The organism is Acidobacteriota bacterium (genome assembly GCA_009861545.1).
Classification (GTDB): Bacteria; Acidobacteriota; Vicinamibacteria; order Vicinamibacterales; family UBA8438; genus WTFV01.
Genome location: VXME01000061.1, coordinates 57,672 through 103,546 on the forward strand (window position 1 = coordinate 57,672; position 45,875 = coordinate 103,546).

The window sequence follows — 45,875 nt, forward strand, 5'->3', positions numbered from 1 at the left end:
GGCCAATCGCATCTGGCACTGGCACTTCGGGCGCGGCCTCGTCGACACGCCGAGCAACTTCGGCGCCACGGGCTCGGTCCCCACGCATCCGGAGCTGCTCGACTGGCTGGCGCGGCGCTTCGTCGACGGCGGGTGGTCGGTCAAGGCGCTGCACCGCGAGATCCTGCTCTCCAGCACCTACCGGCTCGGCGCCGGCTACGACGCGGCGAACGCGGCGGTCGATCCCGGCAACCGGCTGCACTGGCGGATGAACCGCCGGCGGCTCGAGGTCGAGCCGATCCGCGACGCGCTGCTGCAGGTGGCGGGCACCCTCGACCTGACGATGGGCGGCCGCGTGGAAGAGTACAACCAGCGCGGCTACGTCTTCAGCGAGGGCAACACGTTCGGGCGGTTCGCCTTCTACGGGGCCCCGCGCCGCTCGGTCTACATGCCGGTGGTGCGCAACGCCATCTACGAGATATTCGCCGGCTTCGACTTCGGCAACGCCAGCGACTCGGTCGGCGCCCGTCCGGCGACGGTGGTGCCGTCCCAGGCGCTGCTGATGATGAACAGCGCGTTCGTCGAGGAGCGGGCGGGCGAGTTCGCCGGGCGGCTGCTGGCGATGCAAGTGGAGAGCGACGCGGCGCGGGTCGAGCGGGCGTTCGTCGAGGCCTACGGCCGGCCGGCCGCCGACGTGGAGATCGAGGAGAGCCTGGCCTTCCTGGCCGCCATGCGCGAGACCGCGCCCGGCGGCGGGGACGCCGACCGCTTCGCGTGGACGCGCCTGTGCCACGTCATCCTCGGCGCGAGCGAGTTCATCTACGTCGATTGACGCGATCAGCGAGAGCGGGGCAGGGCCCGCCGGGACAGTCGGGCCCCACACCGGGAGAAAACGATGCGCCATCCCCACTACCAGGCACCGCCGGTGACCCGCCGGGACATGCTCAAGGCCTGCGGCTGCGGCTTCGGAGGACTGGCCCTGTCATCGCTGCTCCAGCGGGACGTGCTGGCCGCGCAGGACAACCCGCTGGCCCCGAGGGCGCCCCACTTCGCGCCCCGCGCCAAGCGCATCATCTTCCTGCACATGCACGGCGGCCCGTCGCAGCACGACCTGTTCGAGTACAAGCCGCTGTTGATTCGCGACGACAACAGGCCGCTGCCGTTCGCCAAGCCCGACGTGCAGTTCAACGAGACCGGCAACCTGTTCAAGAGCCCCTGGGAGTTCAAGCAGCACGGGCAGTCGGGCCACTGGGTGAGCGAGCTGCTGCCCCACTTGGCCGGGGTCGCCGACGACCTCTGCTTCGTGCGCTCGATGTACGGCACCAACGCCGCCCACGGCGGGGCCATCCTCGCGATGAACACGGGCAGCGACCGCTTCGTGCGGCCCTCGATGGGGTCGTGGATCTCGTACGGGCTCGGGACCGAGAACGAGAATCTTCCCGCCTTCATGACCATCTGCCCGTCGTACCAGCACGGCGGCGTGCAGAACTACTCGGCCGCGTTCCTGCCCGCCGCCTACAACGGCACCGCGATCGGCAACACGCGGATGAACACCGCCGAGGCGACCATCGACTTCCTCGAGAACCAGGCGGTCAGCCCCGCCGTGCAGCGGGCCGAGGTCGACCTGCTCCAGCGCTGGCAGCGCCGGCAGCTCGAAGCGACCGGGCCCGATCTCGCCCTCGAGGGCCGCATCGAGTCGTACGAGCTCGCGTTCCGCATGCAGACCGAGGCGCCCGAGGTGATGAGCGTCGAGGGCGAGTCCGAGGCTACCCGGCGCCTCTACGGCCTCGACGACCCGGTGGCCGGCGACTTCGGGCTGCGCTGCCTCCTCGCCCGGCGGTTCTCCGAGTCGGGGGTGCGCTTCGTGCAGGCCACTCACGGGCCCGACACGAAGTGGGACCACCATTCCGGGCTGATCACGGGGCTGCCCCGGAGCTGCGCCGAGATCGACCGGCCGGTGGCCGGGCTGATCACCGACCTCAAGCAGCGGGGCCTCCTCGACGAGACCCTGGTGCTGTGGGGCGGCGAGTTCGGGCGCACGCCCGGGGCGGAAGCGGGGGCCCGCAACGGCCGCGACCACAACCCCCACGGCTACACCATGTTCATGGCCGGGGGTGGCGTGAAGGGCGGCCACAGCCACGGCCGCACCGACGACTACGGCTACTACGCCATCGAGAACAAGGTCCACATCCACGACCTGCACGCGACCATCCTGCACCTGCTCGGCCTCGACCACGAGCGCCTGACCTACCGGAGCCAGGGACGCGACTTCCGGCTCACCGACGTGGCCGGCGTCGTCGTGGAGGACATCCTGGCCTGATGGCGCGGACGCGCGTGTTCGGCCCCGTCCGGCCGAGCGGTGCTGGCGGCGGGCGCAATAGCGCTACGGCTCGCCCTCGAAGAAGGGCGGCCAATTCCCCCTGAAATGCCATAATTGCTCTCATTGTGGCGATAGAGAGGGAATTTTTACGGCCGCCTTCGGGACACTTCTTCCTGTTCGGCCCGCGCGGAACCGGCAAGAGCACCTGGCTGCAGGCCACGTTCCCGAACGCCGCCCGGATCGATCTGCTCGCGCCGGCCCAGCAGCGGCTGTACGCGGCGCGGCCGGAGCGGCTGCGGGAGCTGGCCGCGGCGCCCGGCGTGGCCGACCTCGTGATCGACGAGGTGCAGCGGGTTCCCGAGCTGCTGACCGTCGTTCACCAGTTGACGGAGGAGTCCGGCCGCCCGCGTTTCGTGCTCACCGGATCGAGCGCGCGCAAGCTCAAGCGCAGCGGAGTCGATCTGCTCGCCGGTCGCGCGGTCGTGCGATCGATGCATCCGTTCATGGCCGCGCTCGGCCCGCGCTTCGACTTGGCGGCGGCCCTCGACCAGGGGTTGTTGCCCTTGATCTGGGACGCCGGCGATCCTGCGGATACGCTGAGCGCCTACGCGGGGCTCTACGTCCAGCAGGAGGTCCAGACGGAGGGGCTGGTGCGCGACCTGGGCGCGTTCCACCGGTTCCTCGAAGCCATCAGCTTCTCGCACTCGGCCGTGCTCAACACCAGCGACGTGGCGCGAGAGTGCGCGGTGCGGCGCAAGACGGTGGAGGGGTTCATCGAGATCGTCGAGGACCTGCTGCTGGCGTTCCGGCTCCCGGTCTTCACCCGCCGCGCGCGCCGGCAGGTCACCGCGCACCCGAAGTTCTACTTCGCCGACGCCGGCGTGTTTCGCTCCCTGCGGCCGGCGGGACCGTTGGACCGGCCGCAGGAGGCCAGTGGCGCGGCGCTGGAGGGGCTGGTCGCGCAGCACCTGCGGGCGTGGATCGACTATTCGGGAGCCGCCGCCACGCTCGCGTTCTGGCGCACGCGGGCCGGCAGCGAGGTCGACTTCGTGCTCTACGGCCGCGACGTCTTCTGGGCTCTCGAGGTCAAGCACGCTGCGCGCATCCGGCCGGCGGATCTCAGGTCTCTGAAGAGCTTCGCCCGCGACTATCCGGAAGCGCAGCCCCGGCTGGCCTACCTCGGCGACGAACGCCTGCGGATCGACGGCATCCTGTGCGTGCCGGTGACCGAGCTGCTGCACGGCATCGTTCCGGGGAAGCCGCTGCCCTGATGGCGGCAGCCGGCGGCGTGGTATCGTCGGGCGAATCCGATGCTGGCGCCGGCCGCGCCGGGCCAATACAGGCGGAGGCGACGCCCATGAGATGTAATCCGGGACTCTTCCGCGGCTCGTTCCGATGGCGGGCGATCGCGCCGCCGGCGGCCCTGGCCTTCCTGCTCGCCGCGCTCCCCCTGGCCGCGCAGCCGGCGAGCGAGGCCGCACCGGCGCCGGCCGACCGCCCGAACATCCTGTTCCTGTTCGCGGACGATCAGCGCGCGGACACGATCGGCGCCTCGGGCAACGAGTGGATCGACACTCCGAACCTCGACCGACTGGCCGCCGAGGGCCTGAGCTTCGAGCGCAACTACGTGTTCGGCTCCAACAGCGGCGCGGTGTGCGTGCCGAGCCGGGCGATGGTGCTGACCGGCAGGAGCTGGATGCGCTCGCCGAACGACATGCGGGGCGTCCCGACCCTGCCGCGCGAGCTGGAGGCGGTGGGCTACCGCACCTTCATCACCGGGAAGTGGCACAACGGCGAAGAGGCGCTGCTGCGCAGCTTCGATCATGGCACGGCGGTGTACCTGGGCGGCATGGCCGATCACACGCAGGTGGAGGTGCAGGACATCGAAGACGGCAGGCTGGTCCGCCGGCGCGTCGGGCGGGAGTTCTCGAGCGAGCTGTTCGCCGACGCGGTGATCGCGTTTCTGGACGAGCAGGCGCGTCTGGAGGAACAGGCACCGCTGCGGGAGCAGGCGCGCGCCGCCGGGCAGTCCGGGTCGCAGCCGGAGCAGCCGTTCTTCGCCTACGTGCCGTTCATGGCGCCCCACGATCCGCGTCAGCCGCCGCCCGAGTACCGCGAGCGCTACTACCGCCGCAACCTGCCGCTGCCGGCCAACTTCATGCCGCAGCACCCGTTCGACCACGGCGCCCTGATCCTGCGCGACGAGAACCTGGGCGCCTGGCCGCGCACGCCGGAGATCATCCGCGATCAGTTGGCCGAGTACTACGGCCTCATCACCCACCTGGACGAGCAGGTGGGGCGGATTCTCCAGGCACTGGAGGAGAACGGTCAGGCCGACAACACCGTGGTCGTCTACGCCGCCGACCACGGGCTGGCGATGGGCAGCCACGGGTTGCTCGGCAAGCAGAACCTGTACGAGCACTCGATGCGTTGCCCGCTGATCATCCGCGGGCCGGGCATCCCACAAGGCTCGACGGATGCCTTCACCTACCTCTACGACCTGTTCCCGACCCTGCTCGGACTGGCTTCCGCACAGACGCCGCCCGGCATCGACGGCCGGGACCTGGGGGCACTGTGGTCGGGCGAGGGCGAGACGGCCTGGCGCCAGAGCCTGTTCCTGCCGTACCGGGACCTGATGCGCTCGGTGCGCGACGAGCGGTACAAGCTGATCGTCTATCCCAAGGTGAACCACCGGCAGTTGTTCGACCTCGCCGACGATCCCGACGAGCTGCGCAACCTCGCGGCCGACCCCGCGCACGGGCAGACCCTGGCCCGCATGGAAGCGTTGCTCGAAGGCTGGAGAGCCGCGCTGGCCGATCCCGTGCCGCTCGAAGCCTCCGACCCGTTGCCGCTCCGGCGCGATCTCACCGGGCAGGCGCGCGAGCCGGACCGCTGGCAGCCACGGTGGATCGTGGACAAGTACTTCGATCCACCGGCCTCGACCGATCCCAGGTAGCACGGTCGTGGACATCGCCCTCGCTCAGCGTGCCCGAAGCGCGCGTTCATCGGGGCCGGTCAATTCGTTCCTTTCCAAAACTTGACCAGCTCAGCAGCGAGCCTTTCAGCTCCCTTCTTTGTCAGGACAAACTTAACGATTATCGACACTCTCAAATTCGCCCGAGCTGGCTGCTTGTTCGCCTGAGCCTGCTCAAACCAGTTTCCGTTGCTGTAAGTTTGATGGGGAAATCCCTATCCATGGGATACGACGGTGTCAAGATGTCGGCATCACAGACCCTTGTTCGACGCGAGTGCGATCTTTGGAACACGGGGGTGGCGGCGGAGGCGCTCATGCTTCGATACTGAGTCTCCCCCGTTGTTCCGAACGGGACTCTCGAATGACGATGTTGACGTCGCGTCCCAGTGCCGTCAGCAGGCGCAGCAGGCGCTCCATGGAGTACTCCCGAAAACTGCCCCGCAGCAGGCGTGACACATCGGGTTGCGACAGCCCGAGTAGCTTCGCGGCTTCGACCTGCTTGAGGCCGCGCCGGCGAATGATCTCGTCGATGCGGGTGACGAGTTGCGCCTTGAGCAGGTGCGCTTCGGCGTCCGGGAGCTCCAGGTCTGCGAAGACGTTGCCGCCACCGCGTTCGATCTCGTCCTTGTCGGCAGTCATCGATCTACCCTCCACCATAATTCTCGTCGTGGTGTTGCTGCGCGGCTTCGAGCCTGCGTCTGACCAGGTCGATCTCCTGCTTCGGCGTTGCGATTCCCCGCTTGGCCTTCTTTTGGAAGACGTGCAGGACGTAGACAGCGAACTTGAATCGGACCGTGTACACCACACGGAAAGTGTCACCATCATGGCGCGAGGAGATCTCCTGGCTGCGCAGGTCAAGGCTCGAGAACTCATCCCGGCCGCGCCGGCCTCGGTCAGAGACTTCTCATCGGCACGATGGCGGCAGCGCGGCCCGCCGGAATGAGGGCGGCGACCAGCGCGCACGCGGCGAGTGCGCCGGCGGCGACGGCAAGGGATAGCGGATCCCAGAAGGACACGCCATGGAGCTGGCTTGCCATGACCCGGACGGCGCCGACGGCGAGAGGCAGGCCGAGAACGAGCCCCACCGCCACACGCCGAAACGCTTGACGCAACACCATCCCGATCACCTTGACGCGGTCCGCGCCAAGTGCCATCCGGATGCCGATTTCGTTGGCCTGCTGCGCCACCATGTACGCCGTGACGCCGTACACGCCAACGCCGGCCAGCAGGAGGGAGACAATCGCGAACAGGCCTGCCAGGCTCGCAACAGCCTGCTCTCGATCGGACGCCAGCTCGATTTGCTGCTGCATCGTTCTGATGCTGACGATCGTCAGGTTGGGATCGGCTTCCGCCAGCGTCCTCCTCAGAATCGGCTCGATTTCGCCAAGCGCCGAGTCGGTCACCACCACGATGCCCTGGACGAAATGGGAGAGTCGCTCGACCATCCTCCTGTAGTCGGTCGCATACTCGATGCGCTGTGCGAGCGGAACGAAGAACATCGGACCCGCCGGTTCGCTCAGTCCCGCCCGCAGGAACTTCGTGTCGCGTATGATGCCGACGATGCGGAACGTATCGGCGTTCTCGGGCCGCTCGACGCCGAAGTGTTGACCGACAGGATCTTCATCCTCCCCGAAGAAGCGCCTCACGAACGCCTCGTTCACGATTGCAACCGGGGCAGTCGTCTCGTTGTCGGTTTCCGCGAACAGGCGTCCCCTGGCGAGCGTGACGCCCAGGTTCTGAAGATAGTCGGCGCTGACGCGGTTCCAGGATGCTGACGCTTCGTCGCTCGGATTCGACGGCTGCCCGGCCACCAGAATCGTCTCGCTCCAGCTCGAATAGAGCGGATTGGTCAGCGCGAGTCCGGCGCCACGCACGCCGGGGAGGCTTGCAAGCCGCCGCTCGATGTCGTGATAGAGGGCCGACAGCCGCTCCGGCGTGTAGGTGGACGGCAGGCGCTTCAAGCCGATCAGCACGCGTCCCTGCACTTCGTAGCCGACGTCCTGGCGTTGCAGATTCGCGAGACTGCGCTCGAGCATCGCGGCTCCGGCAACGACCGCGACGGAAATCGACAACTGAACGATCAGCAGCGCCGTGCGAAAGCGGAACGAATGCCGGCCGATGCTGCGGCCCTGGCCACGCAACGCATCGATCGGGTCGGTCCGCGTTGCAAGCCATGCAGGCGCCGTACCGAACCCGATGCCCGTGACGAGCGCCAGCCCGGCGGCGAAAGCCAGCACGACCGGCGATGGCGTCGTCGCGATCGGCACGAACTGCGAGCTCTGGAACACTAGCGCGACCAGCAGGCGCGCGCCCGCGGCGGCTACCAGCAGCCCGGCGGCTCCTCCCGCGGCCGCGAGCAGCATTCCCTCCGCAAGCGCTTCCCCCACGATCCGCCGGCGCGTTGCCCCGAGCGCCAGGCGCACGGCCGTTTGCGCCCTGCGGGCGACCGCCCGGGCCAGCAGAAGGTTCGCGACGTTCGCGCACGCCACGACCAGGACGAGACCGCAGATGGCGAGCAGGATCCGCAGGCTGGGTCCGTACTGGTCCCGCATGGAAAGGCCCGCGAGACTGATGCCCGTGCCTGCCGGAACGACCCGGATCGTCTGGTTGGAGAGCTCGCGAACGATGTCCGGCATTCGGTTGGCCGGGTAGTCGGCCTCGTACTGGATCCAGCGGCGCAGGATGCCGGTCAGGCGCGGAGCCACGCCCGCGATCGGGGCAACGTCGCGGAGACGACCGATCGCGAACAGCCACGGCGAAATCGACTGCTGCAGCAACGAGCCGTCGCCGGCGATCAGCGGCTCCTGCTGCAGTGGGATCCACATGCCCGGCGGGTCCGCGCGAACCGTTTCGCCGAAAAACCCCGGCGCCGCCACGCCGACGACCGTGAACGGGTGACCTTCCACGACCATCGTCGAGCCGAGGAGCGACGGGTCCGCCCCGTAGACGCCTTGCCACAGTCGATGGCTCAGCACGACGACAGGAGGCGCCGCCGGCCGGTCGTCATCCGCCGCGAGCAGCCGGCCGCTGGAAGCGCCGACGCCGAGCGTGGAGAAATACGATCCGCTGACGTATTGTGCGCGCACGGGCCTGCCAGCCTCTTCCGCGCCTTGCCGCCGGACGCTCAACAGCGTGCCGCCCCAGTCGAACGCGGTGACGTCCTCGAACTCCGGCGCGCCGGCCTTCAATCGCTCGTAGAGCGGGAACGAGAACAGTCCCCAGCGGCCGTGGCGGCCCGTGGCGACGGTGTCGTCCCCGTCGCCGATCCTGTACAGCCGGGCCGGGTCCGACACCGGCAGCGGTCGGAGCATGACGCTGTCGATGAGCGTGAAGACGGCGGTCGTCCCGCCTGTTCCGAGCGCCAGCACGCCAACCGTCGCGAGACTGAACCCGGGCGTCCGCCGCAGCGAGCGGAGCATGTGGACGATGCCTCGGATCAGCGCCCACATGCGACTACTCCGCGAGCAGCACCAGCGCCGGCAACGAACGGGACAGGGTCATCACGCCTCCTGGATGACGAGATCGATCGCGCCCGAGAGGTACTCCCAGGCGGCGACCTCGCGCTTGAGGTGCGCGCGCCCGGCGCTGGTCAGCGAGTAGAGCTTCGCCTCCCGGGCGGTCTCGGTCGCAGCCCAGCGACCGGCGATCCTTTATGGACAAGTGTACCGTTATACGGTACACTTGTCCATGATTCGAGGCTTTCGTCATCGAGGTCTCAAGCGATTGTACGAGCGTGGTGATCCGAGCCGCGTGCGCGCAGACCAGGCAGATCGCATCGCGCTCGCTCTCGCCGACCTTGACGATGCCCGCAAGCCCTCGGACCTCGACCTGCCCGGCTACCGGCTGCACCCGCTGAAGGGCGATCGGAACGGTTTCTGGAGCATCTCGATTTCCGGCAACTGGCGGGTTGTCTTCCGCTTCGACGATGGCGACGCTCACGACGTTGAACTGGTCGATTATCACTAGCTGGCGGAGGCAGCGAACATGGCGATGAACAACCCCCCGCATCCCGGCCGCAGCATCAGAGAGAACTGCTTGGTCCCGCTCGGTCTGAACGTCACCGAGGCCGCGAAGGTGTTGGGAGTCGCCCGCCATACACTCTCGCGCGTATTGAACGGCCACGCGGCCGTTTCTCCGGAGATGGCCATCAGGCTGGAGAAGGCAGGCTGGTCCAATGCCGAGTTCTGGCTGCGCCGGCAGGCGACCTACGATCTCGTCCAGGCGCGGAGGGACCAGGATCGGATAAATGTCGACCGCTACCAGCCACGGCCGACGGCGTGATGCCAGTAGAGATCTGCTCGATTTCAGCTTGAGGCCCGGCTCGGCGGCCGTCGACCAGGGACGGTCGATCCGCAGCGGTTGCGGGATGTCGACCGGCGGAGCCCGCGCGCGAGGAGATTGGTGTATAAAGTGGGCGCAAACCACCGCACGGACGACGGTTCCAGTCGCCGTGACGGAAACCCCTGGAGACGAGACGATGACACGCTGGACACTCGCGGCGGCGCTGCTTGCGCTGCTGATGGCTCCCACCCCCGTCATGGCGCAGGAGGCCGCCGCGGTCCGCTCCGCGCACGAAGACCTCGAGCCGGGCACCCGGACCGACGACCTCGGCATCACGATTGGCATCCCCGCCAGTCATCCGGCGCGTCGGTACCCGGCGTCCCACGAGTTCCCGACCGGACCGGCGATCGGCGAGCGTCTTCCCGAGTTCGCGCTGCCGAATCAGAACGGCCGCGTCGTCGACTACCACGCGGATCGCGGTGATTCGAAGTCCATCGTCGTGTTCTATCGCTCGGCGGTGTGGTGACCGTACTGCCGCACGCAGCTGGTCGAGCTGCAAACGAACCTGGGGCTCTTCGAAGAGGCAGGCATCCGCGTCTACGGCGTGAGCTATGACAGTCCGGAGCAGCTCCGGGCGTTCGCCGACGAACACGACGTGACCTACGAGCTGCTGTCCGACGCCGACTCGGCCGTGATCCGCGAGTTCGGCATCCTCAACACCTTGATCTCCCCGGACGATCCGGAGCAGGGCGCCGGCCGCAGCTTCTACGGCGTGCCGTTCCCCGGCGTCTACGTCACGGACGAGAGCGGCGTGGTCACCGAGAAGTTCTTCCACCGCCACTACGCCACCCGGGAATCGGCCGGCACGATCCGCGACTCAGCGCTCGGCAGGATCCTCGCGCGTCACGAGGCGCCGGCGGTCGAGCTCGGCTCGGATCAGGTCAGGATCTCCGCCTTTCTGTCCGACGAGTCGATGACGTTCGAGACCCAGTCGATGGTTCGCGTGCGCTTCGAGCTCGAGGACGGCCTGCACATGTACGGCCGGCCGCTTCCCGACAACTACATCGCCTCGGAAGTGACGATTCCCGGCACCCCCGGCCTGCGGGTGGGGGCGGCGCAGTACCCGCCGACATACCCGCGAGAGTTCCCCGCGCTCGGCGTCACGCTCAACGTCTACGAGGGTGTCGTCGATGTCGCGATTCCGGTCACGCCGAACGCCGAGGTGTTCCACCGGTCGAACCCGGACCGGCCGGACGTGGTCGACGTGCCGTTGTCGATCCTGTACCAGGTCTGCAGCGAGACGATCTGCTATACGCCGAGGACGGAGACGCTCTCGCTGGCCGCGCCGTTCCAATCGCTCCTGTCGCCGGGCGCCCGGAGAGAACGATAGCGGTGGCGAGCTCGTAGCCTCGGCATCGAACCACGTTGCCGTCCGCGCCCATCCGACGAGCGGCGGGTCGGGCCCGATGAAGCAGTCCCCGTCCACAGGTCGGCGTCCATTGACACGTATTACGTGCACACATACCATGTGAGACATGAACGTAACGCTGTCGGTCGACGATCGGGTCGTAGCGGAAGCCCGACGCATCGCTGCCGTGCGGGGTACCAGCCTGAACCAGATCGTCCGAGATTTTCTGAACGAACTCACGCGGGTAGACGAAGTGGAATCGGTGGTCACGCAGCTCGATGCGTTCTGGGCCGAGGAAGACTATCGCTCGGAAGGCCCATGGACCCGCGAGGAGCTGCATGAACGGTCGTGAGTTCCTGGATACGAACGTTCTGATCTATGCCCACGACGCGCGGGATCCGCGCAAACGAGCGTGTGCCCGCGAGTTGATTCGGCGCCTCTTGCGCGAGCGGCGCGGCGTGCTGTCGCTTCAGGTTCTGCAGGAGTTCTTCGCGGCCGCCACCCGGAAGCTGGGGATGAGCAGCGAGGATGCCAGGGCGCGTATCGTGCAGTACTCGTGTTTCGACATCGTGACGCTCGGCGTCGACGATGTGGTCGCGGCGATCGATCTGCACAGGCTGCACAGGCTGTCGATCTGGGACGCGCTCGTCGTGCGAGCTGCCCTGAATGGTGCCTGCACGACGCTCAACACCGAGGACATGCAGTCCGGCTACCTCGTCGAGAGGCTGGCGTTCCGAAACCCGTTTCAAGCTCTGTCGTGAACAGACCTGGGCCGCGTCGTCGCCCCAGTATGGGTGCGTTGCGGCACCGCCCGACGCCGGCCGCTCATCTCCATCCTCCGCACGAGGCCGGGCTCGTCGGAGCATGTCGAAGTGCTCGACCTGCCCCGACGAGCCCCGGCGAAGGTCTCGCTGCTATCAATCGACCGCGTACTTGGTGAACGCGCCACCCGCGAAGCGGAGCGAGTTGGGTCCCTCGGCCGCGAACACGTTGCCGTCCACGTCCACGGCGACGCCCTCGCCGGCCGCCCCCTGGTACGGCCGCGTGTCCGCTTCGAACGGCGGGATGAAGCCGACGACGCGGTCCTCGTGCAAGGGCGAGATACGCACGCCGCCCACCCAGTTCGGATGGCTGAGCATGCTCGACTCGGAGTCGATGGAGTACAGCATCTCATCGGCGGTGATGTAGATGCCGCTGGTGCGCCCGTGCGAGTACAGCGAGTCGAGGTACTCGCCTTCCTGGTCGAAGATCTCGATGCGGTGGTTGCCGCGATCCGCGACCAGGACCCGCCCCTGTGCGTCGATCTCGATCCCGTGGGGTGTCCTGAACTCGCCGTGCAGGGTACCGACCCGCCCCCACGCCTTGATGAACGTGCCGTCGGCGGCGAACTTCACGATGCGGCTGGCGACGCCCGCCTCGCGTCCCTCCTCTATCGCCTGGTTGGTGGTCAGGCTCTGGGCGCTGTGGCCGTCAGCGACGAAGATGCTGCCGTCCGGCGCGATGACCACGTCGCTGGGCTGGTTGAAGTGGTCGGGGCCGGACCCGGGCTGGCCCGCGGTGCCGAGGCTCATCAGCAGCTCGCCGTCGGGGCTGAACTTGTGGACCTGGTGCCCCTTGGTCCCCTCCTCGTTCCCCACGAAGTCGGTCACCCACACGTTGCCGTCGTCGTCCACGTGGATGCCGTGGGGCGTCACCATGATGCCCCCGCCGAAGTTCGCCAGCACCTCCCCGGTGTTGCGGTCGAGCTTGAAGATGGGGTCGACGGGGTTCGAGTCGCAGTTGATGCGCGCGCCCGAGCCGAACGAACCGGCGCCGCAGCGCTCGTAGCCCCAGACGTGGCCGTCGGTCGGATCGATGTCGATGCCGGCGGTCGAACCCCACTCCCGCCCCTCGGGCAGGTCACCCCATGGCGCGATGACGGTCGAGGTCGGGTTCGGCAGGCCCTCGCCCGTGATCGTGTTGCCGAAGGTTCCGCTCGTCTGCGACTCGGGGGCGGTTACGCCCAGCACGAGGGCGACGCAGGCGAACAGGGCGGCCATCAGATAGCGTGACGCTGACATGGCATTCTCTCCTTAATCTCCCTCCTTTAGATGGCGAGCGAATGATAGCCTGAAACCGGGCTTGACCCGAAGCCCTTCCCGACTCGCGCCGACGGTGAGGGCGGGACGAGCTGGCCGTGCGACGGCTCCGGCGACGTCGAGCGCCGATGGGATTCGTTCGAGTCCGGGTCCACGAGCCGGGCGCGTGCCGCGTGCCCCGCCGCAGAAGAGAGGTGGTTCGTGCGTGAATGGATCGGTCGATTCGGATGCATCGCCGCGTTGGGCCTGTTGCCGATTGGCGTGTCGCACCTCGGCGGCGACACCGTCGCCTTGGCGCAGCGGGGAGAAGCGCCGGGGGACGCGGTGTCGGCGGGAGAGCTCTTCGTCGAGCCGCCGACCCTGATCAACCTCGGCTTCGAGTGGTCCATCGAAGGCGACGACAACCGGAACGCCGCGGTGGAGGTGTCGTATCGCCGGCAGGGCGGGACGGCGTGGTCGCCGGCCCTCCCGCTCCTGCGGCTCCAGCGCGAGCGAATCTCGGTGGGCAACCAGTTCGACGTCGTCGTTCCGAACATGTTCGCCGGCAGCATCCTGGACCTGGAGCCCGACACGGCGTACGAGGCGCGGTTCGTGATGACCGATCCCGACGGCGTGATGGGAGACGCCGGCAGGACCGTGACGGTGCGGACGCGGGCCGAGCCGGTGCCGTACGCGGAGGGTCGGGTGTTCCACGTCTATCCCCACGGCTTCGACGGCGCGAAGATCGAGCCGTCGTTCGAGGGGCTGATATGCGCGTACAACTCCTCGTGCGGCGGCGGGGACTTCGCCACGGCGGGGCGCCCCCGGGTGCGCGCCGGCGACACCCTCCTCGTGCACGCCGGCCTCTACCGCTACAACCACCTGGAGTACGGCGGAGCGAACCGCGCCTTCCCCTTCGAGGGCACGTACTACCTGACGGCCGACGGGACGCCCGAGCGGCCGATTGTCATCAAGGCGGCGGGTGACGGCGAGGTGATCTTCGACGGCAACGGCAACTTCGCCCTCTTCAACGTCATGGCGGCCGACTACACCTACTTCGAGGGCATCACGTTCCGCAACACCGAGTTCGCCATCTGGGCCGGCCAGCAGTTCATCGCCGGGGCCAGGGGGCTCACGGTCAAGCGCTCCCGCTTCGAGGACGTCGGGGTCGGCGTCTTCACGAACTACTCGGGGTCGAGCAACTTTTACATCGCCGACAACCGGTTCCATGGCCGGAACGACCCGGCGCGGATGATCGGCTGGAGCGACGCGCCGATCTGGGGGCGGTTCGACGGCGTCGACGGGCAGGTCCATCCGCCCGTCATGGCGTCCTACGTGGCGGTGAAGCTTTACGGCCCCGGCCACGTCGTGGCCCACAACTACATCGCCGACTTCCACGACGGGATCAACGTGGAGACGTACGGAAATCCCGACGGCAGCGTCGCATCGGCGCCGGGGATGCCCGACGGACCCAGGTACCCGCCGCGCGGGCATTGGGACCGCCGTCCCGTCGCGATCGACTTCTACAACAACATCATCACGAACTCCCACGACAACCCCATCGAGACCGACGGCAGCCTGCACAACGTGCGCGTGCTGCGGAACCTGTTCATCAACCACCCGTCGCACGCGTTCTGCAGCCAGCCGGTGCTCGGCGGACCCGTCTACTGGATTCGGAACATCGGCTACAACCTGCCGGGGGGATCGAGCCGCTTCTTCGGCGCCGCCGGCGTCGTGTTCTACAACAACACCATCCTCTCCGAGACCACCGGGACGATGTCGAACACGCACTGGCGGAACAACCTGATCCTGGGGCAGAACGGGGCGCCCGACTTCCGCCGGCTGCGTCCGAACCTGTTCGGGATCACGACGTTCACCAACTACACCTCGTCGGACTACAACGGCTTCGGTTCCGCGCCCGACACCGAGATGCCGTTTCGCTGGGAGAGTCCGCCGTTCGACGTGGCCGCCGACTTCCGGGCCCCGGGTCACGCCCCGGCGCTGGAGCTGCGCGAGTTCGCGACGCTGGAGGAGTACAGTGCGGCGACCGGGCAGGAACGGAACAGCGTCGAGGTGGGATACGACGTGTTCGTGAACGTCCCCGCGCTCGATGCCCGGGACGTGAGCACGCTCCAGGCGGTCTACGACGCGGACGACCTCGATTTCCGCCTGCGGCCCGGATCGGCGGCCGTCGACCGGGGGATGGTGCTGCCGACGGTGACCGACGGCTTCACCGGCAGCGCGCCCGATCTCGGGGCGCTGGAGATCGACGTCGCCCCGCCGCACTACGGGCCTCGCCCGTAGAGTCCTACGGCGCGGGCACGAATCCCGACCGGTCCACCCACTCGCCGAGGCGCATGACCCGGTCGATGTCCAGCGTGTTGCGGATGTCGGCCAGCGGATCGGCGTTCAGCACGATCAGGTCGGCGACCTTGCCCGCCTCGAGGGTGCCGTAGTCAGCCTCGCCCACCGGGGGCATCTGCGCCGCGCCGGTGGCGGTCGCCGCGACGATGGCGTCCATCGGGGTCAGGCCGGCCTCGACGTACATCTCCATCTCGTGGTGCATGCCCCAGCCGAACGGCACGTTGGGTGTCCCGGCATCGTTGCCGAGCGCGACCGCGACCCCGGCGTCGTGCATCGTCTTGACGAAGTCCAGCAACTGCCGGAACGAGGCCTTGCGGTTCTCGAATCCCGGGTCGTCGACCACCTCCGCCCGGCGTGCCGGGTCGTCCCACCCGGCCAGGGCATCGGGGTTGAACAACTCGAACGCGGCGCGCAGCTCGGGGTCGTCGAGCAGCTCCGGATGCTCGGCGAAGTGCCAGCGGTTCTGGACGATGGACAGGGTCGGGGTGAAGTAGACGTCGTTGTCCAGGCACATCCGGATGAACTCGGCCGAGGGTTCGGGATCGTCCATGGGGACGCCGGAGCCCGGCCCGAAGGTCAGCACGGTGCTGTGCAGGAAGTCCCACAGGCCGGCCTCGACGAGCTGGCGGCCGTCGGCCTCGTCGTCGATGTGGGCGACGGGGATGGCGCCGTTCGCCACCGCCTCGTCGATGATCGCCGCGCGTATCTCCGGCGGGATCTTCAGGCCCGGCTCGGCGACCTCGTTCACCCACATCTTGATGAAGTGCACGCCGAGCGCGATCTGATCGCGCACCAGCGCCCGCGCCTCCTCCTCGGTGGTGGGGGCGTTCCGGCCGGCCGCGTTGAAGCCGCCGGGGTAGGAGAACCCCATGCCCGCCGTATAGGTGCGCGGGGCGTCGGCGCGGCCGGCGGCCCCGAGCAGATAGGCGACCCGCTCCGGCGTGTCGCTGCCGGTGCTCCGCGCGGTGGTCACCCCGTAGTGGAGCTGCGACCGGAACTGGCGCTCGATCTCCTCCGGTCCCTCCCGGTAGTGCACGTGCAGGTTCACCAAGCCCGGAATGATCGTCTTGCCGGTCAGGTCGAGCGTCTCCGCGCCGTCCGGCACGGACGTCGCGTCCCGCGCGCCGGCACTCTCGATCCGCCCTTCGCGAACGACGACGACGGAATCTGCCACGGGGGCTCCCCCGGTAGCGTCAATCAACTGCGCCCCCACGAGCGCGAGTGCGCCCGGTCCCTCGCCAGCGCTCTCTTCAGGCGCTCCAGTCCCTCCGCAAGCCGCGAGAATCAATGCCAGACCTGCTACCACCAGGTGAAGTCGTCTCATGAGAACCTCTCGTCCCGCGGGCTGGTGACGCTGTGGGCGGCAGTCGGACAAATGCCTGTGCCTCCGCATCAGTATGCCCACATCCTGAGCCCGATCAAACCGTTGCTCCAGAAATAGAGCAAGGTGACGGCGCACGCCAGGCTCACGAGCTGGCTGTCCAGCCGGACCAGGCGGCCCGTCTTGACGGGGTACGAGCGAAACGCAGCATGGAGGCTCAGCCCCGTGAGCGCCACGGATGCGAGCGAACCGATGAAGAGGGTAAGAGACGCCGCCGAGACGGTGCCGAGATCCTGGACCACGTCGGAGATCAGGGCGAACGGCAGGACGAACGCAACGAAGATCGAGAGCGCGGCCAGCAGCGGGAAGAGCAGCATCCGGAGGGGGGCCGTCTTCATGCCGCCGAGGACCTTGACCAGCGCCCACACCGGGGCGAAGAGCAGGGCCGATATCAACAGCGCCAGCGTCGTCCCCGCCGCCGCCCACTGGAAGTAAGGCCAGGCGGCGCCCACCCGTGCGTAGCTGCCTGCGGAGCCTTGCTGGAGGAACGGATCGCCTTCGTCGTCGACGACCCTGAACACGCGCGCCACCGGCTCGTTTTCGTACCGGAAGCTCGTCGCCGTGACCGGAACGAGCTCCCTCTTCTCGCCGCCGAGCGGTGCGAGGAAGAGCTTTTCCGCCTCGAGGGTGACGCGCTCGATCGCGAAGAAGCGGCTGAGAACGTAGGCGAGCTGCGGCCTCGGCGTCACGTTCTGATACCAGCCGGTGATCGCCTGCAGTTCCGTGTCCGACAGTTCCGCGGCGGCACCCCGCGGTTTCTCGAACCCCTCGGTCAGGCGCTCGCCCAGCAGGGTGGCGATATCCCGCAGCCCACCGCTCGGCTTGTTGATCGACACGAAGAACCCGACGCCGAGCTCGGACGAGTAGGCGCTCGTCGACGCGAAACCCGTGATGCCCCCGTTGTGGCCGTGGAAGAGGTGACCGTTCACGATCGAGGTGAAGTTGCCGAGTCCGTAGCCGTAGGTGAAACCGGCGCGCGCCGCGAGCGTCGTCGTCGGCGTCTCCATCCTGGTGATGGTCTCCGGAGCGAGGACACGGACACCGTCGAGCGTGCCCCGGTTGATCATCATGCGCAGGTAGCGCGCCATCTCGCGTGCCGATGCATTCATCCCGCCGGAAGGCCTGATGATGATGTGGTCGTAGTTCGCCTCGCTTACCCCGTCCGGCTCGTAGCCCTTCGCCGGCAGGGCCGCATCAGGCGGGAAGTGGAAGGTCGAGCTGTCCATGCCGAGCGGCTCGAGCACGTGCTCGCGGACGTAGTCCTCGAAGGTTCTTCCAGTGATCTTCTCGACGATGTACGCGGCAACAGCCGGGCCGGAGTTGGAGTACGACATGTGCGTGCCGGGCCGCCAGCGGCTGACCCGCGAGCCGGGATTGTAGGCGAGGCCCTCGGCCAGCGTGATCCCGGGATCGTCCACCTTCGCGTACTCGCGGAAATGGATGTCGTCGAAGCCCGCCGTGTGCTCCATGACCATGGCCACGGTGACCGGATGCGTCTCTTCCCAGGCGTTGGTGAATTCGACCTCGGGCGCCAGCTCGCGGACCGGGGTGTCGAGATCGAGGAGACCGTCTTCGACCGCGTGAAGCACCGCCAGGGCCGTGAAGCTCTTCGAGATGGACCCGATCCGGAACAGGTGGTTCGGCGTCACATCGACGCCGCCGGCGACGTCCGCCAATCCGACGCCGCCGGCCCAGATCGTCCGGTCCCTGTCCACCAGCGCGACCGCGGCGCCGGGGATCCGGTTTTCGTCGAGGATCTTCTGGATCGCGGCTTGCAACTCCTCGACGTCGACGGACACACGCTCGGGGCCCGGATCGATGCGCTCCGGCTCCTGCGCCGCGACCGCGAGCGGCAGCGCGCACGCCAGCACGAACAGGATGGAACGGAATCCGCCCACGTAGCCTCCTCCGGCGACGTCCGAGTGTCGCCGCAACATACCACGGCCGATCCGCCGCCGCCCTGGCGCGCGGACCACGCCCGGATGGTCGTCCCCATATCATTGGACGGTGCCCGAGCCGGATCCGGTCGATCGATTCCGAGATCGGTATGCCCAACCTCGAGGCGAGGTCGCGCGGCGGGTGGAACGCGCAGTCCTCGGACACGCAGTCGGCCTGAACGGCTTCACGACCGTGGCGCAGGCGGAGACCCTCTGCGACGCTCTTCCGGTAACCACCGGCGGCCGTCTCCTGGAAGTCGGCTGCGGTCACGGATGGCCGGGATTCCACATCGCGCGGCGGCACGCGTGCGAGTTCGTCGGCAGCGACGTGCCGCTGGACGCGCTGCGGGACGCGCGGGCGAATGCGGGCGTGCGCCAGCTTGGCGCTCGCGCGGTGTTCGTCGCGGCGGACGGGCGCGCACTGCCGTTTCCGTCCGCCGTGTTCGACGCCATCGTCCATGCCGACACGTTCTGTTGAATCCCGGACAAGCTCTCCGTGTTGAGAGAGTGCCACCGCGTCGTGAAGCCGGGAGGTCGCATTGCAGGCTACGTGATTCACACGCCGGCCGGGCTCGGTGCGGCCGACGAGCAACGAGCCCGCGAACTGGGACCCGACCATGTGACCGGCGCCGCCCTGCCGGAAGACCTGACGCGGCAGGCCGGTTTCTCGTACGTCGTCCGGGAGGACGTCACTGATCAGTTCAGGGCGACGGTAGAAGCGATGTTGCGCGCCGCGCGACGATGGGCGCCGGAGTTGCGCGCTGAGCAGGGCGACGAGCTGTATGCGGACGGCTGCGAGCGAGGGGAGGCGAAACTGATCGGCATCCGCGAGGGGTTGCTCCTCCGGTCTCTGGTGACCGCGATCAAGCGCTGAGCCGGCTATACCGGCCGGGGACGGACGGCTCGCCGGCGGGGAGGAGACGCTTCGGGCGCTCCGCGGTGAGGACGCCTGGTCGATGCTCGCGTTCTTCCTCGAAGCACGGCCGGCTGCCCGCGCTGACCGAAGCGGGCGAAGGCAGCGCGGCTTATCGTTCGTCCGGATTCATCCGGCTTGGTACGGTGGACGCCAGATCCGCAGCGCGGTATGACGCGCGGCGTGCAGGAAGTCTCCATCCGTGGTGAGCAGTTCCAGGTCGTGACGGAGGCAGAGTCGCGCGAGCAGGGCATCGATGGTCCCGAGCTGGACCCCATGGCGCCGGCAGATGTTGCGGATATCGGCGGCCGCAACATGATCGTCGCGGTCCGGCACGATCATCGGCAACGACGCGAACCGCTTCAGGATCGCATCGCGGGCCGTGGGTCCGCGGAAGCCCTGGAGCAATTCCTGAAGGACGAGCCCGGTCGTGTACACGGCATCTCGGGATGTGAGCGCTTCTCGCAGACGGACCGGCTCGGGAGCATCGCCCGGCGAGTCTCTCCGGAACGCGAGAGACCAGACGCTGGTGTCGACGAACAGACTCATCCGCGCGAGCGCTCAGCCTTGTAGTCGAAGGTCGGATCCCAGTCGAGCGAGTCGAACAGCTCCAGCAGCCGGCGTTGTTCGCGCCGCGCGATGAACTCCTGCAGCGCCAGGGTCACGGCCGCGGTCTTGGTTCTCTTTCCGCTGAGCTCCAGGGCGCGCTCCAGCAGGTCCGGGCTGATCGCCAGATTCGTTGCCATGTGCAGAGTGTCGCACAATCAGCCGCACAATGCTCGAAGGCCAGGGGATATCCTGTCGCCACAGTCACCGGCGTGACCTCGTGTTGTCGCGAAGCCATGCCTCGAGGGTGGCGAAGTTGAAGTCGGCGTCCTGATAGAGACGAGACACGAACGCCCACGCTTGGTGAGCGTCGGCGGTGATATCGACGCCGTCCCGCATTACTTCTCGAGCTTCTCGTAGAGTGCCGCGAACCGGGCGTGGCTGCGCTGATAGGGGGCCATCACCATGCGGGCGGGCCCCTGTCTTGCCTGTCATCGCCGGCTGCCCGGAGCCGGATGCGGCGGCAAGCGCCCCGAAACGCCTCGCCGACGAGGCGTTTCGGCCCATCCCCCCCGCTCCATGACCTTGCGCCTCAGCACTTCTCCGTGTCGACGATCAGCCCGTCGAAGTCGAAGATCAGTGCGCGCAGCATTCTCCATGGCTCCTGACGTGGTTAACCGTATCAGACCATCTACGTGCCCGGTGTCGAATCCTCTCGCCAGGCCGCCTCCCACCCGTCCGAGCATCGCCACAACCGGGACTGCACGGTATCCTTTCTGATTGGTTGCGGTTCATGGTGGTCGGCGGGGTCGATCCACCGGTGGAGGAGTAGAGATGCGGTACCTGTCCGTCACGTTTGCCTGTTTCCTCGTCGCGGCATGCCTGGTCGCAATGCCGGCCGTTGCCCAGACCGAGGAGTCGGCGCCGGCGCCCCGCACGGCCTGGGGCCAGCCGGACCTCGGGGGCGTCTGGGAATACAAGACCCGCACGCCGCTGGAACGTCCCGAGCAGTTCGACGGCCGGGAGTTCCTCACCGAGGAAGAGGCGGCCGAGATCGAGCAACGCGAGCGCGCCCGGATCCAGGCGATGGAGGAGCGGCCCGCGCAGCGGACCATCGCCATCCCGACCGCCGGCGACCGGCCCGGACGGTGGCTAGACTCGCCGGATCATCCGAGCCTGCAGGGGCAGACCGGGTCGTACAACATCTTCTGGTTCGACTGGGGGACGACCGCCGTCAGCACGCGGCGCACGTCGCTCATCGTCGATCCGCCGGACGGCCGGCTGCCCGCGCTGACCGAGGCGGGGCAGGAGCGGGCGCGGACCATGGGCTCCCGCTCTTCCTTCAGCGACACGGTGAGCACGGCCGAGTCGTACCTCGACCTCAGCAATTCCGACCGCTGCCTGATGAGCGGCAACGCGGGACCGCCGATGCTGCCGGGGGTTTACAACAACAACATGCAGCTCTTCCAGACGCCGGACCACGTCGCCATCATGAACGAGATGATGCACACCGTCCGCGTCATTCCGCTCGACGGCCGCCCGGCCCGGGCCAACGGCATCCGGCAGTACGTCGGCGAGGGGCGCGGCTACTGGGAAGGCGACACGCTGGTGGTCGAGACGGTCGACTTCAACGACGATCGGACCCACACCACGTGGCGGAACACCAGCCGCAACCGGACGCTGGTGGAGCGGTTCACGCGCGTCGACGCCGATACGCTGGTCTACCAGTTCACGGTGACCGATCCTGACACCTGGGAGCGGCCGTGGTCGGTCGAGTTGCCGATGCAGCGCAGCGAGCTGCCGATCTACGAGTTCGCCTGCCACGAGGGCAACTACGGGCTCGAGAACATCCTGGCCGGGAACCGCCGGGCGGAGGCGGAGGCGGCGGGCCGGTAAGCGGCGGGCCGGTAAGCGGCCGGCCTGATCGCCCGCGCAGCAGCACCGGCGGTAGCTGCACTACCGCGCCCGTGTGCCCTTCGAGACGCTTGGGAAGCCAGCAATGACCGTAGTCGCGAGACACATGAGCCGCATCAAGGCCTCGCCCGCCGCCGTCATCTCCGCGCACGCCATGGAGTTGGCGCGGGCCGGCCGCGACGTCATCGCGCTGTCGGCGGGAGAGCCGGATTTCGACACGCCGGACCACGTCAAGGCCGCCGCGGTGCGCGCCATCGGCGAAGGGAAGACGAAGTACCCGCCGCTCACCGGCATCCCCGAACTGCGGGAGGCGATCTGCCGCAAGTTGGAGCGGGAGAACGGCCTGCGCTACGCGCCGGATCAGGTGCTCGTCTGCAACGGCGGCAAGCAGGTCATCTACAACGCCCTCGCCGCCACGCTCGACCCCGGCCAGGAGGTCGTCATCCCCGCGCCGTTCTGGGTGAGCTATCCCGACATGGTGCTGCTGGCGGGCGCGGACCCGGTGGTCGTCCCCACCGATCCTTCGAACGGGTTCCGATTGGAGCCGGCGCAACTCGAGGCAGCAATCACCGGGAAGACGAAGTGGCTGATCCTGAACAACCCGTGCAACCCGTCCGGGGCGGTCTACTCGGCGCGGGACATCGAGGGGATCGCCGCCGTGCTGCGGCGGCATCCGCACGTGTGGGTGCTCGCGGACGACATCTACGAGCACATCATCTACAACGGGGAGCCGTTCTCGACGATGGCGCAGGTCGCACCCGATCTGCACCAGCGCACGCTGACGATGAACGGGCTCTCGAAGGCCTATTGCATGACCGGCTGGCGCATCGGCTACGGGGCGGGACCGAAGGAGCTGATCGCCGCGATGGCGAAGATCCAGTCGCAGACCACCAGCGGCGCGTCGAGCATCAGCCAGTGGGCCGGGGTGGAGGCGCTGGATGGCGACCAGAGCTTCATCGAGGACAACGTAGCGACGTTCCGGGGGCGGCGCGACCTGGGCCTCTCGCTGCTCAATCAGGCCGAAGGCCTGTCCTGCCGGTCGCCGAACGGCGCCTTCTATCTCTTCGTCGATTGCCGGGAGACCGTCGGCAAGCGCACGCCGCGAGGTGACACCATCGGCACGGACGCCGACTTGGCGAAGTATCTTCTCGACAGCGAGGAGGTCGCGGTGGTGCACGGCGAGGCGTTCGGCCTGTCGCCGTACTTCCGCGTCTCCTACGCGCTGGCGACGGAGCGGCTCCGGGAGGCCTGCGTGCGGATTCAGCGCGCGTGCGCGGCGCTCTCCGGCTGACGGGCCGGTACCGCCCGGCGGCCGGGAAGTGCGACAGGCCGTTGATCTCGGACGGCGAGCACTTCCGGCTGGCCAGCCGGCGCCGCCCGGCGGCCTGGAGAGCAGGGAGGAACTCATGGAAGGCCGGATGCACGGGCGGCGTGTACGAGACCATCACCACCGCCACCGGCAAGCCGGAGTGGTTGCGGCGGTACGCGGAGCGCCTGAACGCCCACTACGCCGAGGTGTCGAAGCGCTACCGCGTGCTGTACGAGCCGCCGAATCCGCGCGGCGCGCAGATCTCGGCGGGGGCGCGCCCGGGCGTCAACATCCGCCTCTCCGTCGACCTGCGCCTGGAGCAATGACCGGGCATCGCGCTGCTGGCCTTCGAGGTGCGGCGGGACGTGGCCTATTCCGCCATCTGGTACTCGACCTTGCGCGCGTCGCTCACCCGGGTCGATGCGTCCAGGACCTCCAGTGATACCAGATTGCCCTCGTTGTCGTAGTCGAGAATTACCCCCGGCTTGTCTTCGTCGCTCTCGGCGACGGCGCGGTCGTTACGCAGGACGATACTCAGGATGTCCGTTGTCGGGTCGTAGGAGACCTTCATCGACCCTGCTCCCCGGTCCTCGCTTCCTCCACGCGCGAGCCGGCCAGGATGTTCATCAGCCCGTAGTTCCCCTCGTGGCAGGCGTACTCGAACATCGGCTGGTCGCTGAGCGCCCACGGCGACGAGCCGGTCCACGGGCGGGTCCAGACGTTCGGATCGTCCACCGTGAACCGGTAGTCGAGCGTCCGCGGTCCCACCCGGGTGAAGCGCTCCACGACCCGCAGGGCCGGGCTGAGGTCCCAGTTGATGCCCCCCTGCGGTCCGGGGCCGGACGAGAACAGGTAGGCGCGATGACCGAAGTTGGTCGTCTCGACGACGAGCGTGTCGCCCTCCCAGCGTCCCCGCGAATGGCCGCCGAACTGGCTGATGCCGTCGTCGATGGCGGGGCGGCTGTCGAGGTGGATGAAGCGCACGTCGTGGATGTGCTCCTGCACGATCGCGATGACGTCGGCCGTCTGCACTAGGTGGTAGTTGTTGTTGTAGGCAGTGGGCAGCGACGGGACGCCGCGGTACCAGATGCATCGGTCGCCGTAGTCGAACTGCTCGTGCGAGTCGGCCGGTACCACTCCCTCCCGGATTGCCTTCAGGCGCTGCCGCGCCGGCGACGCGACGTGCGCCGCGTGCTCGGGCGTGAGCGCGGGCAGGCGCCCGTTCGGCGGGTCGATGACCAGCGACGTGCGCCGCGTCGGGACGACGGTGGTCCCCCGATCGATCCAGAAGGCGTTGTAGGCGCCGACGTTGCCGCCCACCGGCAGCGGCTCGGTGCGCACGACGCTGGGTGCGTTCGCGCGGGCGTTGGCCTCGACGACCCGCTGCTCGATGGCCGCCGCTTCTTCGGCGGTCAGGAACGCCTTGTCGGCCAGAGCTTCCGGACGTTCGAGCGGCGTCACGGTGGAGCTGTTCCAGACGCCCCCGATGTCGGGATCGCCCCAGGCGGTCCGCGGCGCCTCCCAACCCTGCGGCGATGTCGGCTGGGACCAGCCCGCGGACGGCGCGAGGACCATGCTCGGGGCCAGCACCAGGGCGCCCACGAACACCTGCACGCGCGAAAGGCCACTCATCGCTGACTCCTTCTTCCCGGCGGCAACCGCACCTGACCGATGGGCGTGATTTCCCTGCCTGTCGCCTCGCCTTCGAGACGTCGATGACCCGACGGGAACGATGGCGTCGGTTCCGACAGGGTCACGGACGCAGCTCGCGCCCGTCGCGCTCGAACTTCCGCGCGCCGGCGAGGATGCCGTACAACCCGATGTTGCCCTCGTGGCAGGCGTACTCGTAGATCTCGCCCTCCATGCGCCGGAACGGCATCATGACGGTGTAGGGCGCGGTGTACCGCGCCGGATCGGTCACCGTGTACTCGTAGGCGACGGTATCCGGGTCGAGACGGGTCAGCCGCTCGACCAGGTGCACGCTGGGGCCGTTCCTGCCGTTCCCCCAGTCGCGGAACTGCGTGGTCTCGACCACCAGCGTCTCTCCCTCCCAGTGCCCGCGCGATACGCCCGCCCACTGCTCGACCGCGGGCTTCTCCGTGTCCACGAGGGGAATCATCCGCGCCTGCCGCGCCTGCTCGGTGAGGATGGCGACGTGGTCGGCCGTCTGGAAGATCATCAGGTTGTTGTTGTACGCCCCGGATCGGAGCGGCGGGCCCGACTTGGTGAACACGATGCAGCGGTCGCCCGTGCTCCGGTTCTCGTAGGAGTCGTACATGTGCTCACGGCGGTAGGCGGCCCGCTCGCGGTCGGCCTGCCGGGCCGACTCGGTCAGCGGGGGATACCTCCCGTTGGGCGGATCCACGATCAGCGCCGTCCGCTTGTCGGAGGTCAGCTCGATGCCCCGCTCGTACCAGAACTCGTTGTAGGAGAGCACGCCGCCGTCGGCACGCGACTGGTAGCCGGCGTTCGGCGCTCCCGTCTCGGGATCGAAGAGGTCGCGGTTCTGGCGCGTCCGCTCCGACGCCTCGAACAACGCGGCCTGCTCGGGGCCCAGGGTCTCCTGCCCCTCGAACTGGGCCGGCCGCTGCATCGGGGTCAGCGTTCGGAAGGTGAAGGTGCCCGAGATGTCCGGGTGCCCGTCGGGCGTCCGCATCGGCATGTCGCCCCCGGGCGACTGGGCGGCGGCCGGCTGGGCCGCGAACGCGAGCGCGATCGCCGCTGCCGCGAACGTAGCGAGGCATGTCTTCCGCATTTGCTTACCTCCGGTCCTGGTCGCCTGTGGCAAAGCCCGGCAGCATTCGAGCGGCGATGTATCCCGCGTGGGCTCTCCTGGAGGCGTCACCGGACAAGACTCCGCTGATCATACCCGTCCCCGTCCGAGCCACGTGGCGTTATCCTCATGGTCGACGTTCAAGCGTGCGGCATCGCGGCCTTGTGAGGCTGCGCGCCGGGAGCTCGGCACCGCGGAAAGGAACGAACGCAATCATGCCTACCCGCGCGATTCTCTCGCTCATCTTCACCGTGCTGGCGACGAACGCCGGGGCGCAGGAGCACAGGCTCGACTTCATCTGGGAAGAAGCGCCGTTTCCGCGGGCGCACGCCTCGACCATCGTCGAAGCCGCAGACGGGACGCTCGTCGCGGCCTGGTTCGGCGGCTCCGGCGAGGGGGAGAAGGACGTCGGCGTCTGGTCGTCGCGCAAGCCGCGGGGGGGCGACTGGTCGCCGCCGGTGCAGCTCTACAAGGAGCCGGATCAGCCCGCCTGGAACCCCGTGCTGTTCCGCGGCGACGGGGATGTGATCTGGCTCTACTTCAAGATCGGGGAGAGCCCCCGCGCCTGGAGCGGGGCCTACATGCAGTCCGCTACGGCGGGCGAGCAGTGGACCGAGCCGGTATGGCTGCCGGCGGGCATGCTGGGGCCGGTGCGGGCGAAGCCGATCCGGCTCGCCGGCGGCGAGATCCTCGCCGGGACGTCGCTGGAGAGCTACCGGACGTGGTCGTCCTGGATGGAGATCAGCGCCGACGGCGGCAAATCGTGGAGCAAGCACGGCCCGTTGCTGTTCGGGGATCCGGAGCGCGACCGCATCGGGAGCATCCAGCCGACCCTGCTGGAGATCGAGCCGGGCGTGATCCGCGCGTTCATGCGGACGCCCCGCCGGCTGGGGAAGATCGCGACCTCGATCTCGCACGACGGTGGTCGCACCTGGGCGCCGCTGGAGCTCACCGACCTGGACAACCCGAGCGCCGGCATCGACGCCGTGCGGCTCGACGACGGGCGCTGCATCCTGCTCTACAACCCCTCGGCCACGCGCCGCACGCCGCTCTCGCTGGCGGTGTCGTTCGACGACGGCGTCACGTGGGAGGACTTCCTCGTGGTCGAGGAGCTCGAGGAGGGCCAGCGGGGCGAGCTCTCGTATCCCGCGATGATCCAGGACTCGAACGGGGATCTGCAGCTCACCTACACGTGGAACCGCCGGCGCATCCGCCACGCGACGGTGCCGCTGGAGCTGGTTCCGAATCAGCCCTGACTGCCGGGGGTCGCCGAGACGCTGGCGGGGGAGCGTAGTTTCGATGGACAACCCCGGAGGGTCGCATGACACGCAACGCAATCATCCTCATCGCCCTCGCAGCCGCAGCCGCCGCATGCAGCGGCGCCCGCACATCATCTGTCGCAGCGCCGGAGACGCCGGAGACCGCCGCGCAGGCAGTGGACAGCTCGGCACAAAACCTCGAGGTGGACGTCAGGCTCGGCTGCGAGAGGGAATTCAACCGGAGGTTCAGCTACCTGAGCAGCCGCGCGGCCATGATAGGCCGCTCAACGTTCGACGACTCGTTGTTCGTGCTCCAGGAGTTGCCGGAAGGCAGGATGCGCTTCGAGTGGGACACCTACATGCGGGTGGAGGCCATGCGCACCTACAACATCTATTGTGAAGGCATCATCGACATGGACGGCAATATCCTGTCGATCAGCATGGACGCAACGGAGCAGATAATCTAGCCCGACAAGCATCGCCTACGGCTCCGCTTGCCGCCCAACCGGGCCTGACCAGCAGTCTACGCCGTTCTACGGCGCACACTCCTGGCTCCTGCCGTGAGCAGGGCATCGACATCCGCGGGCGTCGGGCTTGCGTCTCGCGCGTCCAGGCCGCAGCGCTTGAGCGCGGCCACCGCGTTCGCGTAGCGCGACACGTTCTGCGCCGCGTTGACTTAGTAAAGTTAGTCTACTACCCTCGACCGCATGGAGTTGATCCGCACGATTCGTGATCGACACGGGTTGTCCCAGCGCTTGCTCGCGCAACGCGCAGGACTTTCTTTCCGAGGAGTGCAATTGCTCGAAGGGCCGGAGCACGATGCCCGCCTGTCTAGCCTGGAGCGCGTCGTCCATGCTTTCGGATTGCCGCGCAGCGGCGTGCGGCGCGCGGTGGCCCGCGTTCTTCTGGAACCGCCGGCGTCGCTGTTTTGCGCGTCCCTTCGCATACTCGAGGATGGGGAGGCATCGTGGCGCCATCACCTGATGGACTGCGTGGACGCCGTCCGCCGCTCGCGGTCGGCGGCGGAGTTGGAGACACCGCCGGCACGGGAGTTGCCCGAGCGGCTGCGCGCCTTGATGGCGGGAGTCGCCGAGACGCTGGCGGCGGAGTGTGGTTTCGGCGCGCCGCAGTGGACCGGCGCCGTCGGGTGCCTCGACCGCCCCTGGTTCGTTTCGGGGTTCGAGAGCCTCAAGGCGTCGGCGCTCGTCGAGAGCCCGGTGCCGTTCCGGTCGCGCAACGTGTTCGTCCTCGCCAACTTCCTCGAGCGGGCGTGAAAGTGCTGAGCGGCGATCGCATTCGGGAGCTCCTCGCGGCGCTCGACCGGGAACTCGCCAAACGCTCGGTCGTGGGCGAGGTCGGACTACTCGGCGGCGCCGTGATGTGTCTCGTCTTTCAGGCGCGTGAGAGCACGAGGGACGTCGACGCCGTATTCGCGCCGACGCGGGAGATCCGGGATGCGGCCCGGGCAGTGGCCCGTACTTGCGACGTCCCGGACGATTGGCTGAACGATGCGGCCAAGGGGTTCGTGGTGTCCTCGCCACCCAGGATCCAGGTGCTGGATCTTCCCAATCTGCGTGTCTGGGCACCCACGGCCGAGTACATGCTCGCGATGAAGTGCGTATCCGCGCGGTTCGACACGCACGATGCCGGCGATGTCGCGTTCCTCATCCGACACCTCGGGCTCGTCGCTCCGGAGCAGGTGTTCAAGCGAATCGCACGCTACTACCCCCACGAGCGCGTGCCGCCCAGGACCCGTTTCCTGGTCGAGGAGCTGCTCGACGCAGCCGAGAGCGGACGTGAGACATGAGGTTGGGAAGGCTGTCGCTCGGCGGCGGGTGGACGCGCGCGATTGCATGAACGGGTCGTGAGCGACCCAGCCGTCACCGTGACGCGGTCCGGTACGATTCCACGTTCTGTACCTCAGCCCGTTCTGCCGGAGAGTAGCCCCTCGACCTCCGCGGGCGTCGGGCTCGCCTCGCGCGCGCCCAGGCCGCGGCACTTGAGCGCGGCCACCGCGTTCGCGTAGCGCAGCACGTCCTCGACTTGCGCGTCGTCACCGCCGCGCAGCCACCCGGAAATGAATCCGCCGCGGAAGACGTCGCCGGCGCCGGTGGTATCGACCACCGGCACGCGGAACCCGGGCGTCCTGATCTCGACGTCGCCTACCAGGGCCAGGCTTCCCTCCGCGCCGAGCGTCATGCAGACCAGCGCCGGCCGGTAGGCGTCGCGGATCGCCCGCAGCGCGGCGCCGGGCGCGCCCTTGCCGGTCAGGGCGGCCGGGAAGTCCCGCGCCGTGACGATCATGTCGATCTCCGGCAGCAGCGCGTCGATGCCGTCCCGTACGCGTTCGACGTCGATGACCGTGCGGACGCCAGCCCGCCGCGCGTGGCGGGCGGCCGCCGTGGAGGCCGCGGTGTCGTGGCAGTCGACCAGCAGCACGCGGCCGGCGCAGACCGCAGCCGGGTCGACGTCGTCGGGCCGCAGCTTGAGGCCCGGATCGCGGGACCAGAGGACCGTGCGTTCCCCGCTCCGTTCGTCGACGAGAATCACGGACATTCCGTTCCGCGTGTCGGACGCCACCCGGCATGCACCGATGTCGACCCCTTCGTCGGCGAGGCTCGACCGTCCCTGCCGGCCGTTCTCGTCGTCGCCGAAGCAGCCGACGTACCGGGCGCGCCAGCCGAGCCGCGCGCACGCCACCATGGCGCTGGCCGCCTGCCCGCCCGGCGAGTACGTCTGCCGCCGGACCGGCTGCTTGGAGTCGGGCTTCGGAAAGCGTTCGAGCACGACCAGCAGGTCGGTCATGTTGAGGCCGAACCCGACCGCGTCGAAGGGACGTCCGTCAACCGGTGGGAGCCGAATCGGCATCCGCATGGCCGGATCGTACATCCCGCCCCTTGACCGGGTTGAATATGACCATGTTGAAGGTCTAGTATAAGACCGTGATAAAGGTCAACATCGCCGAGGCAAAGGCGCGGCTGTCGACGTATCTGGACAGCGTCGAACAGGGGCAGACCGTCGTGCTGTGTCGGCGCAACGTACCGATCGCCGAGATCCGGGCCCTTCCGAAGCCGCCGGCGGAGGAGCGACCGGTCGGCATCGATCGCGGGATGAGGGTGCCCGACGGCTTCTTCGAGCCGCTTCCGGACGAGATCCTCCGGGCGTTCGGCGTCGACGACGAGCCGTCGTGAAGCTCCTGGTCGACACCTGCACGTTTCTCTGGTTGGCGGCCGACGCTCCCGAGTTGTCGCCGACGGCGCGCACGGTGTGCCGCGCCCCGGCGAACGAGGTCTACCTCAGCTCGCTCTCGGCGTGGGAGATCGCGATCAAGTATCGGCTCGGCCGGCTGCCGCTGCCCGAACCGCCCGGGCGCTACGTCGTCCACCGGCGCGAGTGGTTGCAACTGCGGCCATTGGCCTTCGACGAGGCCTGCGCGGCGCACGACGCGCTGCTGCCGCCGCACCACGCCGATCCGTTCGACCGGGGCCTGGTGTCGCAGGCGATCCTGCACGGGATGACTCTCGTGACGCCCGATCCCGACATCGCACGCTATCCGGCGCCGATACTCTGGTAACGCGATGGCCGGCGCGCTCGTCCGCGAGCTGGCGCCGTCGACCGGGAGGCGCGCCGCGGGGGTCGGTCTGCTACGATGTTTTTCATGCAGGTTGGACGCTCTCCGGTTGCCCACGCTGATCCCGACATCTCCGGGGGCACGCCTGTCTTCGTCGGGACCCGCGTGCCCGTAACGACGCTGTTCGACTACCTCGAGGGCGGAGAGACGCTCGAACGGTTCCTTGATCAGTTTCCCTCCGTTTCGCGCGACCAGGCGCTTGCGGCGCTGGACGTCGCCCGACGCTCCGTCCTGGACAGTGCACGTTCTGCTTGACGAGAACCTTCCCCGGGACCTCGTCGCTGAACTGGCGGGGCATCATGTCACCACGGTGCAAGCCGTCGGCTGGTCCGGCACCGGCAATGGAGAGTTGCTTCGACGAGCCAGTGGTCGCTTCGATGTCCTGATGACCATGGGTCGGGGTCTGCCGGAGCAACGGAGCCGGCAATCGATGCGCATCAGCGTCTTGGTCGTCCGAGGCCCGTCAAACCGTATGGTGCATCTGAAGCCGCTCGTGAGCGACATCCTTTAGCCCGGTTGGGCGCTGGCGACCGCCAGCACGGAAGCGGCGATGCCGTTCTCGACCTGCTCGATGTCCTTGTCGAACAGAGCTCGTCCGCCGCGTTCCGCATGCGGGACGACTTCGTCACACCGGTCTCGACTACGTGAGTTGGCTCTCGCACCACTGGCCGAACGCCGCACTCGTGTCCATCAGCGCATAGCAGACTGCCGATAGCGGGAACTTCTGCGACCCAGGCGCCGGCGAGTTGCTCGTCGACCGCGCGTTCGTCGTTCGGCGGGGACGGCTCCGCCTTCAGGGTTGCTCCACGGTGAGGCGGCACAGCAGCGTATTGTGCGTCTCGAGGTCGGCAGTCCAGATCAACCGTGCCCCGTCCCGCCAGTCAATCGCATCGTAGCCGCCCCGCGGTCTGACGGCGGCTTCGCTGTGCTCCACCGCGGACGGCCATTCCGCATCGTCGAATCCGCGCAGGCGCCAGCCGTCCGGCTCCGCTGACGCCGCGAACCGGCAGGGGCCGACGCCGGGCACCGGTTCGGCCTCGTCTTCGCAAGCGCGGTCGAGCGGCGCGTCGTGGATCACCACGCAGCGCCAAGCGGCATTCGTGATTGCGATCGTCTCGCCCGTGGCGGCATCCGTGAACTGCGCGATGAGTCCGCCGTCGCCCATCTGCTGGTTGGGTCGGCCGATGTACTCCAGACCCGTATCGTCCTGCTTGAAGTCCCTGGCGACGAAATTCAACTGCAGGGGGTAGTCGGCGTTGAAGACGAACGCCTCGGCATTGAACGACCGTTCGGTCGTGATCGGCGTCGAGTCCTCGATGATCAGGCGATCGCCCAGGTAGAAGGCGAACCAGTTGTCGGCCCAGACCTCGCCCTTGATCGACAGGGCACCCGGGGTATCGACGACGATGACGTCGGGCGCTGCCTGCTCGCGCCCGCCGCAACCGGCCAGCCAGGCGGCCAGGATCACGAACATCCAGGTTCTTTGCATGACGGATCAGATCGTACACCTGGTCCCTTGAACGGTCGTGAGCAACCCGGTGGGTTATCGCAGACGCTCGAACTCCGCCGGGGTGAGTCCGAGCTGTCGGACTATCTTGAAGAAGAGAGGCGGGCCGATCTCTCGGCCAGCGTGTAGCGGGATCGTGACGGCTCGACCGTCGGCATGAATCCAACGCTCGTGGCTTCCGGTCTGGCGGCTTCTGACGAACCCCAACCTTGTGGCGACCCGGCGAAAATCCCGGGCCGTGGCACTAGGCATGCACGATCTGGGTCGTATCGGTCGGAAGTGCCTGACCCCGTTCCGCGTGTTCCTCTGCGATCAGCCGAAACACGCGCCCCAGTTCTTCCAGCGCCGCCTCGCGGGTATCCATCAACGCATAGCAACCGCCGATAGCCGGCACCTCGGCGACCCAGGTACCGTCGAGCTGGCGGTACACGACGACCTTGTAGTTGGCGAGGGTCATACCGGAAGTATACCGCTGGACGAGGCCGTTGGCGGGGTCGGGAGATGTCGTCCCCCCGAGCCCCGTATCGGCACGGCGCACCGGGTCAGATCTCCACCACCATCCCGTCGTAGGCGCACTCCTCGGGGACGTCGTCGACACGGGCGAGCATCTCCGGGCTCATGTGGGTCAGGACGATGCGCCTGGCGTCGAAGTCCGCCTTGTGGGCGAGCAGCTCGGGGTAGTTGAGGTGCCAGGGCACGGGCTTGTCGTGGAAGTAGCACTCCGCCACGAGCAGGTCGGCTCCCTTGGCGGCCAGCGCCATCTCTTCGCCGAACTCCCCGTCCCCGGTGTAGCAGATCACCTTGCCGGCGATCTCGGCGCGCAGGGCGGTGGGGTTGGTCTGCCAGGTGTGCTTCACCGGACGGGCGGTCACGAGGATGTCGTCGACCGGGGTCGGCACGCCGTGCTCCAGCTCTATCCAGTTGAGCTCGAACTTCGGCTTCATCACGTGCATGCCGGGGAACAGCGCCTCGGCGATCATGAACATGCGGTGGCGCAGGTCCCGCGGGCCGGCGACGGTAAGGGGTCGCCGGCGTCTTGCGCCCAGCATGGCGTCCATCAACAGGAACGGCACGCCGGCGCAATGGTCGCCGTGGAGGTGGGTCAGGAGGATCGTGTCGATGGAGTTCGGATCGATGTCCTGCTGCCGCAGGGCGACCAGCGATGACGCGCCGAAATCCATCGTGAAGCGTGTCCCGCCCGCATCGATCAGGATGCAGGTCTGGAAGCGCCCGCCGCTGCCGAAGGAATCGCCGGAGCCGATGAATCGAGCTGTCGCGGTCACGTGGTCCCTCCGCGGGCTGGATAATACCCTGGTACACTCGCGACTCGGTCCGAGGAAAGGGCCCAAGAAGAGGAAGTCATGCGCAGACCGCACCGTGGATTCGTCGTCGCACTCGTGGCCGGCATCGTCGCTCTGACGGGCAGCCTGCACGGGCAGGAAGCGCAGGAGCAGGGAAGCGGCTACCCGGCCGCGGACTGGCCCTACGCCGGCGGGGACTGGACCGGCTCGCGCCACTCGACGCTGACCGACATCTCGACGGAGACCATCGACCGGCTGGGCGGGGCCTGGATGGCGCGGCTCCCCGGGGGCGTGTCGTCGCGGGCGACGCCGGTGGTCGACGACGGCGTCCTGTACCTGTCGGGCGGGGCCAACGTGTTCGCCATCGACGGCCGGACGGGCGAGACGGTGTGGCGCTGGCAGCCGGGGAGCTCGGCCGCCGAGGCGCAGCGGGTGCCGTCGTGGCAGGGAGTCGGCCTGGGTGACGGGCTCGTCTTCGTGCCGCTGCGAAGCGCGGAGGTGGCGGCGCTGCGGCAGGACACCGGCGAGCTGGTCTGGGTGGAGACGGTCGGCAGCGAGCCGCCGCAGGCGGGCGAATCGGTCACCACGGCCCCCATGCACGCACGGGGCAGGGTGTTCATCGGCATCGCGAACGGCGACAGCGGCGGGCAGGGGCGCGTCATCGCCCTCGACGCGGCGACCGGCGAGCGGCTGTGGACGTTCCACGTCGTGCCGCGGCCCGGCGAGTTCGGCCACGAGACCTGGCCCCAGGACAGTGAAGTGTGGCGGCTCGGCGGGGGCGGCGTCTGGCTGGTGGGCGCGGTCGATCCCGACCTGGGGATGGTCTACTTCGTCACCGGCAACCCGGTCCCGATGTACGGCGGCGAGATCCGCGGCGGCGACAACCTGTTCACCGCCGCGGTGCTCGCCCTCGACATGGAGACCGGCGAGCGGCGCTGGCACTACCAGGTGGTCCGGCACGACATCTGGGACGCCGACATCGCCACGCCGCTGCTGCTCTACGAGACCGAGATGGACGGCCGCACCCGCAAGGCGCTGGCCGCGATGCGGGCCGACGGCCACCTGTTCCAGTTCGACCGCGAGACGGGCGAGCCGATCGTGCCCATCGAGGAGCGGGAGGTGCCGCAGGACGAGTACCTGCTGACCGCACCGACCCAGCCCTTCCCGGCGGCCGAGAGTATCCTGCCCGACTGCTCCTTCTGGCGCGACCGGGTGCCGCCGCCGTTCGAGTTGAGTTGCAGCTTCTACACGCCGCCGTCGCTGGAGCGGCAGGACATCGTGGCGCTGGGCGCCCCGATTCCGATGGTGCGGGTGACGCCGATGTCGTTCAGCCCGCAGACCGGCTACATCTACGCGCAGGGGCGGGCGCACGTCGGCCGCGCGTTCCGCTTCGACGATCCGTGGATCTCGGACAACCGTGGCAGCGGCTACCTGCGGCTGACGCTGCCCGAGTCGGCCGGCGTCCTGGCCGCCGTCGACGGGCGGACCGGCGAGGTGGTCTGGAAGAACGAGTTCCGCGGCGCGCGGCTCGCCACCAGCGGCCCGCTGACGACCGCGGGCGGACTGATGTTCTGGGGCGCGGCCGACGGGCAGCTCGAAGCCTACGACGCCGGCGCCGGCGAGCGGCTGTGGGCGTTCCAGGCGGGCCCGCCCGGCGTGCGGCAGCGGCCCGGACCGGCGGTCTCGTATGCGGTCGACGGCGAGCAGTTCGTCGCCATCGCGGTCGGCGGCGAGCTGTGGGCGTTCGCCCTCGACGGCGACGTGCCGGCGCGTCCGACGGCCGAGGAGCCGCTCGACGATCTGGTCCGCTGGATCGGCCCGCCGCCGCGCGCGACCGACGTCATCGAGACCGCGACGCTGGTCGAGAATCCCATCGCGTGGTCGGTGGGCGGGCGTCGCAACGCGATCAACGAGCACGCATTCAACCCGGTGCGGGCCCGCGTCACCGTCGGGACGCGGGTGCGGTTCGTCAACAACGGCGAGATGCCGCACACCATCGCGGCGCGCGACGGAAGCTGGACGACCGGCACGCTGCAACCCGCGATGTCGGGCTACGTCACCTTCGACGAGCCGGGCACGTTCCTGTACCACGCCACGGAGCACCCGTGGGCAATCGGGGAGATCACTGTCGAGGAGCCGTAGGGACCGAACCGTGACCAACGCGAAGGGGAATGAGATGAGTCGATACGCGTTCACCCTGCTGCTCGTCGTGGCCCTGTGCGCGCCGGCCGCCGCCCAGGATCGCTGGCCCCAGTTCCGGGGCCCGGGCGCCCGCGGCGTTTCCGAGGCCGCCGGACTGCCGACAAGTTGGAGCACCACCGAGAACGTCGCCTGGGTCGCCGACCTGCCGGGCCTCGGCTGGAGCTCGCCGGTGGTCTGGGACGACACGGTCTACGTCACGACCGTCGTCAGCACGGCGCCGGTCGAAGAACCGCTGGGCGGCCTCTATCGCGGGCGCGAGACGTGGGCCCCCTCGATGGCGGAACACCGCTGGATCGTCTACGCGCTCGACGTCGGCACCGGGGCCGTGCGGTGGGAGCGCGAGGTGCATCGCGGTGCGCCGGCCGGGGGCTACCACATGAAGAACACCCTGGCGACCGAGACGCCGGTCACCGACGGCGACGCGCTGTTCGTCTACTTCGGCAACCTCGGCGTCTTCTCCCTCGACACGGCGGACGGCGGGTTGCGCTGGTCGCGCGACGTCGAGCCCGCGGCCACCCGGTTGGGGTGGGGCACCGCCGCGTCGCCGGTGCTGCACGACGGCCGCCTCTATATCCAGAACGACAACGACGATCAGTCGTACCTGCTCGCGCTGAGCGCGGAGACCGGCAACGAGGTCTGGCGCATCCCGCGGGACGAGGGTACCAACTGGTCGACCCCCTTCGTCTGGGAGAACGCGCGGCGGACCGAGATCGTCACCACCGGCACCGACCGCGTGCGCTCCTACGACCTCGACGGCGACCTGCTGTGGGAGCTCACCGGCATGTCGTCCATCACCGTTCCCACGCCGTTCGCCGAGTTCGGCCTGCTCTATCTCGGCTCGGGGTATCTCGGCGACCAGCAGCGCCCGGTCTACGCCATCCGCCCCGGCGCCAGCGGCGACATCTCGCTCCGCGGCTCGGAGACGGCCAACGAGTTCATCGCGTGGTCGCAGCCGCAGGCCGCACCCTACAACCCGTCGCAGATTCTCTACGGCGACGTGCTGTACACGCTGCTCGACCGGGGGTTCTTCACCGCCCACGACGCGCGCACCGGCGAGGAGGTCTACTCCCGGCAGCGGGTCACGGTCGGGGCCGCGTTCACCGCCTCGCCCTGGGCCTACGGCGACAGGATCTTCGCGCTGAGCGAGGACGGCGACGCCTACGTGATCCGCGCCGGCCGGACATTCGAGGTCCTCGGCCGCAATCCGCTCGGCGAGTTCACGATGGCCACGCCGGCCATCGCCCAGGGCAGCCTGTTCATCCGGACGCGGTCGAAGCTCTACCGGATTGCCGAGGCCGCGGCTCCCTGACCACGCCGGTAGCGGCTAGCCGGCATCCTCGGATGGCCCGACGGTGCATTCCCGTTCGAGGATGCTTGGAATGATGGACGGGTTCAACACCATCGCCGACCTGATCGGAAACCTCGCGGCCGTCGTCGCGGCCGTGGGCGTGCTGTTCGTCAACGCGAAGCTCGACAGGCTGATCGGTCGCGTCGACACGCTGGAAACGACGGTCACGACGCACGTGAGCAGTCCCGGGCTCCATCGCTAGCGCCCCGAACGTCTGCATCGTCACCGTCGAGGAGCCGGATAGACGGGCCTGCTCACGGCAGCGTATAGGTCGCTGGAGGGAACCGTTCTGGCGCGCGATGCGCGGTTGCTACAATCGCCGCGTGTTGCGTCCGAGGAGCCGAGCTGCCCTGACGTGCCGGCTGCTGCTGGCTTTGCTGCTGTTGCCCGCCGCCGCGGAAGCGCAGGAGGCGGACTGGCGCACCTACCTGGGAGACCCCGGCCGCCGGCACTACTCGCCGCTCGACGAGATCACGCGTGACAACGTGCACCGGCTGCAGCCGGCGTGGCGCTACGACTCGGGCGCACTGCGCGACGGCGTTTCCCGCATGTACACGAGCCCGCTCATCGTGGACGGCGTCCTCTACGGTCTGTCGCCCCGGCTCGTGGCGTTCGCCCTGGACGCGGCGACCGGGGAAGAGCTGTGGCGCTACGACGCCGACCTGGGGCAGACCGATCAGCGGGGCCTCATGTGGTGGGAGTCGGGCGCCGACAGGCGACTGCTGTATACGGCCGGACGCCACCTGATAGCGCTCGATCCCGCCAACGGCAACCCCGTCGAGACGTTCGGCGACAACGGCGCGCTCGATCTGCTGCCGGACGGTCTGTCCGGGCCATTCAGCGTTACCGTCCCCGGCATCGTCTTCAGGGAGCTGATCATCCTCGGCTTCACCACGAGCGAGGATCGGAACGCGCTGCCAGGCTCGATTTCCGCCTACCGCGCTCGCGACGGTGCACTCGTGTGGCGTTTCCACAGCATTCCGCGCCCGAACGATGTGGCGGCCAACACGTGGGCCGAAGGCGCCCTGGCGAGCGCCGGGGGCGCCAACACCTGGACCGGCATGGCGCTGGACGTCGATCGGGAGCTGCTGTTCGCACCGACCGGGTCCGCGACGCCCGATTTCGACGGCCGCACCCGACAGGGGAGCAATCTCTACGCCAACACGCTCCTGGCGCTCGACGTCCGCACCGGCATCCTGCGGTGGCACTACCAGGTGGTGCGGCACGACCTGTGGGATCGCGATCTCCCCGCGCCGCCGACGCTGGTGCAACTGCGGCGCGACGGCGCCTCGATCGACGCCGTCGCGATGCCGACGAAGTCCGGGCAGCTCTTCGTCTTCGACCGGGACACCGGCGACCCGCTCGTCGAGGTCACCGAGGCGGAGGCGGCGCAGAGCCGGATTCTGGGGGAGGGCGTGGCGCCCGTCCAACCGCAATCGGCAGTCGCCTTCACGCGGCAGCAGTTCGAGCTGACCACCCGCAGCCCGGAGGCACGCGAGTTCGTTGGCGCGATCGTCTCCCGCCTCGACCAGCGTCCCCTTGCGCCCCCCAGCATCGAGGGAAGCCTGATCTACCCGTTCTATGCCGGTGGCGCGAACTGGGGCGGCGCCGCGTTCGATCCGTCGACGCAGCGGCTGATCATCAACGCGCAGGAGATCGGCGGCATAGCGCAGATCGCGCGCGCTGATGAAGCGGAGGCCGACTACGCGCTGGTTGACCGCAACGGGATTCGCGATCAGGACGGTCTGCCCGGCAACACGCCACCCTGGGGCACCCTGACCTCCATCGATCTGGCGACCGGACGATTCGACTGGCAGGTGCCGTTGGGCGACTATCCGTCGCTGGCGGGCGCGGGCTACGGCGCCGAGAACTACGGCGGCCCGATCGTCACCGCGGGCGGTCTGATCTTCATCGCCGCGACCCCGGATGCGAAGCTGCGCGCCTTCGACACCCGAGACGGCTCGCTGCTCTGGCAGGGCGACCTGCCGGCCGGCGGATTCTCGACGCCCGCGGTCTACCGCGCCGGCGGGCGGCAATTCGTCGTCATTGCCGCGGGCGGCGGCCGGATGGGTCCGCCGTCGAGCGCCGAGTACGTGGCCTTCGCGCTTCCGGTGCGTGCGTTCGCGTCCCCGCCCCGGCCGTGGCCGCTGCTGCCAAGGTAACCCGCGCCATGAACGGCACGCGAGCGATGGCGCAGCGATCCGGGAACGCGATGCCACGGAATACCGTGGGCCTCACGGCAGCGTGTAGGTCAGCAGCGTCGTGCCCGCCGCCACGGCGACGTACTGCTTGCCGTCCTTCCCCAGGTAGGTGATGGGGTTGGCGCCGCTGATCAACTGCTCGGTCTCGACGCTCCACAGCTCGCGCCCGGTCTTCGTCTCGTAAGCGCGGAACCGCCGGTCGCTGGCGCCGCCGATGAAGAGCACGCCGCTCGCGGTGGAGGTCGGCCCGCCCTTCTGCGAGTTGGGGGCGCCGGTCAGCAGGCCGGGGGGCGCGCCCTCGACCGTGCCGAACGGGATCATCCAGGCGATCTCGCCGCTGTTGACGTCTACGGCCACCAGCCTCGACCAGGGCGGCTGCCAGCAGGGCCAGCCGTTGACGGACGGCCGGGTGACGACGTGCCAGTAGATCCGGCGCGACTCGGGCGGACCCACGTAGCCGCGGCGGTCGGGATCGTCCTCCACCTTGACGAGCTGGCTGATGTGGCCGGTGTCCGCGTAGTTGATGATGTAGTAGCCGAGGCTCGGGTCGAAGGTCCCGCCGGTGAACTCGGTCCCGCCGCCGGTCGACGGGAACACCAGCGCGCCCTCCGCCGACGGCGGCGTGTAGGGGCCGCGGTTGCGCCCGCCGTCGTACTGCATCAACAGCCCGCGGCACGCGGCGGTGTGCTCGGGCGTCACCGTCGCTATCTCGTCCATCGTGAAGTCGATGCGTCCGAAGGGCGGCGGCTTCACCGGGAAAGGCTGCGTCGGCGCGTAGTACTCCCCGGGCATGTTCCCGGCGGGCACCGGGCGCTCCTCTATCTCGTAGATGGGCTCGCCGGTGACCCGGTTGAAGATGAACAGCACGGGATACTTGGTGACGACGCCGACGGCCGGGATGGTCTCGCCGTCCCGCTGGACGTCGAACAGGATGGGCGGCGCCGGCATGTCCAGGTCCCACAGGTCGTGGTGGACGGCCTGGAAGTGCCACAGCCGCTCTCCCGTCAGGGCGTCGACGGCGACGATCGAGTCCGAAAAGAGATTGTCCCCGGGCCGGTCCATGCCGTAGAAATCGTTGTGGGCGGACCCCAGCGGCATGTACAGAATGCCGCGCTCCTCGTCGATGGTGAAGAACGACCAGGTGTTGGCGCCGCTGACGTTGCGCCACGAATCGTCGTGCCAGGTGTCGTTGCCGAACTCGCCGGGATGGGGCACGGTGTGGAACGTCCAGACGAGCTCGCCCGTCCGCAGATCCCACGCGCGGGTGTCGCCCGCCGGCCCCTTCGACCCGGTCTCGTCGGCGTTGTGGACGCCGGTGAACACGAGGTGCTTCCAGATGGCCACGCCGGACGAGATCCCGTAGTGCATGTTCGGGAAGCCGTTCATCACGTCCTCGGTCTTCAGATCGACGAAGCCGTCGCTGCCGAACCGCGGGTTGGGGATGCCGGTGGCCGCGTTCAGCGAGATCAGCTCGCCCTCCTCGGTGCCGAACACGATCTGCGGGGGCGTTCGGTCGTCGCCCTCCCACCAGGCCAGGCCTCGCATGGAGCCGCCCGTCCAGTGCAACTGGTGCTCGGGCGAGTTCCAGTCGCCGGGCGCCGTGTACTCCCAGAGCTCCTCACCGGTCTCCGGCTCCAGCGCCACCACGCGGTAGTAGGGGAACGACAGGTACAGGACGCCGTCGACCAGGAGCGGGGTCGACTGGCTAGGCCGTGACGGCACGCCTACCTTCGTCATCTCGTAGCGCCAGGCCGGCACCAGGGTCGAGACGTTGTCCACCGTGATCTGCGTCAGCGGCGAGTGGCGCTGGTTGCCGGCGTCGCGTCCCCAGTGCCGCCAATCGTCCTGCGCGTGCAGCGGCGGCACGGAGAGGAACGTCGCCGCCAGCAGTACAAGGGACACCATCGGAAACCGCGGCCAATGCCGGGTCGCTCGGAGAACGGACGTCAGCAAGCTCGTAGCCATGGTTCGAATGCCTCCTGCGAGAGCGACCTCGCCGGCCCGTGGCGCGACGAGGTGGTGCAGTCGTGACGGATGCTCAATCTACGCGGTCTCCGGTCGCAACTCAAGCCGACGCGAGGCGAATCGCGACCGTTCAGGGAAGCTGTGGCTCATTTCGCCAGCAGCTCGGCCAGCAGCCGGTTGCGCTCGACGCTCGCCCGATAGTGCGCCACTACCTCGGGGCGCACTATCGGGCGCGCCCTGGTCTCGATGTAGCCGGTCATGGCGTCTTCCAGCACGGACTGGAAGTGACGTCCATCGCTGCGGGCGATCTCGCGCATCGCCGCCAACAGCTCAGGCGTGGCCTGACTGGAGAACTTCTCTCGCGCCGCCATGGTGAGTCCCCTTGTTTCGGACGCCTCCCCGTGTGCTGCCCGGTCACATGATCGCAACGACAGGCTCCTCACGCCTCAACGACCGTCACTTCCAGTCGTCGATCAACAGCCTGAAGCGCCTGCTGAAGTCTGTCCATTCGGGAGGCGTGGTGAACATCGAGGACACGGTCAACCTGTGGCATGTGCCAACCAAGCCGCCGCCCAAGTTCGGCCTTGGTGATTCTCTTCTCTCTCATTGCGTTGTACAGCTCAATCTTTGGCACGGCCAATACCGGAACACCGACCATTACCTTTCCCTTCGAAGGCTGTGGCAACCGTTGCCGGTCTTTCATGTATGCATCGATCACGGTCAGAAGGGCGTCAGACGCCCGCGTCAGAGCTTCCTTCCGCGTTTCCCCAAAAGTATGCGCCTCCGGGAAATCTGGAAAATCCACGAGCACACTTGCACCCTCCGTCGTCAACTTCACCGGATACTGCAACATTCGCCTACGTCTCCGTCTTCATCCGCGCAAACAGATGTTGGCAACACATCTGTTGCGATGTCAACATAAATGATGCATTTCCTCGATCTGCACGCGGTGATCGAGCGGTACGGTGGCCGGATCAATGCACCGAGACGCCTTGCCCGACGGTCCGTCGTCGTTCGGCACGAGAAGGAACCAGCCACCCTCGATGCTTTTCCGTGACATCGTGCGTGCCATAAACTCGAAACAGGTGCCGCGACGACCAGATCGTCGCCTGGGATGCCGGAGGTCGGGATGAGCGTGCTGATCAAGAACGGCCGCGTCGTGACGGCGATCGACGACTACCGCGCCGACGTCTTCGTCGACGGCGAGACCGTGGCTCTGATCGGGAGTGGTCTCGAGCGCGGTCTCGAAGTCGCGGCTGACCGCGTCATCGACGCGACGGGTAGGCTCGTGCTGCCCGGCGGGGTCGACCCCCACACGCACATGGAGATGCCGTTCGGGGGTACGCAGTCGTCCGACACCTTCGAGACCGGCACCCGCGCGGCGGCGTTCGGGGGCACCACGACCATCGTCGACTTCGCGATCCAGACCCGCGGCACATCGACCATCGAAGGCCTCGACACGTGGCACGCCAAGGCGGAGGGCGACGCCGCCATCGACTACGCGTTCCACATGATCGTGACCGACCTGCCCGACGCGCGGGTGCCCGAGCTGCGCCGCCTGGCCGACGAAGGGGTCACCAGCTACAAGCTGTTCATGGCCTATCCCGGCGTCCTGCTGTCCGACGACGCCACCATCTTCCGCGCCATGCGCAAGGCGGGGGAGGACGGGACGCTGGTCTGCATGCACGCCGAGAACGGCGTCGTCATCGACGAGCTGGTCAAGCTGGCGCTGGCCGCGGGCCATATCGAACCGAAGTACCACGCGCTGACCCGGCCCACCCGGCTGGAGGCGGAGGGCGCGCACCGCGCGCTGGCCATCGCCGAGGTCGCCCGCGCGCCGGTCTACATCGTGCACCTGAGTTGCCACGACGCGCTCACGGAGCTGCGGCGGGCGCAGGAGCGCGGGGTGATGGCCCACGCCGAGACCTGTCCGCAGTACCTGCTGCTGGATATCGGCGCCTACGACGCGCCGGACTTCGAGGGCGCGAAGCACGTCATGACGCCGCCGCTGCGCGAGAAGTGGAACCAGGAGGAGTTGTGGCGGGGCCTGCGCAGCAAGGCCCTCGACGTGATCTCCACCGACCACTGTCCCTTCTGCATGCGCGAGCAGAAGGAGCTGGGGCGCGGCGACTTCAGCCGCATTCCCAACGGCGCGCCCGGCGTCGAGAACCGCATGAGCCTGATCTATCACCACGGGGTCAATGCCGGCCGCATCGACGTCAACCGGTTCGTGGAGCTCACCTCCACCGCCCCGGCCCGCATCTTCGGGATGTTCCCGCGCAAGGGGACCATCGCCGTCGGGTCGGACGCCGACATCGTCATCTTCGACCCGGAGCGCGAGGTGACCATCAGCCGCGACGATCCGCGGACCCACCACATGCACGTCGACTACAGCGCCTACGAGGGCTTCCGGGTGCGGGGGTACACGGAGACTGTCCTGTCGCGCGGGCGGGTGGTGGTCGACAACGGGGAGTACGTCGGCCGGCCCGGGGACGGGCAGTTCGTCAAGCGCGGCCCCTACGGGGGCGCCTACGCGCCCCTGGCCGCCGCGAATCGGGGGGCGCCGTTGTTCTGATGGGCGGCGGGCGATGCCGGCGGGCGTCTCAGAACGCTCGGCGTTGCCCGAGCGGCGCCGCACGTTCGTGGCCGCCCTCCAATCGGGGATGCGTATTCTGAGCGGGAGGGGTGCGGCGCCGAGGCGCAGCGCGTTGGTGACGACTCCCAATCGAACACGTCCTCCCGTGAGGCTGGGACCTCGACCGGAGAGAGCGAATCGGCGCCCGATGCGTGTGTCCGCGAAGACGGGGAAGGAGCTGGTGTTGCCGAATTCGGTTGTCACACCGGGCGTCGCGGCCGGCCGTCTGCCGGCCCGCACCTACGACGAGAACTTCGCCGACCTGCGGCCGCCGCTCACCGCCCACGAGGCGTCCGTGGCCGCGGACCGCTGCTACTTCTGCCACGACGCGCCCTGCGTGACGGCCTGTCCGACCGGCATCGACGTCGCCCTCTTCGTGCGCCAGATCTCGACGGGAACGGCGCGGGCGGCGGCGAAGACCATCTTCGACCGCAACATCCTGGGCGGGATGTGCGCGCGGGCCTGTCCCACCGAGACGCTGTGCGAGCAGGCGTGCGTTCGGGAGGCGTCCGAGGGCAAGCCGGTGGAGATCGGGCGGCTGCAGCGCTTCGCCACCGACGCCCTGATGGCGCGCGACGGGCATCCCTACGAGCGCACCGCCCCCACCGGCAAGCGCATCGCCGTCGTGGGAGCCGGGCCCGCGGGGCTGGCCTGCGCCCATCGGCTGGCCATGAAAGGGCACGACGTCATCCTCTTCGACGCGCGTCCCAAGGCGGGGGGCCTCAACGAGTACGGCATCGCCAGCTACAAGACCGTCGACCGCTTCGCGGAGCGGGAGGTCGAGTGGCTGCTCGGCATCGGCGGCATCACGGTGGAGCTGGGGCGGCGGCTGGGCGGCGACCTGACGCTGGACGGGCTCGTGCGCGAGCACGACGCGGTCTTCCTGGGCCTCGGGCTCGGCGGCGTCAACGCGCTGGGGGTCGACGAAGAGGCGACGGAGAACGTGCGCGACGCCATCGACTTCATCGCCGAGCTGCGCCAGGTCGAGGACCTGTCGACGCTGCCGGTGGGCCGACGCGTGGTCGTCATCGGGGGCGGCATGACCGCGGTGGACGCCGCCGTGCAGTCGAAGCTGCTGGGCGCCGAGGACGTGGCGATGGTCTACCGGCGCGGGCGCGAGCGGATGAACGCCTCGGGCTTCGAGCTCGATCATGCCGCCTCGAACGGGGTGCGGATCATCACCGACGCCCGGCCCCTGCGGGTGCTGGGCAGCGGCGCCGTCCGCGAGGTGGAGTTCGCGTACACGGAGGACGGGCCCGACGGCCTGCGGGACACGGGCGAGACGTTCCGGCTGCGGGCCGACCAGGTGTTCAAGGCGATAGGACAGAAGCTGGAAGCGGCCCCGGGCGGGCTGGCGATCGAGGGCCGCCGGATCCGGGTGACCGGCCCGGGACGGACGAGCCGCCAGGGCGTGTGGGCCGGTGGCGACTGCGTGGCGGACGGCGACGACCTGGTCGTGACCGCGGTGGCCCAGGGCCGCGACGCGGCCGAGGACATACACGCCACCCTCACAGGCTGAGGGGGGAGGCGACGAGATGGCGACGCTGGCATCCGAGTTTCTCGGCATCCAATCCCCCAACCCGTTCTGGCTGGCCTCGGGGCCGCCGACCGACAAGGAGTACAACGTCCGCCGGGCGTTCGAGGCGGGCTGGGGCGGGGTGGTCTGGAAG

Annotated in this window: 48 protein-coding genes (1 of these 48 only partly in view); 29 read left to right on the plus strand and 19 right to left on the minus strand. The window is 68.6% G+C overall.

Annotated features, from left to right (window positions below):
• From F4X11_09770 to F4X11_09785, 4 genes are all read left to right on the plus strand, one after another.
• Nucleotides 1-811, plus strand: partial view of a DUF1549 domain-containing protein gene (locus F4X11_09770; protein ID MYN65300.1) — the end only. 2,228 nt of this gene lie to the left of the window's left edge; only the last 811 of its 3,039 coding nucleotides appear in the window; its start codon lies beyond the left edge, outside the window; the stop codon is at nt 809-811.
• Between the two features lie 108 nt (nt 812-919).
• Nucleotides 920-2,299: a DUF1501 domain-containing protein gene (locus F4X11_09775; protein ID MYN65301.1), complete on the plus strand. Its 1,380-nt coding sequence runs from the start codon at nt 920-922 to the stop codon at nt 2,297-2,299.
• Nucleotides 2,300-2,424: 125 nt separating this feature from the next.
• The gene (locus F4X11_09780; GenBank protein MYN65302.1) at nt 2,425-3,570 is read left to right on the plus strand and encodes an ATP-binding protein; all 1,146 of its coding nucleotides are present in this window, start codon (nt 2,425-2,427) and stop codon (nt 3,568-3,570) included.
• Nucleotides 3,571-3,656: 86 nt separating this feature from the next.
• Complete coding sequence (locus F4X11_09785; protein ID MYN65303.1) at nt 3,657-5,255, plus strand: sulfatase-like hydrolase/transferase; 1,599 nt, start codon at nt 3,657-3,659, stop codon at nt 5,253-5,255.
• Between the two features lie 330 nt (nt 5,256-5,585).
• Here F4X11_09785 and F4X11_09790 read toward each other — a convergent pair whose 3' ends face one another.
• Genes F4X11_09790 through F4X11_09800 form a run of 3 tightly spaced genes read right to left on the minus strand, consistent with a single transcriptional unit; the run spans nt 5,586 to nt 8,722 of the window.
• The gene (locus F4X11_09790; protein ID MYN65304.1) at nt 5,586-5,912 is read right to left on the minus strand and encodes an XRE family transcriptional regulator; all 327 of its coding nucleotides are present in this window, start codon (nt 5,910-5,912) and stop codon (nt 5,586-5,588) included.
• A gap of 4 nt (nt 5,913-5,916) precedes the next feature.
• Entirely contained in the window at nt 5,917-6,126 is a 210-nt protein-coding gene (locus F4X11_09795) for a type II toxin-antitoxin system RelE/ParE family toxin (GenBank protein MYN65305.1), read from the minus strand.
• A 40-nt stretch (nt 6,127-6,166) separates the two neighbouring features.
• On the minus strand, nt 6,167-8,722 hold the full coding sequence (locus tag F4X11_09800; GenBank protein MYN65306.1) for an ABC transporter permease: 2,556 nt from the start codon (nt 8,720-8,722) through the stop codon (nt 6,167-6,169).
• Nucleotides 8,723-8,960: 238 nt separating this feature from the next.
• On the opposite strand from F4X11_09800, the gene F4X11_09805 reads away from it, so the two are divergent.
• The 6 genes from F4X11_09805 (at nt 8,961) to F4X11_09830 (ending at nt 11,723) form a co-directional block, all read left to right on the plus strand.
• Nucleotides 8,961-9,239: a peptidase gene (locus tag F4X11_09805; GenBank protein MYN65307.1), complete on the plus strand. Its 279-nt coding sequence runs from the start codon at nt 8,961-8,963 to the stop codon at nt 9,237-9,239.
• Nucleotides 9,240-9,257: 18 nt separating this feature from the next.
• Nucleotides 9,258-9,554 carry a HigA family addiction module antidote protein gene (locus F4X11_09810; protein ID MYN65308.1) on the plus strand — a complete coding sequence of 99 codons (297 nt, stop codon included), beginning with the start codon at nt 9,258-9,260 and terminating at the stop codon, nt 9,552-9,554.
• Between the two features lie 196 nt (nt 9,555-9,750).
• Nucleotides 9,751-10,080, plus strand: coding sequence for a hypothetical protein (locus tag F4X11_09815; GenBank protein MYN65309.1), 330 nt, complete (start codon nt 9,751-9,753; stop codon nt 10,078-10,080).
• A gap of 78 nt (nt 10,081-10,158) precedes the next feature.
• On the plus strand, nt 10,159-10,944 hold the full coding sequence (locus F4X11_09820) for a redoxin domain-containing protein (protein ID MYN65310.1): 786 nt from the start codon (nt 10,159-10,161) through the stop codon (nt 10,942-10,944).
• A gap of 145 nt (nt 10,945-11,089) precedes the next feature.
• Nucleotides 11,090-11,314 carry a CopG family transcriptional regulator gene (locus tag F4X11_09825; protein MYN65311.1) on the plus strand — a complete coding sequence of 75 codons (225 nt, stop codon included), beginning with the start codon at nt 11,090-11,092 and terminating at the stop codon, nt 11,312-11,314.
• The gene (locus tag F4X11_09830; GenBank protein MYN65312.1) at nt 11,241-11,723 is read left to right on the plus strand and encodes a PIN domain-containing protein; all 483 of its coding nucleotides are present in this window, start codon (nt 11,241-11,243) and stop codon (nt 11,721-11,723) included. Before F4X11_09825 ends, F4X11_09830 begins: the two co-directional genes overlap by 74 nt.
• A 156-nt stretch (nt 11,724-11,879) precedes the next feature.
• Here F4X11_09830 and F4X11_09835 read toward each other — a convergent pair whose 3' ends face one another.
• Complete coding sequence (locus tag F4X11_09835) at nt 11,880-13,022, minus strand: hypothetical protein (protein MYN65313.1); 1,143 nt, start codon at nt 13,020-13,022, stop codon at nt 11,880-11,882.
• 219 nt (nt 13,023-13,241) lie between these two features.
• Between F4X11_09835 and F4X11_09840 the strand changes: the two genes are divergently transcribed.
• Nucleotides 13,242-15,323 carry a hypothetical protein gene (locus tag F4X11_09840; GenBank protein MYN65314.1) on the plus strand — a complete coding sequence of 694 codons (2,082 nt, stop codon included), beginning with the start codon at nt 13,242-13,244 and terminating at the stop codon, nt 15,321-15,323.
• 4 nt (nt 15,324-15,327) lie between these two features.
• Here the strand turns inward: F4X11_09840 and F4X11_09845 are convergent, their stop codons facing one another.
• Nucleotides 15,328-16,776 carry an amidohydrolase family protein gene (locus tag F4X11_09845; protein ID MYN65315.1) on the minus strand — a complete coding sequence of 483 codons (1,449 nt, stop codon included), beginning with the start codon at nt 16,774-16,776 and terminating at the stop codon, nt 15,328-15,330.
• Nucleotides 16,776-18,701 (minus strand): serine hydrolase, encoded by a 1,926-nt coding sequence (locus F4X11_09850; GenBank protein ID MYN65316.1) that lies wholly within the window; start codon nt 18,699-18,701, stop codon nt 16,776-16,778. Before F4X11_09850 ends, F4X11_09845 begins: the two co-directional genes overlap by 1 nt.
• Between F4X11_09850 and F4X11_09855 the strand changes: the two genes are divergently transcribed.
• Together F4X11_09855 and F4X11_09860 are read left to right on the plus strand one after the other, a co-directional pair.
• Entirely contained in the window at nt 18,700-19,179 is a 480-nt protein-coding gene (locus F4X11_09855; GenBank protein MYN65317.1) for a class I SAM-dependent methyltransferase, read from the plus strand. The two genes, F4X11_09850 and F4X11_09855, sit on opposite strands and share 2 nt — an antisense overlap.
• An 18-nt stretch (nt 19,180-19,197) precedes the next feature.
• A complete protein-coding gene (locus F4X11_09860) occupies nt 19,198-19,575 on the plus strand; it encodes a hypothetical protein (GenBank protein MYN65318.1) in 378 nt (125 codons plus the stop codon).
• Nucleotides 19,576-19,743: 168 nt separating this feature from the next.
• Here F4X11_09860 and F4X11_09865 read toward each other — a convergent pair whose 3' ends face one another.
• Both F4X11_09865 and F4X11_09870 read right to left on the minus strand, forming a co-directional pair.
• On the minus strand, nt 19,744-20,163 hold the full coding sequence (locus tag F4X11_09865; protein ID MYN65319.1) for a PIN domain-containing protein: 420 nt from the start codon (nt 20,161-20,163) through the stop codon (nt 19,744-19,746).
• Entirely contained in the window at nt 20,160-20,360 is a 201-nt protein-coding gene (locus F4X11_09870; protein ID MYN65320.1) for a type II toxin-antitoxin system VapB family antitoxin, read from the minus strand. The genes F4X11_09865 and F4X11_09870 overlap by 4 nt, the downstream gene beginning before the upstream one ends.
• A 634-nt stretch (nt 20,361-20,994) precedes the next feature.
• On the opposite strand from F4X11_09870, the gene F4X11_09875 reads away from it, so the two are divergent.
• The 3 genes from F4X11_09875 to F4X11_09885 all read left to right on the plus strand — a co-directional run bounded on the left by F4X11_09875 (nt 20,995) and on the right by F4X11_09885 (nt 23,709).
• Nucleotides 20,995-22,056 carry a hypothetical protein gene (locus tag F4X11_09875; GenBank protein ID MYN65321.1) on the plus strand — a complete coding sequence of 354 codons (1,062 nt, stop codon included), beginning with the start codon at nt 20,995-20,997 and terminating at the stop codon, nt 22,054-22,056.
• Between the two features lie 103 nt (nt 22,057-22,159).
• On the plus strand, nt 22,160-23,365 hold the full coding sequence (locus tag F4X11_09880) for a pyridoxal phosphate-dependent aminotransferase (GenBank protein ID MYN65322.1): 1,206 nt from the start codon (nt 22,160-22,162) through the stop codon (nt 23,363-23,365).
• A complete protein-coding gene (locus tag F4X11_09885; protein ID MYN65323.1) occupies nt 23,344-23,709 on the plus strand; it encodes a hypothetical protein in 366 nt (121 codons plus the stop codon). The genes F4X11_09880 and F4X11_09885 overlap by 22 nt, the downstream gene beginning before the upstream one ends.
• 44 nt (nt 23,710-23,753) lie before the next feature.
• Here the strand turns inward: F4X11_09885 and F4X11_09890 are convergent, their stop codons facing one another.
• The 3 genes from F4X11_09890 to F4X11_09900 all read right to left on the minus strand — a co-directional run bounded on the left by F4X11_09890 (nt 23,754) and on the right by F4X11_09900 (nt 26,138).
• Nucleotides 23,754-23,954 carry a DUF2283 domain-containing protein gene (locus F4X11_09890; protein MYN65324.1) on the minus strand — a complete coding sequence of 67 codons (201 nt, stop codon included), beginning with the start codon at nt 23,952-23,954 and terminating at the stop codon, nt 23,754-23,756.
• Nucleotides 23,951-25,015: a hypothetical protein gene (locus tag F4X11_09895; protein MYN65325.1), complete on the minus strand. Its 1,065-nt coding sequence runs from the start codon at nt 25,013-25,015 to the stop codon at nt 23,951-23,953. Before F4X11_09895 ends, F4X11_09890 begins: the two co-directional genes overlap by 4 nt.
• A 121-nt stretch (nt 25,016-25,136) precedes the next feature.
• Nucleotides 25,137-26,138, minus strand: a complete 1,002-nt coding sequence (locus F4X11_09900) for a hypothetical protein (GenBank protein MYN65326.1) — start codon at nt 26,136-26,138, stop codon at nt 25,137-25,139.
• Here F4X11_09900 and F4X11_09905 point away from each other — a divergent pair.
• The 4 genes from F4X11_09905 to F4X11_09920 all read left to right on the plus strand — a co-directional run bounded on the left by F4X11_09905 (nt 26,126) and on the right by F4X11_09920 (nt 29,222).
• Entirely contained in the window at nt 26,126-27,412 is a 1,287-nt protein-coding gene (locus F4X11_09905; GenBank protein MYN65327.1) for a neuraminidase (sialidase), read from the plus strand. The two genes, F4X11_09900 and F4X11_09905, sit on opposite strands and share 13 nt — an antisense overlap.
• 65 nt (nt 27,413-27,477) lie before the next feature.
• A complete protein-coding gene (locus F4X11_09910; GenBank protein MYN65328.1) occupies nt 27,478-27,882 on the plus strand; it encodes a hypothetical protein in 405 nt (134 codons plus the stop codon).
• Nucleotides 27,883-28,212: 330 nt separating this feature from the next.
• A complete protein-coding gene (locus F4X11_09915; protein MYN65329.1) occupies nt 28,213-28,689 on the plus strand; it encodes a hypothetical protein in 477 nt (158 codons plus the stop codon).
• The gene (locus F4X11_09920; GenBank protein ID MYN65330.1) at nt 28,686-29,222 is read left to right on the plus strand and encodes a hypothetical protein; all 537 of its coding nucleotides are present in this window, start codon (nt 28,686-28,688) and stop codon (nt 29,220-29,222) included. The genes F4X11_09915 and F4X11_09920 overlap by 4 nt, the downstream gene beginning before the upstream one ends.
• 113 nt (nt 29,223-29,335) lie before the next feature.
• On the opposite strand, the gene F4X11_09925 is transcribed toward F4X11_09920, so the two are convergent.
• Entirely contained in the window at nt 29,336-30,304 is a 969-nt protein-coding gene (locus tag F4X11_09925) for a carbohydrate kinase family protein (GenBank protein MYN65331.1), read from the minus strand.
• Between the two features lie 53 nt (nt 30,305-30,357).
• On the opposite strand from F4X11_09925, the gene F4X11_09930 reads away from it, so the two are divergent.
• The 3 genes from F4X11_09930 (at nt 30,358) to F4X11_09940 (ending at nt 31,301) form a co-directional block, all read left to right on the plus strand.
• The gene (locus F4X11_09930) at nt 30,358-30,606 is read left to right on the plus strand and encodes a type II toxin-antitoxin system prevent-host-death family antitoxin (protein MYN65332.1); all 249 of its coding nucleotides are present in this window, start codon (nt 30,358-30,360) and stop codon (nt 30,604-30,606) included.
• Complete coding sequence (locus F4X11_09935; protein MYN65333.1) at nt 30,603-30,989, plus strand: type II toxin-antitoxin system VapC family toxin; 387 nt, start codon at nt 30,603-30,605, stop codon at nt 30,987-30,989. Before F4X11_09930 ends, F4X11_09935 begins: the two co-directional genes overlap by 4 nt.
• Nucleotides 30,990-31,073: 84 nt before the next feature.
• Nucleotides 31,074-31,301 carry a DUF433 domain-containing protein gene (locus F4X11_09940; protein ID MYN65334.1) on the plus strand — a complete coding sequence of 76 codons (228 nt, stop codon included), beginning with the start codon at nt 31,074-31,076 and terminating at the stop codon, nt 31,299-31,301.
• Nucleotides 31,302-31,927: 626 nt separating this feature from the next.
• Here F4X11_09940 and F4X11_09945 read toward each other — a convergent pair.
• From F4X11_09945 to F4X11_09960, 4 genes are all read right to left on the minus strand, one after another.
• Nucleotides 31,928-32,137 (minus strand): hypothetical protein, encoded by a 210-nt coding sequence (locus F4X11_09945; protein MYN65335.1) that lies wholly within the window; start codon nt 32,135-32,137, stop codon nt 31,928-31,930.
• A gap of 452 nt (nt 32,138-32,589) precedes the next feature.
• Nucleotides 32,590-32,805, minus strand: coding sequence for an addiction module toxin, HicA family (locus F4X11_09950; protein MYN65336.1), 216 nt, complete (start codon nt 32,803-32,805; stop codon nt 32,590-32,592).
• Complete coding sequence (locus tag F4X11_09955; protein MYN65337.1) at nt 32,798-33,010, minus strand: type II toxin-antitoxin system HicB family antitoxin; 213 nt, start codon at nt 33,008-33,010, stop codon at nt 32,798-32,800. Before F4X11_09955 ends, F4X11_09950 begins: the two co-directional genes overlap by 8 nt.
• A gap of 85 nt (nt 33,011-33,095) precedes the next feature.
• Entirely contained in the window at nt 33,096-33,836 is a 741-nt protein-coding gene (locus tag F4X11_09960; protein ID MYN65338.1) for an MBL fold metallo-hydrolase, read from the minus strand.
• Between the two features lie 78 nt (nt 33,837-33,914).
• Here F4X11_09960 and F4X11_09965 point away from each other — a divergent pair, with 78 nt between their 5' ends.
• From F4X11_09965 to F4X11_09975, 3 genes are all read left to right on the plus strand, one after another.
• Nucleotides 33,915-35,996 (plus strand): PQQ-binding-like beta-propeller repeat protein, encoded by a 2,082-nt coding sequence (locus F4X11_09965; protein MYN65339.1) that lies wholly within the window; start codon nt 33,915-33,917, stop codon nt 35,994-35,996.
• A complete protein-coding gene (locus F4X11_09970) occupies nt 35,542-37,365 on the plus strand; it encodes a PQQ-binding-like beta-propeller repeat protein (protein MYN65340.1) in 1,824 nt (607 codons plus the stop codon). Before F4X11_09965 ends, F4X11_09970 begins: the two co-directional genes overlap by 455 nt.
• 338 nt (nt 37,366-37,703) lie before the next feature.
• Entirely contained in the window at nt 37,704-39,566 is a 1,863-nt protein-coding gene (locus F4X11_09975; protein MYN65341.1) for a PQQ-binding-like beta-propeller repeat protein, read from the plus strand.
• Nucleotides 39,567-39,638: 72 nt separating this feature from the next.
• Here the strand turns inward: F4X11_09975 and F4X11_09980 are convergent, their stop codons facing one another.
• The 3 genes from F4X11_09980 to F4X11_09990 form a co-directional block, all read right to left on the minus strand.
• Nucleotides 39,639-41,570, minus strand: coding sequence for a PQQ-binding-like beta-propeller repeat protein (locus F4X11_09980; GenBank protein ID MYN65342.1), 1,932 nt, complete (start codon nt 41,568-41,570; stop codon nt 39,639-39,641).
• A 146-nt stretch (nt 41,571-41,716) separates the two neighbouring features.
• Nucleotides 41,717-41,941: a hypothetical protein gene (locus F4X11_09985; protein ID MYN65343.1), complete on the minus strand. Its 225-nt coding sequence runs from the start codon at nt 41,939-41,941 to the stop codon at nt 41,717-41,719.
• A 68-nt stretch (nt 41,942-42,009) separates the two neighbouring features.
• Nucleotides 42,010-42,423 carry a type II toxin-antitoxin system HicB family antitoxin gene (locus F4X11_09990; protein ID MYN65344.1) on the minus strand — a complete coding sequence of 138 codons (414 nt, stop codon included), beginning with the start codon at nt 42,421-42,423 and terminating at the stop codon, nt 42,010-42,012.
• A gap of 276 nt (nt 42,424-42,699) precedes the next feature.
• On the opposite strand from F4X11_09990, the gene hydA reads away from it, so the two are divergent.
• The 3 genes from hydA to F4X11_10005 all read left to right on the plus strand — a co-directional run.
• The gene (gene hydA / locus F4X11_09995; protein ID MYN65345.1) at nt 42,700-44,145 is read left to right on the plus strand and encodes a dihydropyrimidinase; all 1,446 of its coding nucleotides are present in this window, start codon (nt 42,700-42,702) and stop codon (nt 44,143-44,145) included.
• Between the two features lie 208 nt (nt 44,146-44,353).
• Nucleotides 44,354-45,724: an NAD(P)-dependent oxidoreductase gene (locus F4X11_10000; GenBank protein MYN65346.1), complete on the plus strand. Its 1,371-nt coding sequence runs from the start codon at nt 44,354-44,356 to the stop codon at nt 45,722-45,724.
• Between the two features lie 16 nt (nt 45,725-45,740).
• Nucleotides 45,741-45,875, plus strand: a 135-nt coding sequence (locus F4X11_10005) for an NAD-dependent dihydropyrimidine dehydrogenase subunit PreA (protein ID MYN65347.1), incomplete at its 3' end; no start/stop codon positions are given.

What these genes read in the sequence shown, in the direction of transcription:
- F4X11_09775 (MYN65301.1), top strand. Translation starts at nt 920, where the DNA reads ATGCTCAAGGCCTGCGGCTGCGGCTTCGGAGGACTGGCCCTGTCATCG.
- F4X11_09785 (MYN65303.1), top strand. Translation starts at nt 3,657, where the DNA reads ATGAGATGTAATCCGGGACTCTTCCGCGGCTCGTTCCGATGGCGGGCG.
- F4X11_09790 (MYN65304.1), bottom strand. Translation starts at nt 5,912, where the DNA reads ATGACTGCCGACAAGGACGAGATCGAACGCGGTGGCGGCAACGTCTTC.
- F4X11_09800 (MYN65306.1), bottom strand. Translation starts at nt 8,722, where the DNA reads ATGTGGGCGCTGATCCGAGGCATCGTCCACATGCTCCGCTCGCTGCGG.
- F4X11_09805 (MYN65307.1), top strand. Translation starts at nt 8,961, where the DNA reads ATGATTCGAGGCTTTCGTCATCGAGGTCTCAAGCGATTGTACGAGCGT.
- F4X11_09810 (MYN65308.1), top strand. Translation starts at nt 9,258, where the DNA reads ATGGCGATGAACAACCCCCCGCATCCCGGCCGCAGCATCAGAGAGAAC.
- F4X11_09815 (MYN65309.1), top strand. Translation starts at nt 9,751, where the DNA reads ATGACACGCTGGACACTCGCGGCGGCGCTGCTTGCGCTGCTGATGGCT.
- F4X11_09825 (MYN65311.1), top strand. Translation starts at nt 11,090, where the DNA reads ATGAACGTAACGCTGTCGGTCGACGATCGGGTCGTAGCGGAAGCCCGA.
- F4X11_09830 (MYN65312.1), top strand. Translation starts at nt 11,241, where the DNA reads ATGCGTTCTGGGCCGAGGAAGACTATCGCTCGGAAGGCCCATGGACCC.
- F4X11_09835 (MYN65313.1), bottom strand. Translation starts at nt 13,022, where the DNA reads ATGTCAGCGTCACGCTATCTGATGGCCGCCCTGTTCGCCTGCGTCGCC.
- F4X11_09845 (MYN65315.1), bottom strand. Translation starts at nt 16,776, where the DNA reads ATGCGGAGGCACAGGCATTTGTCCGACTGCCGCCCACAGCGTCACCAG.
- F4X11_09850 (MYN65316.1), bottom strand. Translation starts at nt 18,701, where the DNA reads ATGTTGCGGCGACACTCGGACGTCGCCGGAGGAGGCTACGTGGGCGGA.
- F4X11_09865 (MYN65319.1), bottom strand. Translation starts at nt 20,163, where the DNA reads ATGAGTCTGTTCGTCGACACCAGCGTCTGGTCTCTCGCGTTCCGGAGA.
- F4X11_09870 (MYN65320.1), bottom strand. Translation starts at nt 20,360, where the DNA reads ATGGCAACGAATCTGGCGATCAGCCCGGACCTGCTGGAGCGCGCCCTG.
- F4X11_09875 (MYN65321.1), top strand. Translation starts at nt 20,995, where the DNA reads ATGCGGTACCTGTCCGTCACGTTTGCCTGTTTCCTCGTCGCGGCATGC.
- F4X11_09880 (MYN65322.1), top strand. Translation starts at nt 22,160, where the DNA reads ATGACCGTAGTCGCGAGACACATGAGCCGCATCAAGGCCTCGCCCGCC.
- F4X11_09890 (MYN65324.1), bottom strand. Translation starts at nt 23,954, where the DNA reads ATGAAGGTCTCCTACGACCCGACAACGGACATCCTGAGTATCGTCCTG.
- F4X11_09895 (MYN65325.1), bottom strand. Translation starts at nt 25,015, where the DNA reads ATGAGTGGCCTTTCGCGCGTGCAGGTGTTCGTGGGCGCCCTGGTGCTG.
- F4X11_09905 (MYN65327.1), top strand. Translation starts at nt 26,126, where the DNA reads ATGTCTTCCGCATTTGCTTACCTCCGGTCCTGGTCGCCTGTGGCAAAG.
- F4X11_09900 (MYN65326.1), bottom strand. Translation starts at nt 26,138, where the DNA reads ATGCGGAAGACATGCCTCGCTACGTTCGCGGCAGCGGCGATCGCGCTC.
- F4X11_09910 (MYN65328.1), top strand. Translation starts at nt 27,478, where the DNA reads ATGACACGCAACGCAATCATCCTCATCGCCCTCGCAGCCGCAGCCGCC.
- F4X11_09925 (MYN65331.1), bottom strand. Translation starts at nt 30,304, where the DNA reads ATGTACGATCCGGCCATGCGGATGCCGATTCGGCTCCCACCGGTTGAC.
- F4X11_09940 (MYN65334.1), top strand. Translation starts at nt 31,074, where the DNA reads ATGCAGGTTGGACGCTCTCCGGTTGCCCACGCTGATCCCGACATCTCC.
- F4X11_09950 (MYN65336.1), bottom strand. Translation starts at nt 32,805, where the DNA reads ATGCCTAGTGCCACGGCCCGGGATTTTCGCCGGGTCGCCACAAGGTTG.
- F4X11_09955 (MYN65337.1), bottom strand. Translation starts at nt 33,010, where the DNA reads ATGACCCTCGCCAACTACAAGGTCGTCGTGTACCGCCAGCTCGACGGT.
- F4X11_09965 (MYN65339.1), top strand. Translation starts at nt 33,915, where the DNA reads ATGCGCAGACCGCACCGTGGATTCGTCGTCGCACTCGTGGCCGGCATC.
- F4X11_09970 (MYN65340.1), top strand. Translation starts at nt 35,542, where the DNA reads ATGCGGTCGACGGCGAGCAGTTCGTCGCCATCGCGGTCGGCGGCGAGC.
- F4X11_09975 (MYN65341.1), top strand. Translation starts at nt 37,704, where the DNA reads ATGCGCGGTTGCTACAATCGCCGCGTGTTGCGTCCGAGGAGCCGAGCT.
- F4X11_09980 (MYN65342.1), bottom strand. Translation starts at nt 41,570, where the DNA reads ATGGCTACGAGCTTGCTGACGTCCGTTCTCCGAGCGACCCGGCATTGG.
- F4X11_09985 (MYN65343.1), bottom strand. Translation starts at nt 41,941, where the DNA reads ATGGCGGCGCGAGAGAAGTTCTCCAGTCAGGCCACGCCTGAGCTGTTG.
- F4X11_09990 (MYN65344.1), bottom strand. Translation starts at nt 42,423, where the DNA reads ATGTTGCAGTATCCGGTGAAGTTGACGACGGAGGGTGCAAGTGTGCTC.
- hydA (MYN65345.1), top strand. Translation starts at nt 42,700, where the DNA reads ATGAGCGTGCTGATCAAGAACGGCCGCGTCGTGACGGCGATCGACGAC.
- F4X11_10000 (MYN65346.1), top strand. Translation starts at nt 44,354, where the DNA reads ATGCGTGTGTCCGCGAAGACGGGGAAGGAGCTGGTGTTGCCGAATTCG.